The sequence below is a fragment of the Bacillus sp. FSL K6-2944 genome, from assembly GCF_038005385.1.
GTDB lineage: Bacteria > Bacillota > Bacilli > Bacillales > Bacillaceae_G > Bacillus_A > Bacillus_A cereus.
In genome coordinates this window covers 516,187-570,000 of record NZ_JBBOTE010000002.1, presented here as the reverse complement: position 1 = coordinate 570,000, position 53,814 = coordinate 516,187, and the positions used below count along the sequence as shown (strand labels likewise).

The window sequence follows — 53,814 nt, the reverse complement described above, 5'->3', positions numbered from 1 at the left end:
CTCGATTCCCATATACTCTTTCCCAAAGTTCTTTTTTAACTTCCAAACATCGTATAACTCTGCTACTTTATGATCTTCATCTACTAAAAGTGTAAATGGCAATTCATGTTTCTCAATGAATTTCAAATGTCTATTCGCTGAATCAGGACTTACTCCAAGAATAACCGTATCCTTCTCTTGAAATACTCCATACGCATCACGAAAATCACATGCTTCAGTTGTACATCCTGGCGTCATATCTTTCGGATAAAAATAGAGAACTACATTTTTACCGCGGAAATCAGCTAGGCGAACTTCTTCTCCGTTACTTCCCTCTAATGTGAATTCTGGTGCCATTTCTCCTACTGTAATCATAGTTATCACTCCTACTCTTTTCCTTTACTATAACAAATGCTTCCTTATTTTTCATTGTCTATTACAGACCTCATCACAAAAGCAAAAGGGAGTGTATATCCAATTAGCGCTTCTGCGATTGCAATCCATCGCCCAATTCCAATCGGAGATATGTCACCATATCCAACAGACAATAGAGTAACTGCGCTAAAATATAAACAAACTTCGACGAGTTGAAAAGAATGAGCGTTCAAACTTTCTCCGTCCTCTTTCAAAACTGCGAAACCCATTTCCTCTAATACAACGTAACTTAATCCAAATGCGATTAGTACTGTTGTATAGATTAAAAATAATGTGGCCAAATTATAGAGCGAAAAAAAACGCGTTGAATCCGAATAGGAACTCCATAATAATTGGACACTTTTCAAAATAGCGATTGCTGCAATTAATAGAATAAATCCCCATAACATGTCCTCCACCTCATTTTATATGTATGAGGTGGAGAACTGATTTATCCCTTAGAAACGAACAAGCTTCTATAATTAATTACCAGCGCCACGATACCTTTTTACCCCTTGGTTCCAGAGGGTGATTGCAATCGTAAAACAGATAACACCAACAATTGGCGTCGCAAATGCATAACTATTCCATTCTGTTTTTCTTAAAAAGTATGCCGCTGGATATACTCCAACAAACGCAAACGGTAAAACAAACGTTAAAATGAAACGAATTACACGATTATAAATATTAACAGGATAGCGCCCGTAATTACCTATGTTATACATAAGAGGCATAATTGAACTTTTCGCATCCGACCAAAAACCAAGGCTCGCCAGCGTAACAAATATCCCTCCATATACAAGTGCTCCTCCTCCTACCATCAATATAAATAAGAAGAAATCATACCAGTAAAAAGATAATTGTAACTCCACAGCTGCATATCCCATTACAACAATCCCTGTAATAGCTCCAATTAAAGATTCAAGTTCCATTCTTTCTAATATAATTTGAAATAGGCTATGGATCGGCCGCGTTAATACACGATCCATCTCCCCTTTAATAATGTATCGATCATTAAAATCCCATATATTAAAGAAAGCTGAAAAGATGGCAAATGGTACTAAAAAGAAACCATAAATAAAGATTACTTCTTCTCGACTCCATCCCTTCAATGCTTGTGTATGCCCAAATACAACGAGAATAAATATTAAATTAACTGCTTGAAGCGATAAATCAGAAAGTAAACCAACGATAAAATCGCCTCGATACTCCAATTTTGTTTTTATATATTGACTTGCATATTGTAAAAATAAGTTTATATATAGCATCTCATCATCCCCCTTGTACAATTAGACGTTTTCTCGCCGTTCTCCACATGAGTACAATTGGAATAATAAGTACAATCGCCCAAATCACTTGAAATACTAAAGCCTCATACAACTTACTCCCCTGTATACCTTCAGAAAAAATCATACTTGGAATATAACTAATAGCCTGAAACGGTAAAAACATCATTGCTTTTTGGGCCCATAGCGGATAAAAACTAATTGGTAATAATAGACCTGAAAATAAATCAATAACAACGCGTTTTGCATACATAATCCCACTATTATTAAATAGGAAAAACGTAAGCATTCCCGTCATTAAATTAATTTGTGTATTAATAATAAAACTAAATATTAAAGATAAGAAGAAATATAACCAAGTTTGAAAATTTGTTGTAATTTGCAACGAAAATAATAACGTAACGATAACCATGCCTGGAATGGAAAAGAAGGCCAAACGGAATATTCCCTCGCCAAGACCTTGCATAACTTTCATTCCCAAATAGTTATACGGACGAATTAATTCTACAGCCACACGTCCTTCTTGGATCTCCATCGCAATTTCCCTATCTATATTATTAAAATAGAAGGCACGTGCCATCCACGCGATTGCGATATACGTGGTCATTTGCGAAATAGATAAACTTTCAATATTCTCTTTTCCACTATAAATTGCTTGCCATAAAAAATAGTAAGCACCGATATTAATCGTATAAATTAAAATCCCGCTATAGTAATTTGTACGATACGCAAGCATCATTAAAAAGCGAATTCGAATCATTTCAATATACTTACCCATGCGTAATACCCTCTTCATAAATGTTACGAATAATTTCCTCTGTAGACACTTCGTTAATTTTTAAATCTTTAATTTGAAAGGCTTGTACTACTTTAGAAATAAGCATTGAAATAATAACTTCTTCATTCGGAATTTTTGCAACCCATGCATTTTCCTCTTTTGCTTTCGACCAAACGACATGATTATCTGGCATAACCATTGATAAAGCCTGATAGGAAACTGGTGCAACAAACTGAAAGTGAATTTCCTTCTCCGCTCCCCACTGCGTACGAAGATTATTTAAAGAACCGTCATACATAATATTTCCTTCATCCAGCATGATAACGCGCTCACATAAAGCTTCAATATCAGTAATATCGTGTGTTGTTAATAAAATTGTTGTTTTATAACGTTCATTCATTTCTTTTAAAAATTCACGTATTTTCAATTTCACAAGTACATCTAACCCAATTGTTGGCTCATCTAAAAATAATAACGGTGGATTATGAATTAAGGCTGCCGCTAATTCACAACGCATCCTTTGACCAAGAGATAATTTTCGAACTGGTTTATCTAATAAGGGCCCTATATCTAACGTTTCAATTACGTGCTCCATATGCTCCTTATACTGAGCGTCTGATACACCATACACTTTCTTTAATAAACGAAACGATTCTTGTACTGCAATATCCCACCAAAGTTGCGAACGCTGTCCAAAAACAACACCAATTGTTCTTACAAATTCTTCTCTTTGTTTATGTGGGTTCATTCCATTTACTGTGATTTGCCCTGATGTCGGAGTTAAAATCCCCGTAAGCATTTTAATTGTTGTTGATTTACCAGCACCGTTCTCACCGATATAACCAACCATTTCACCTTGCTTTACAGTAAAAGATACATCATTTACTGCTGGTACTATTTTATAATTACGATTTAATAAATCGCGAAATGCACCCTTTAAGCCCGGACGACTTGAATAGGCTGTAAACTCTTTACGTAACCCTTGTACCTCAATTACCGATTTCATAATCGGACCCCCCTCCTAAATGTCACAACGAATAGTTTACCCAACTGCCTTCGCTATCACAAACAATACGTCTTTTCGAAAAACATGTTAGAATAATACATAGATTTTTGTAAGGAGATGAATTGTAGTGAATTTCACAAAGTCAGAAGCATTACATAAAGAAGCTTTAGAGCATATCGTTGGCGGTGTTAACAGTCCTTCTCGTTCTTTTAAAGCAGTTGGCGGCGGCGCTCCTGTTGCTATGGAACGTGGGAAAGGCGCTTATTTCTGGGATGTAGACGGAAATAAATATATCGATTATTTAGCAGCATACGGTCCTATTATTACTGGACATGCTCATCCGCATATAACAAAAGCAATTACAACAGCTGCTGAAAATGGGGTACTTTATGGAACACCAACAGCGCTAGAGGTAAAATTCGCAAAAATGTTAAAAGAAGCAATGCCTGCATTAGATAAAGTCCGTTTCGTAAACTCTGGTACAGAAGCAGTGATGACAACGATTCGTGTTGCTCGTGCTTATACAGGTCGCACAAAAATCATGAAATTTGCTGGTTGTTACCACGGTCATTCTGATTTAGTACTTGTGGCAGCTGGATCTGGCCCTTCTACTTTAGGAACTCCTGACTCAGCTGGCGTACCACAAAGTATCGCACAAGAAGTTATTACCGTTCCATTTAACAATGTAGAAACTTTAAAAGAAGCTTTAGATAAATGGGGTCATGAAGTAGCAGCTATCCTTGTAGAACCGATCGTTGGAAACTTCGGTATTGTAGAGCCTAAACCTGGATTCCTTGAAAAAGTGAATGAACTTGTTCACGAAGCTGGCGCACTAGTAATTTATGATGAAGTTATTACTGCTTTTCGCTTTATGTACGGCGGTGCTCAAGACTTACTTGGTGTTACACCTGACTTAACAGCGCTTGGTAAAGTTATTGGCGGTGGCTTACCAATCGGTGCTTACGGTGGTAAGAAAGAAATTATGGAACAAGTTGCTCCGCTTGGACCTGCATACCAAGCTGGTACAATGGCAGGAAACCCTGCTTCTATGGCATCAGGTATCGCTTGTCTAGAAGTACTTCAACAAGAAGGGCTTTATGAGAAGTTAGATGAACTTGGTGCAATGCTTGAAAAAGGAATTTTAGAGCAAGCAGCGAAACATAATATCGACATTACATTAAATCGTCTAAAAGGGGCTTTAACTGTATACTTCACAACTAATACAATTGAAGATTACGATGCCGCACAAGATACAGACGGTGAAATGTTCGGTAAATTCTTCAAGCTTATGCTTCAAGAAGGAGTTAACTTAGCACCTTCTAAATACGAGGCATGGTTCTTAACTACAGAACATACAAAAGAAGATATTGAATATACAATCGAAGCTGTCGGCAGAGCATTTGCTGCCCTAGCAGACAATAAATAATCCCGTCATTAAAAGGAAAAAAGAAAGCTCACCTTTCTTTTTTCCTTTTTTCTATTTCATAAATTACGTATTAATAGTATAATTATTCATAATTATCTGTTTTATATTCTTTTACAGCATTACTATCTCTGTGTACAAGGTGATTTGCGCCTTAAATAGTAAGATTATTCTAACTTTTACAAGAGGGGGGATTGACGGATGCTCAATAAAAAAAATACATGGACACCGTCTTTATTTCGAGATTATAGAAATGCAGAACATGATGCGTGTGGAATCGTTTCCGTTATGGAGAAACGAAAAATTGCTACAAAAGAAAACATTGACCTTTGCATACAATCACTCGTCAAAATGAATCATAGAGCTGGTTTCATTAATGGCGAGGGCGATGGCATCGGCATTCACATTGATATACCAAAAACACTTTGGAATGAAAAACTAAAAAGTAGCGGATATAATCCAACGATTGTGGATCATCCCCACTTTATCGTTGGACATTTTTTTCTAAATAAAAAAGAAAACATTACTGCCTTAAAAGATTATATTCGTACGCAATTAAACAACAAAAACTTTACTATTATTTTCGAAAGTGACGATGCAACAAACTCAGATGCGCTCGGTCCACTTGGTAAACAAGAAGAACCTTTATTTTGGCAAGTTGCCCTTATCGCAGAAAACGAAATTATAAATATTGAGCAAACATTATTTTCTGTCACAATAAAAATAGAGGAAAACGAAGCAATTCATGTTGCTTCATTAAGTCATGATCATGTTGTATATAAAGTTCTAGGTGCTGGTGATACGCTTGTTGCCTACTATAATGATTTACAACATCCGCTTATCGCTTCAACTATGACATTAGGACATAACCGCTACTCTACTAATACATTATCTAATTTTTTTCGTGTACAACCATTTAGCATTCTCGGACATAATGGTGAAATTAACACAATTGCGAAATTACGCGATCAAGCTGAAATGATTGATGTACCACTTACTGCAGGAGGCAGTGACTCTCAAGATTTAAACCGCACCTTAGAAACCCTACTTGTTCAATACGGCTACAGCTTATTTGAAGCAATGGAAATTCTATTCCCACCAATTATTAATGAAATTAAACTTTATGAAACACCTTTACAAGATTTATATACGTATATACGTGAAGCATGGGGACATTTTGCACAAGGACCAGCTGGCATCATTTCCCGTTTTAAAGATGAAGCTGTTTTCAGCGTTGATTCCCTTGGATTACGCCCAGTATGGAAAGTAGAGACAGAGAGCTCTTATATTTTCTCTTCTGAACCTGGAGTTGTATCACCAACTAAATATGTAGCAGAACCAAAACCACTCGCTCCTGGAGAAAAAGTCGGATTAAAATGGAATGAACAAGATGAACTTGTTCTTTATGAATATGACAAATATCAAATCCAAGTATATAACCGTTTTAAAAAGCGAATTGATACTACCAATTACCATTTAAATTTATCTATCCCTGAAACGAAAAAAATCCAAGGGCTATGTGATTCTGTTCAAGTTGAAACGAAACAATACGTCGCTTTCGGATGGGACCGAGAACATATTCAACTTCTTGAACAGATGGCAACAAAAGGCGTTGAGCCAATACGCTCACTTGGGCATGACTCACCACTTGCCGCACTCGATACTGATAGACGAAATATCGCTGACTTTATTAAAGAAAGTGTAGCTGTTGTTACAAACCCTGCAATTGACCGTGACCGTGAAATTGAACACTTCTCTACACGTACTGTACTTGGAGAGCGTCCAAGTTTATTAAGCGGCGCAAAACGGCCATTTGTAGTTGAAATGCTTTCACCAATTATTTTAGAAGGCAGCGTGGCACAACCTATTGCAGAGGAATTACACACAATTACGTACGAACAACTCATAGAGCTATTTAAGACTCATAACTCTATCGCCACAATCTCTGCTACATTCAGCTCGTCAGAAACTCTGCAATGCGCATTAAGCCGCATTAGTTCTGAAGCGATAGCTGCTGTTAACAATGGCGCTTCCCTACTAGTATTAGATGACGCCAAAGCCCATCTAAATGAACGATTGTGGATTGATCCACATTTAGTTACTGCTAAAGTACATCAAGCATTAAGTGAAAATAAATTACGCCGCAATTGTTCTCTCGTTATACGTTCTGGTGCTCTTCGCTCCTTACATGACATTGTCACACTATATGGATTAGGAGCAGATGGTATTAATCCATATTTATTATTCGCGACTGTAAATGATGGAACAAAAACACCAATTACGAATCTATATAATGCACTTAATAAAGGATTAGAAAAAGTCATTTCAACAATTGGAATTCATGAGTTACGTGGTTACGGACGTCTCTATTCATCTATTGGATTACATGAAGAAATCGCAAATATATTACAGATTACAAATTTCTTCGGTTCAAATGATTTAGCCTTTTCACTTGAATCACTTGTTGAAGATGCAAAAATACGAGCAGAGGATTATAACAATCCTAAAATTAGAATGCGAAAATCATTTCATATATTCCCGCGAATTTGGAAAGCAATCGGCGATGTTGCAAAAGGAAATTCTTATGATGATTACCGTGACAAGTTAAGTGAACTAGAAGAGAATAATCCAATCGCAATCAGACACCTTGTTCAAACGAAACAAACAAAACATGTCGTTCCAACTGAAGAAGTATCTATCGGCATCAAAAATCATAATTTACCATTTATTATTAGTTCTATGTCATTTGGTTCTCAAAACGAAATTGCCTTTCGCGCATATGCAGAAGCAGCCGATCAGCTAAATATGATTAGCTTGAACGGTGAAGGCGGCGAAATTAAAGATATGATTGGAAAATATCCACATACACGTGGACAACAAGTAGCATCTGGGCGATTTGGAGTAAATGCCGAACTACTAAACTCATCAAACTTAATTGAAATCAAAATCGGTCAAGGCGCAAAGCCTGGGGAAGGTGGGCATTTACCTGGTTCAAAAGTGACAGCCAAAATCGCTGAAGCACGTAATGCGACAATTGGCTCAGATTTAATTTCGCCTTCTAATAACCATGATATTTATTCAATTGAAGATTTAGCTCAAATGATTACAGAAATTAAAACAGCTAATCAACTTGCCAAAGTAGCCGTGAAAGTCCCTGTTGTTCCTAATATCGGAACAATTGCTGTCGGTATCGCTAAAGCTGGCGCTGATTTTATTAACATTAGCGGATTCGATGGCGGAACAGGCGCTGCACGTATTCACGCATTGCAGCATGTAGGTCTCCCTGTAGAAATTGGTGTTAAAGCCGCTCACAATGCTTTATTAGAAGCAAGCATGAGACATAAAGTAGAGATTTGGGCAGATGGTGGTATTCGAAGTGTAAATGATGCCTTGAAAATCATGCTCCTCGGAGCAAACCGTATTGGATTTGGCACACTATCAATGATTGCAATCGGCTGTACTACTTGCCGTGGGTGCCATCTAGATACTTGCCATGTTGGAATTGCGACACAAATCGAGTCTGAAGCACAAGCAAAAGAACACGGGTTACGCCGCTTCGTCCCACGCGAATTAGAAAGCGCAGTTGCTGGCCTGCTAAATTTATTCACCTCTTTCGGTGTAGAACTAAAACGATTAACAGGACAGCTTGGTTATACAAATTTACAAGCAATTGTTGGGCGTTCTGATTTATTAGAGCAAGTTCGAGGCGAAAATTTATTAAACTTACGTAATTTACTACAAATAATAGAACATCCATCTGTTACAACAACAGAAGGCGTATCGGAAAAACAATTTAAGACAGTTCATTCCGCTGACTCAAAAGAATTGGTAGGCGTTGGTGTAGAGCAACGCGTTATGGGTGGTCTAGAATCATGTTATCGCGTTCGCAGTAAACTATATGAAGCTACTCAACTTGAACCACTTACATTAAAGTATACGAATGGTTCTATTCCCGGAAATGGGTTAGGTGCTTACAATAGTGAAAATTTATTTATACACGTAAATGGCGGCGCACAAGATGGCATTGGTAAAACTTCCTTTGGTGGTGGGATTTATATAACGAAATCAAAAGGGAAAGACGGAGTATATTATAACGGTTCTGTCGGAAAAGGATTTGGATATGGTGCACAAAAAGGGGCACTATACGTACAAGGGAACGCTGATGCTCGCGCTGGCATTCGCCTTTCTGGGGCAGACATGATAATTGGAGGTAGAATAACAAAACCACTCCGTGAAAAAGAGCAAGGAAATATAGGTGCATACTCCAATATTAAAGGTTTTGCTTTTGAATATATGACAAACGGGCGAGCGCTTGTTTTAGGTGACCCTGGTCCATGGATTTGCGCTGGCATGACTGGCGGTGTTGTTTATTTGCGTCGTGATTCAAACTTAGGCTTAACAGAACAGGCCTTAAAAAGAAGAATCGCAAAAGGCGCAAATGTTACATTACAACCAATTAGTAAAAATGGTTTGAAAGATGTAACTGAATTATTGCTAGACTATATTCGTGTACTAAACGAGCACGAGCAATATGAGGAAGTTGCTTTGTTAACACCATTATTAGATGATATACAGAACAAGTTTTTTGAGATTATCCCGAAAAAAGAACAGGCAGATCCATCTATCTCAACAGAGTAAAATGAGTAATTTTCATTATTAAGAAAAAATTGACGAAGTACGCTTCTCATAGTAATCTATAGTAACAATTTGAGACCTGCTGAAATTCAGCAGGTTTTTTTACTAAAAACTGATGTTTAAAAGGAATTAGGAAAAATTATAAAGTGAAACTTTAATTAGCCTACACCAATCGGACGTTTACCGGCATCCAGCTTCTGAATTTTGAGGCGCGAATCTTACTACTCACAATTAGCGGGATAAAATGAACACTAATTTCTTTTAACGTCACTAAAATATCACTTGCTAACATATTGTAATGAATGTATAGTATCATGTTGTACATTCATTATGACAAGAGAAAGGATCTTATTAAGGGTATGAAACTTGGTGCTCGCATTTTAAAAACGGGTATTGCCATCACGTTAGCTTTATTTGCTTGTATTTTACTTCAATTACCGAGTCCGGTATTTGCGGGAATTTCAGCTATCTTTGCTGTTCAACCGTCTGTATACCGTTCTTATTTAACAGCACTTGAACAAATTCAAGCAAATGTAATTGGTGCGATATTTGCTATCGCATTTGCTACTGCTTTTGGACATAATCCTTTTATTATTGGATTAACATGTATATTAGTAATTGCTCTTACATTACAATTACGATTAGAAAACACAATATCAATTGCTTTAGTAACAGTTATCGCCATTATGGAGTATCAAGGCGAAGATTTCTTTAGTTTTGCCTTACTTCGATTTGCGACGATTATGATTGGTATTATTGCGGCTTCACTTGTAAATTTAGTATTTATGCCGCCAAAATATGAAACAAAACTTTATCATCGTATCGTTGATAATACAGAAGAAATTGTAAAATGGATTCGAATGAATAGCAGGCAGGCTTCTGATTTTACAACGCTAAAAACTGATATTGATCGTATGAAAGAAAAAATGATCAAACTAAACCATTACTATTTGCTGTATAAAGAAGAAAGAAGCTACACGAAAAAAGTAAAGTTCGCAAAAATTCGTAAGCTCGTTTTATTCAGACAAATGTTAGCGACAACAAGCCGTGCTTTAAGTACGTTAAAATCATTACACCGTACTGAAAATGAACTGCGCTATATGCCGGAAGAATTTCAGGAATCTATCCAAAACGAACTTGACTCATTAACGCATTATCATGAACAAGTTTTATTAAAATTTATTGGTAAAGCAAAAAAACAACAATCAGTCGAAATGCTTGATGAAGTTGAAACAGGTAAACAAGAATTAATTGATATCTTTATGGAATATCAAAATAAAGACGATGAAGAAGCATATAAAACATGGTTACATCTCTTCCCTCTTATTTCTTCCATCATTAACTATAGTGAAGAAGTAGAGCATTTAGATTTGCTTGTAGATAGCTTCTACACATACCATAAACCAGAAAAAGAACTCCAAATCGATGATAAAAAAGAAGACGAATAAAAAAACAGCTCCTTTTATGCTAAAGGAGCTGTTTCTGTTATATGTTGAAGTTGATATAAATTGTAATAAAATCCTCTTTTTTGCATTAACTCTTCATGAGAACCAGTCTCTTTAATCTCACCGTCTTCAATGTAAATAATCGTATCAACATGCGTAATCGTCGCTAATCGATGTGCAATTATAATCGTTGTCCGGTCAGCAGCTAACGTCTGAAGCGCCTCTTGAATATACCTTTCATTTTCTAAATCTAATGCTGAAGTTGCTTCATCTAATATAAGTACCGAAGGATTCTTTAGAAACACTCGTGCAATTGCCACGCGTTGTCTTTGCCCGCCCGATAGCTTCACACCACGTTCTCCAACGACAGTATTATAACCATCTGGTAAGTCTATAATAAAATCATGAATTTGCGCAGCTTTAGCAGCTGCAATCACCTCTTTCTCTGTAGCCTTCGGATTTCCATATAAAATATTAGCTCCAATTGTATCGCTAAACAATAAATTATCTTGCAGTACAATTCCAATATGACTACGCAAATTTCTCATATTATACTTTCTTACATCTATGCCATCTACATAAACCGTGCCTTCAGAAACATCATAGAAACGCGGGATCAAACTAGCAAGAGATGACTTTCCTCCCCCACTTGCTCCTACAAGCGCTACTTTCTCTCCAGGCTGCATAGTTAATGACAAGTTGTGTAATATCTCTTTTTCATCTACATTATAACGAAAAGAAACATTGTCAAATACAATTTCTCCATTTAATTTTTTCGTTTGTACCGCATTTGGCACATTAACAATATCGTATTTTTCATCTAACAGTTCAAACACACGGTCCATCGATGCAAAAGATTGTGTTAATGTTGTAGATGAATTAACAAGGCGGCGAAGCGGACTATATAAACTATCCATATATCCAACAAAAGCTACCATCGTTCCTAGCGTTAACTGTCCTTGAATTACTTCATATGCTGCAAAACCAATCACAAGTAACGGACCTAAATCGGTTAACGTATTTACTGCCGAAAATGTTCTTGCCGTCCAACTTGTATGGGTTAATGCTTTCGTTAAAAATTCATTATTTCTTTTTTCAAACTGCTTCCCCTCATACTCTTCTAACGCAAAGCTACGTGTCACTTGCATTCCTTGAATACGTTCATGCAAATACCCTTGCATCGTCGCTAACGCTTGTGAACGCTCTTTCGTCAATTTCCGAAGACGCCCGAAAAAATATTTCACTGCAATTACATAAATAGGTAAAATCAATAACGCAACAAATGTTAATTTTATATTCATAGAAAACATAACAATGATAGCAATAGCAATTGTTGCAGTATCTAACCAGACGTTCATCAAACCAGTAATTACAAAATCTTTCGTTTGTTCTACATCATGGATGACACGCGAAATAATCTCCCCTGTTTTTGTATTGGAGTAATAACGTAAACTTAACTTTTGTAAGTGACCGAAAATATGCTTCCGCAAATCATACAGTATTGTATTTGCGATACGTTGGGCGAAATATTGACGATAATATTCAATCGGTGGTCTTAATACCGCAAAAATAAAGAAAGCAATTCCAATCGCTGTTATTAATTGAGATGTTTTATCTTGAAGTGAGCCAGCGCCTTGAATTACATCATCGATAATATACTTTAATAACCACGGCATAATAAGTGGGATACCGAACTTAACTAGTCCGATAATAATTGTAATAGCAATAAGCCACCGATATGGTTTAACAAATTGTAAATATCTTTTTATGCCTTGCACATAATCCCCCCTCTAATAGGACAAACCTGCCGGGAAGCCCCCTGCAGGTTTGTTTTAATTTCTGTACATTAAATATCGTTCATACCACATATCTACGAAATCTGGTGCAAATGGACCTTTTCTTTGATGAATCCACTGTGTTAAATGTGCTACATTTCGTTTTAAAATTGTATCAATAACAGGTGGATACTGCATAATTTCACTATGTTTTTCATACTCATCTTCATCTAGAAGCGTATATGTCATATCTGGATATACTTTAATATCTAAATCATAATCAATATACTTTAATGCTTCAGGATCATACGCAAAAGGTGAGCTTAAATTACAATAATAATATACGCCATCTTCCCTAAGCATCCCAATCACATTAAACCAATAGTTGGCATGAAAATAGCAAATTGCTGGTTCACGAGTAATCCATGTTCGGCCATCCGATTCTGTAACTACTGTACGATCATTCGCTCCGATTACAAGACTCTGTGTCCCTTTTAAAATTGTTGTTTCTTCCCACATTCTATGAATGGAGCCATTATGTTTATAACTATGTATTTGTACTTTTTCTCCTTCTTTGGGAAATCCCATATATGCTCCCTTCTTTCAACTGCAAATGCCCTTTGAACGGCATTCACTTTTTTTCTATTATAACTTTTTTGTCGAAATTTTAAAACTAAAGGGATAAGACTCTATTTTTCAAACTGAATATGTAGGAGGTTTATCGTTGAATACTATGCCCCCACCGCTTCTTAGGAGATAAAAGGATTGTACTGTATTATTTATAAGCGAGGACATGTAATAGAAAAAGCCCTTCTCTATTTCCATACAAAGAAGGACTTTTCACCTAAAGATAACAATATATCTTATCCTAAATTTGAAATCATTTTTTCAGTTGCAAAAGATTGAATTACACTATTCGTTTGCTCTTCAAATTTCTCATGTAACATCTTCAACGCTACTTCTGTTCTATATATTTCCTGGCGGATAAAATGCAGTTCTTTTTTATCGCACGTATCTTTTTCATTCATTTCAATTTGTTGATACTTCTCTAGATGTGCTTGTAACTTTAACAATTCATCCATCGTTTCTAATTGCTCCCCTACCAACTTATCAAAATCGTTCATTACTTACCCCCTTTTGGACTTATTCATCAGTTATTATTCCTAATTACATAATTCTAATTGTTAACTTCCTTCTCCTTTGACTACATTTGTTGACTTATTAGAAGTTATGTCGTTCGCTTTCTTTTCATTACAACGATCCACGCAAAAAGAAAACACTTCTCCCGAATTAGAGAAGTGTTTTTCTTTCATTACTGATTTGAGCTAGAAGATTGTGATTGTTTTGCAGCTGACTTAGCATTTTGTTTTTTCACAGCATGCACGTCTGTTTCAGTTGCAAATTCTGTACCATAACTAGCGTTTGCACTTTGTGCACCAGAAGCTTGTGCTTTCTTTGCTTCTGATTGTGCGTTTGCTTGTTTTACTGCTTGTACATTTGTTTCAGTTGCAAATTCTGTACCATAACTAGCATTTGTACTTTGAATGCTAGCACCAGAAGTTGCCTTGTTATAACCTTGTTGTTTTTTACTCATCTTTCTCACCTCCACAATCAATAATGTAACCAATTCACTTAGAAGCTATCCGTAATTTTCTTTTGAATAATTTCCGCATATATCTTTTGTTACTTATTCAAACTATAAGAAATGGAGGTGGAAATATGTATATAGGACGCGATATGACTGAACTAACGATGATTTCAAAAAATGAATGGAAAGAAGATGAATTAGCTTATTTTCATCACTCACTACAACAGGTTCTGCCTTATTTAAATGTAGAAGGGCAGAGTATTTACAAAGAAATTGTAGTAGAAATTGAATCAAGAGGCGGCTTACAAGAAGGTGAAGCTAGTTGGACTCATGGGACAAAAATTTCTTACGATTAAAAAAGTGTTCCCTAGATTGGGAACACTTTTTTATTTATTGCATTGTAATTTTCTCCACACAATTTTCATAAATAGTACGGTGTGATTTTGAGAAAGGTAATTGCTCAAATACCTCTTTCGATACAAATTTTAATGTATCTGTATCAACAATATTACCGGTTACTTTTCCGTAAAATACAAATATATCCCAAGTACGATGTGTAAACGTATGTTGTACATTCATTGCGTATTCATCAATAGAAACCTCGAGCTCAAATTTTTCTTTCATATAATCTATAAGCTGTTCCTTCTGATTGCGAATACCTTCTCCAAGTTCAGCATTAGGAAACTCCCACATGTTAGCTAACAAACCTGTACTTGGACGTTTATTAATAACGTAACGACCGTCTTCAGTTTGAAGTACGCCTGCAACAATAGGTACCATTTTAGGAGCTTTCGCTTTACTTTTTACTGGTAATTCTTTTTGAACACCTTCAGCATATCCTCTGCAATGCTCACGCACAGGACAAAGTAAGCACGATGGATTTTTAGGAATACAAATCAATGCACCTAATTCCATCAATCCTTGATTAAAATAAGATGGGTTTTCTACTGAAATAATTTCACGCACAATCTCTTCAAAAACTTTTCGAGTCTTTGGTTTTGCAATATCATCCCATACTGATAAAATACGAGATAATACACGCATAACATTTCCATCAACTGCCGGCTCTGGTATACCATATGCGATACTTAAAATAGCACCTTTTGTATATGGTCCTACTCCTTTTAACTTTTCAATTTTCTTTACATCACTTGGTACAACCCCACCGTATACTTCTTTTACCTCTTTTACTGCCGCATGTAAATTACGTGCTCTAGAATAATATCCTAAACCTTCCCATGCTTTTAATACTTCTTCATCATCTGCGTTCGCTAACGCTTCAAGTGTAGGAAACTTCCCCATAAAATTTGCGTAATATGGTTTTACAGCTTCTACTCTTGTTTGCTGCAACATAATTTCAGAAACCCAAACACGGTATGGATCTTTATTCTTTCTCCACGGTAAGTCACGCTGTTCTTCTTCAAACCAACCAATTAAATCATTTTGAAACTGCTCTATATTAAAATTGTTTAGTATTTCAAGTGTCAAACTTGATCCCCCTCATTTTTTTGCATATAAGTACTATTATAAAGATTTTAGGAAAAAATTTAAGTAAGATGACATAGGAAATAGAAGGCAAAGGACTTGAGGTATCGAATAAAAAGAGTTACATTAATAAAAAACGGAGGTGGATTTCTATGGACACAGCCACTCACCTTGTTATGGGTGTCACTTTAGGTAGCTTAGCAACATTAGATCCAGCCATAGCACAAAGTGATATTGGCCCCCAAGCTGTTATGCTTGCTACAATTGCTGGTTCCAACATTCCTGACATTGACACAGTTCTAAAATTGCGTAATAACGCTAAATATATAAGAAATCATCGTGGGATTACTCATTCTATTCCCGCGGTAATTCTTTGGTCATTCCTTATAAGTGGCATCTCTTTCGCCTTCTTTTCAGAAGCTCCATATCTTCATCTACTACTTTGGTCATTTATTGCCGTCTTTCTTCACGTCTTTGTAGATATTTTCAACGCCTATGGTACACAAGCATTACGACCTTTCACAAAAAAATGGGTCGCACTTGGCATAATTAATACATTCGATACCGTAATTTTCTTTATCCATATACTTGCAATTGCTTGCATGCTCGTCGGTTCTCATAAGGGATATACAGCTTTAGCGGCATATATATTAATGATTGTTTACTATATCGGACGGATTATGATGCACAGAAATATAAGAAGCGTTGTACACAAACGTTTCAAAAATGTCGAAAAGATTATCATTTCTCCTTCTTACCGATTTTATCATTACCATTTAGCAGTCGTTACGGCTGATTATTACTACGTTGCGAGATGGCACCGTGGTAACATCATGATATATGACAAGTTCGATCGGGTACCGTTCCCAGACAACAATATTATGCGAGCAGCTAAACAAGATGAAAACATCTCAGCCTTCCTATCTTTCTCTCCTGTATATCGCTGGGATATTTTTGATCATGACCATTATTATGAAGTACGATTCATTGATTTACGATATCGAAGTAAAGATTATTATCCATTTGTTGCAATCGTTCAGCTCGACCACAATTTAAATATTATTAATTCCTATACAGGATGGATCTTTAGTGAAGAAAAGCTTCGAAAAAAACTGGAATTACTTCCACATTAAAAAAAGCGACTTAAGTCGCTTTTTTTAATGTTTCAAATGATCTTCTTGATTAATTAAATGACTATACTTCGGATTATTTGTCCGCATTTCATGAAGGCGTACACCATGATTATTAATCCATGATCGTACCACTTGTTCCGTCATTTCATCGCCTTGATAACGACCTGATTTTGCATAAGTTGTTTGAAAATCTTCCCATAGTAACTCAACCCACGCACGAGCTTGTGCGTAAGAAAGCTTGTCATTCTTGTCTAATAATTCTTTCGTTAATGTTTCATAAATATCATTCATATTATAATCTCCTTTTACCTATTTATCCCTTCATTTCTAAAGGATAGTTTCTTCAATTTTGCACATTCTATAATTGATACTTCTTAAAAAGGTATCAACCGATAATGAGGAGGGCGTTCGCAATGGGTAAACAAGCCGAATTTTGGTCTGAGTCAAAAAACAACAGCAAAATCGACGGTCAACCGAAAGCGAAATCACGCTTCGCTTCGAAACGACCTAACGGCACAATTAACACGCACCCACAAGAACGTATGCGTGCTGCAAATCAGCAGGAAGAGTAGTACAAATTAAATTAACTTCCTACACGAGGTGATAAAGATGAGCTACCGTGATCGCTTAGATAGTCGTTCTGAATTATTTAACCATACGTGGACTCGTCCAAAACATGCGAAAGCGCAAGTTAACGGACAGACGCAACAAACCCAGTCTCTCATTATATTGGCAAATGAATGTAAAAAACGCCAATTTTAGAATCTCCTATCTCCTTTAACGCCTACCAAAGATGAAAACCAGAGAGATATGTGCTCTCTGGTTTTTATTTTTCTTGCAATAAGGAAATTGGTATGCCAATCTCTTCATTATCATTTTGCTTATATCCCCAAGCAAATACCCCATTGAAATACGTAATTTTAAATAATACACCAGGTTCTTCTACTAATTCATATGTTTCACCAATATGGAACTTGTTTATATCCGTCATATAAGCACGAGCCATTGCCATTTTTCTCATTAATACATCAAATTCATTGACAATCCCAAGCTGCTCAGCTTTTACTGCTTGCTCCTTCAAAGCGCCAATTTCTTCCCTTAGCTCATGCGGTGTCATTTCACTGTAGCGTTTTGGCATATTCATCTTATTCTCCTCATTCCTCTTCGCGTTTCATTTGCAAAAATATCTCGATTTCATCAATAGAGAATCCTTTTCGATATAACGCTTGTTTCATCTTGTTTTCAAATGTCCATCCATCATGCTTCTTATATTTCTCATAATATTTATTCCCATGATAGTGTAACGCTTCTTGTTGCTTTTCGTCATCTTTTTCGTCTTTCAATTCTTCCAAACAAATTTGAATTACTTCTCTAGAATATCCTTTTCGAACAAGCATCTCATCTAACTTTAGTTTCATTTGTAAAAAAGAATGTTTTTGATAAGATTTTTTCTTCTTCTCTATGAGAAACAAGGCATTCTCAATTTGCTTTTCCTTCGGATATTCTTGTAAACTATGTGTAATAATTAAATCCTGAACACCTTTATTTAATAACTCTCTTTTAATAACAGTTGGACCTTTTCGATTCACATTACTTTGCGTTCGCGTATATAAAACAGCATACTCTTTATCATTAATATATCGGTCATGTAATAATTTCGAAACGACTTCAGAGATGATGGCCTGTCCCACTTCTTTTTTTCGTAAAAAATCTTCTATTTCTTGTTTTGTTCTCATTTGATAGGATAAATAGGAGATTGCTTGTAAATATGCTTTTTGTACTTCTTCATTGTACAAAATATTCCCTAACTCGATTTCATCAATTTCTAAGCCCTTTTGTAATCCATGTTTTATTAAGATTACTTGATCCACACTAAATCCGTACTCTTCGCCTTGACCTTTATCAATATAAATATTAAATCGTTCTTTCGATCGTTTTTGTACTTCTATTTTTGTAATGACAGCCATACTCTCACCTGTTATGAAGTGACCTTTGTCAATAGTTTTTCACCCATAATATTTTTCTTGATGGCATACAAAAGCTTCAGAAATAAGATCTATCGACAGTTAACCACTCTGTTATTCGTGGATTGGTTACCTCAGGTTAATGGTTCGTCGTTAGGCTCTTATAATCTCACTGCGTGGATCACACCTTTTCAAATTCTAATAAATAGCTTGTTTATCAGAATTTCAGCCATGCCAGAAGAGGTGAGTCATAGATAGCCAGACCTGTAATTCACTATCTCTGAAGCTCATCTATGCCATCAATTGATACCTTTGGTTTCTAACTATGAATGAATCAATCAACTTCATATCCTTCCCTCTTTATTTTCGGTGAATTTTACCTGTTTCTAATCCCCATATAAAACACCCCAGTTCTCTTGCGATAGCTGTAACGGCAACATTTCTAGGTTTCCCTTGATATATCATGCGATAATATTTTCTTTGTAACCTTTCTACAGCCTGATCCGCATAAGCAATCACTTCGCTTCGTTGCCCTTTTTGTCTTGCTTTCACTCGCTTCGATTTTAATCCGATTGTTCCTTTTACCAACGCATTTGCACATTCTACAAGAGTAGACCTAACGGTCGAATTTCCTTGTTTTGTAATCGAACGTCGACTGATTTTTTCTCCACTTGAGCTTTCGCTTGGTGTCAATCCTACATAAGCCATAAATGCTTTAGCCGTGGGAAAACGAGTGAAGTCTGCAATTTCCACATGAACAGTCATTGCCGATGTTGTATCTATACCTTTTAAGCATCTTAAATTTGCGATTGGTTCTTCGTACCTTTCACGATGAGATAATTCTTCTAATCTCAGACTGAACCGCTCAATTTTATCGACTAGAACATCATACTGTAATAGGTATTCGCCTAACGTTTCTTTGAATAATCCTTGTAGATCAAGATTCTTTAACCATTTCATATAAGCGATTGTCCAGCTTGATTTCCCTTCATACACATAGCCATGCCTTAAAAGGAATGCTTTTATCTGTTGTTTTATTTTTTTCAAAGATGTTTTAAAATCACCTAACATGCGGATATACTCTTTCACGGCAACATCCTCTTCTTCTGGAACATATACTTCTTTATAGGTGCCATTTGCTAAATTAAGAGCAATCATTTTGGCATCGAATTTATCATTTTTAACCATTTTATTTTTTGATGAACTGTACATTGTTGTGGGAGCTAAAATATCACAATCAATTCCATTTTGTTCAAGAAGATTATGAAGTGAATACCCTAAACAACCAGCCTCATATCCAGCTTTAATTTTTATATCTTCACCATATTTTGTTTTCAGTTTCTCAACGAATTTTTTTACGAGAGATACATTTGAAGCACATCGTGCTTCTCTTACAATTTCCCCAGTTGTTCCGTGTAGTGCACATAAGCTAAAACTTTCCTTGTGGACATCCATCCCAATATAGATTATATTTTCCATAGTGGCCTCCTATTATCATAGGGTATAACCCCATTCATAATGTTTTCATTCATTATTATGGGTTAAAATCCCTGACTTGATAATCTAGGAGGTCGCTTCATATTATCTCACTACTCACTGGTTTTATTGGTAGCAAAGGTCTGGATAAGGTTGGACAAGTAGGAAAAGTAGCATCTGTTACAAGTCTTACAAAAGGGAGATCACTTCTAACAAACTCCTCTGCATACAGAAATGCATTGCATATATTAAATAACTATGAATTCATACCTGGAACTCCTTTCTCATATGCAGGAGTTGGAAGTATCCAACAGTATTTGCAGAAAGCAGCTCCATATACTTATGAAGGTCCAAATGGCCCTAAGACAATAAGATTAAGAAAAGGTGAGTTGGCAGGAGACAAACATCCTGTTACAGGTATTCCGTATGATGCAGATGGGTTCCCTATTTTTAAATCTAAGGGTGAGGTAATCCTCAAAGAGGCAGACTTCAAAAAATCTAGACCAACACATTTTAGAAAATGTAGTAAAGCATTATACGAACAAATAATAAAAGACCCTGATTTAGCTTCAAAATTTACGAAAGAAGAAATTCAAATGTTTAAACAAGGTGAAACACCAAAGCATTACACGTGGCATCACCATCAAGATACTGGTAGAATGCAACTTGTAGATTATCAGATACATCACGATACTGGCCATACAGGTGGGTATAGAATTTTGGGAAAAGATAGCGATAAATAAGGAGTGGCAAAAATGAACAATATTACATGGTCCTTTATGAGTAAAACACCAGTTACAGACGAAGAAATCCAAAAGGTAGAACAATATTTTAATATTAAATTACCCAACGATTTTGTTGCGTGCGTGAAGAAATATGACGGGGGATACCCTAACCCAAAAGTATTTGATGTACCAGAACAAGATGAAAATGTATTCAGTGACCTCTTAACTCTTCATGTAACTACTCAGCTTCTTCAAATAAAAAAACAGGCCAAATACATGTTTCCGATTCGAAAACATGAAAAGAAAATACTCCAATCAGAGAAAGAATCTATGCCAAATAGAGAAATTCTCTTATGAAGTCGTGTTATTCCAAGGAACCGTTCTAGTTTCTATGACTTGGTTTATCGCTTGTAAGACCGATTGTTTTTGTTTTTTCATGGTACTCATAAAGCTTCGTATCTGACAAAAAGATTCTGCGCCTTTCTTACTTCGGAAAGTCCCAGACACTTTCTGTTTTACTTTCGTCATCCGAATATCCCGTTCTGCTTGATTGTTATCAAATGGAATGGCTGGATGTTCTAAAAACGCTAGAATTCTGTCAGAATACTTGACGAAGCGATTCCATAAATTTTGAGAAGGCGTCTGCTTTCCTTTCTTCTTTTGTTTCGTGGAAAGAATCTGTTGTTCTTTCAATATGGATTGATACATAATAAACAGATTCTTTTGCGTCGCTTTTGGCATGGTACCTTCGGATTGCTTTTTCATCGTCAACGCTTGCGTTAGAAATTTCTGCATCTGTTGTGCCCATTGTTCTCCAGTACTATCTATAATTCCTTGTAAATCTCGTAAGAGATGGGCATTACATAAAACGTGACGACAATCTGTATACGCATCATACGATTTCCAACCATCATGCATCGCAATTCCAGAAAAAGATGGCAAGATTTCTCCAGCATCCATTGCTTCTTTTCCACGTTTTTGATGAATATGTTGCAATGTCACCTCCGGTGTACTGGCAGTATGTAACCATTGTGTTTTGTTTTCTACACGCATACCAGTTTCATCAAAATGGACAACAGGAGACTGCAGAATCTTTTCCTTTACTTCTTTTATGAATGGCTGCAATTGAGAAGCGAAAGCCTGTGTATGATTTACCAGGGTTCCTTCGCTTATAGAATGTCCAAAACAATCCTGAAAGAATTCTTTTGTTCGCTTCAAAGAAATGCATTGATAATGCGTTAAATAGGGAATCAGTCTTTTTATATTTGGACCATATTGAACAGGACGAGATACTGTCGAAGGAAATTGGGCTTCTTGGATAGAATGGCAATGTGGGCATTCTTTCTGTTCTACTTTATGTTCTGTCACTTCGATCTGAATAGGTGGTAAGTCATACACTTGGCGAATGCGATACCCTTTTACAGGCTCGTGGTTCAAGGAAGTATGACAACAAGTACAATATGTAGGAGAATGTGTAATCGTATGATCTGGAGTCGCTGTCAAACCAAGAGTATGTCCCTTGTGGCCCAACTGGCCACCCGTTTGACGATGAGACGGTTTGCGCAAACTTTTTGTAACGGGCTTACCCAAACCATCTGTAGAAGGTGGCTTATGACTATTTTTGGAGTTTTTTTTTGAAGCATTTTCTAGTTCTTGTATACGTTTTTCTAACTTAGAAAATGTTTCTTCAAATAAAGAAATAACAGCTTCAGGTCCTTTTTTATATGTATCTAAAATAATTTTTCGATCGACCATAAGATTCACCTCCCCTGTTTGATATACTCAGTATTTACAAATGGGAGGCATATGAAACTAGTAAAATTTAAAAAAGACACCGAAAGGTGGCTGAGTAGTTACCTCTTCATATAGAAGATAAATATTCGATTGTCCAAAACTATGAAGGTATAAAAGATAGATTAGTTGATAAAGTATACCCTTTTGCTAGAGACCCGTTTGGTAACCTTCTATGCTTTGATTACCGAAATAATCCCGAAGCTCCAACCGTTGTATTTTGGGACCACGAGGAAGAAGAGATGGAAGAAGCAATTTACCCTGTTTGCTCCTCTTTTACAGAATTGCTTAATAGCTTACGTGCTTTTGAAGACGAAGAAGATGAATAAATTACTAAAAAGAAAAGGCACTCGTAATGAGTGCCCTTCTTCGACTTGAAAACCACTTTAATTTTAATAACATCATCTGACTTGAAAAATGTATCAGGAAAATCTGTTCCATTGTTATTTTATCATATTTAGTTGTGGTGTTTATTGAGAAATATAAAATCAACCACCACCATCGCCATGTTCCATTAATGTATGAACATGACTGTGATCTTTCTCGGTAGGACTGTATATACCAATTACTAGCATAAACGCTGCCATAATCCCTAGTACCCTAATCGTTATTTTCTTCATTTTAACGCCCCCTTATCAAAAGATTTTTGTCTTGATTGTGAGCTTGCATAAAAATATTGACTTGCTTTAGTATGTTGATTTTCTTCATAGAACTTGATTGCTAGCTTTTCCTCATATTCCTGAAGGTACTCATATAATTCTTCTCTTTTAAAATAAGAAATTCCTTTAAGAACAATCTCTTCTAATTCTTCGGCAGAAGCATTGTCATTCAACGCTTTTAAAATTGCGAAATGATGTTGGTATCCCTCAATTTGTAAATCATTACAAATTGCATACCCTTTTTCAATAAGCTCAGTAGCGCTTTCGTATTCTTTTAATTTGTAATGTTCTTTTGCTTTGACATATATAGCCTTATAATGATTTGGCGATTTTTCAACAACTTCCGAAAGATAACGAAGAGCTAACGTAGATAGATTTTGATTAGAATACATCCACCCTAAATTATGTCGAGCCATAATAATAAATTTCTCTTCCCCGATTTTTTGGAAGCGATCCATTGCAGCTGCAAAGTGTTCTTCAGCTAGCGACCATTCTTTTAGATTTATACAAGATAACCCTAGCATATTATCACAAAATGCCACGTTCGCTTCATAACCTTCATGTTTTAAAAACATATCTTTTGCTTTCGTTACTTCTTTGATAGCTTGAAGAGATTGTTGGTTGTCATAGTAGGAATACCCTAATTTATAGTAGAATTCAGCTTTTTCTAGTTCGTCAGGGATATATTGAAGTAAAGATTCTGCTTTATAATAATGATCTTTTGCCAAAATATGATTTCCGATTGCATCAGCATGAATTGCTTTAAAGAAATGATAATAATATGTTAGGAAGTTATCAGTAGGCATATCAAATGATTCAATTGTATCAAAACTATCTTTAGATACACCTAAATTATCTATCAAATAATTGTACCTAAAATCTAATAGGGAATAGTAAAGTAGTAATTTTTGATCTTGTAATGATTCCTTTTCTTCATTTTTTAACTGTTGAATCATGCTATCAATCTGTTCTTTCATGCGGTGTGCATTATCAATGTTTCTTGATCTGATTTCTGTATACCACTCATTCAATAGTTGTGTAATCTTCTCGCTCCTAGTAGAAGTAAACATAAAATCCCTCCTCCTTTATATATCTTTATTTAATGATAACAGAAAATTACAAAAAAGGATTAACATATTTCCGTTTCTATTTTCTAAATAATTAACTGAATATTATATACATTCGGGTGGGTATGTATTATTTACAGAAATATCTTTAAAAGGGTATAATCTAATTAATTTAAGGGGGGACAATCATTGAAGGTTATTCCGTCTATATTTAGGGGATTCCGTTTAATAAGTAGAGTTATAAATCCGATATTAAAGGCATTATCTAAAAGTAAATTTTAAATTTCATAAAAATAAAAATCCCCTTCTGCATATAATTGCAAAAAGGGATTTTTCAGGTTAATTTACGGATACTTACCATAAATATGAAATAAGAAATGGTGTATTTTTAGATTACCCGTTACCAATACAACAGTCAATATATGAGTACTAGCATTAAAAAATTAATTGATATTTATTTTTTGATAAAACTATTCTTTTGTACAGTAATATGTTTTATTTTTCAAACTTCACATATTCACCAGAAACCCATTGGTCGCCTCCAACATTATACCAACCGTCTCTATATCCCCACGTTTGATATTTTTCACCTTGATACACATTTTTCACGATGCCATAGTTAGTTCCTGGACCTTTACGAACACGTAATACATCAGTTGTAATAGTCACTACACCAACGCCATCATTTAAAGGTTTAGAAGATGCTGGTACTTTTCCTCCTGTATAACGAATGTATGATGGATCATTATAAATCCATTGATCGCCACCAAGGTTTAACCAACCGTTTGACTCACCCCATACTTGGTAAGATTCTCCTTTACCTAATTGACGAATAATCCCGTATCCAGTGCCTGGACCTTTACGAAGATTAACGCTATTTCCTCCAATATATGCAATACCTGTTTCACCACTGAAAGATGGAGTAGGCGTTAAGTTAATTAGACTACTACCTCCATTATATGCATGTTGAACCCTTTCAATAAAGTTATTCCAACGCCCCTCTGCCAACATACGATGAGGACAGTACTTCCCACTCCATGATTGGTGTGTACGAACTTTATGAATTGGAATATTGTACTGTTTCATTAGTTGAGCTACAACGATAGCTGCATTGTCTTCCGCTTTATAATATCTATCTCCACCGCTTAAAGAGTAGCAAATTTCAACCCCAATAGATTTACGATTACCATTCCCGTTACCGTCGCCAGTATGCCAGGCGTTACGCTCTAAAGGAATTCCTTGTACAGCCTCCTTATCATCTACCGCGATATGAAACGATACTTGATTATCATTGCGAATCATATAAGATACTTCATTTTCTGCTGTAGCGTCGTTGTACGTATTGTGGACTGTAATGAATTCTGGATTCATTGTATACGGACACTTTGTACCATATTTACTTGGGTCAACTAATTTTTTTCTAATTTCCATTATTGAACATCTCCCTTTTTCTCTTCTTGTTTTTGTTTTCCACCCAAAACTTCAACTGCATTTGTTAATGCTGAAGGTAAGGGGATTCCCATACGACCAGCGTTTTCTAAAAGTGAAAGTAACTCATTACCCATGAAGAAGAAAATAGTCGCTTCACGAATTGCGCTGTTACTTCCCAGTGCTGAATCTAGTTGAGCGGCCGCTCCGACCAAAAGAAAAAGCACCACCTTTTTGGCGATGCCTTTGAAACCAACTTTACTTTTTAATTCTCCGTTATATCCTGCTGCAATCATGCCAGTTAAATAATCAATAACTGCCATCGTCAATAAGATTTTCAATGTTGCATCCCATCCTCCCAAAAAATACCCACAGAAGCCACCAAAAGTGGCAATAAAAGTTTTTAATAGTACATCAATACGATCCACATTCTTTCCTCCTTTTCAAAATAAAAAAGACCAGCTATTGCTGCTCCTGCTCTGTTTGTGTGTTATTTTCATTAGTTGGTGTTGGCGGTTCTTGAGATGGATCATTCCCTGTAAGTGATGTATAACACTCTAAACAAAGTTTCTTTTTCCCAAAATTCGTTTCTAATTCATACAAACGCGCGCCACGTTTACATATTTCGCATCTTGTTGCAATACGGAAATATATCGTGCCATCCGTTTCCCCCCACACCTCTACTTTATTAGCACCATATAAACCGGCATTGTTTAGCATATCAAAAGGAATTCGCACAAATACTCCGTTTTCGTTTCTTTCTGAATCTACTAACCTACCAGCAAACGGAGCACCTTGCCCCGCTTGCAAGGGATAACCTTGTAAATCTTTGTAATCATCCATATATTTTCCTCCTAAACGTTAGGTAGCTTGTACCATTGTCCTCCCATTCCCATAAAATAAAACCCATAGCCTTGACCACCATCAAAGAAACGAATGGATCCAGCTTGGCCCATTTTATTACGCCCTAAATTTATTCCCTGCGTTAGAATAGGTTGATTTACGAATACATCCTTTTCAGTACTTATATCAAAGGTCTGCCCATGAGCAGCTGGACCTATGTTGTTATTTACGCTGCCTATAGCAATTCTATTAAACGGTTGAAGACCATCGGCCCTTTCTGATGCCGCACGATCCCAATTATACATGCAAGCATAGTTACCACTAACCAATGTTATCCCTGAAACACAAACAGCTCTACCCGCAGAAACTTGCGCATTTGCAGCTGTAACTTTAATTACAATCATATGTTCTTGTGGATTGTAATTGTTAGGAACGGTAAACGTAAAATTATACCTTCTAATTTCACCATAAAATGTAGATGGCTCTGGAAAATCTTTATATATTTCGTGCCAAATTTTATAACTCACTTCATCCAATGGCGTAACAAAGCATACCTGCAATCGTGGTTTTGCAGTTGTACGCACACCGTTAATCTGTGCAGTTCTATAATGTGCTGACAATGTATAAGAGTTCCCTGGATGAATCCCGTTTTGAACCTTTGTTTCTGGATAATTATACGTGTCGACACGGACTGCATTTACCATTTGTTCATAGTTAAATATAAAAGTGTTATTTTCTATCACTACACCATTTCCTTGTACTTTCCAAGGTAGACCATATCCAGCACCAAACCCCTGATAATTGGGGTTACCTATGTTCAATTTTGGAACACTAGAAAAATCATGATCGGCTATTAAATTTCGTTTTGGCATAACGGTTGTTTTCGTTCCCCATTCATCTTCAAAAAGGAAGTCTAACATTTTAATAGTAACGCCGTTTTTATCGATGGTAATTTTATCGCCATTAACTTTGATAAGATTCGTATCAATACCCTTTGCGGTTAACCATTTCACCATTGTATCGGCATTAATATCCAGTTTTGCAGCATTAATTGTAATTTGCCCAGGGGACATATTGATCGCAGTGACAATGCCGTCCTTTAAAATCTGCGCTAAAATCCCTTCATCTAACACTTCTAACTTAGATTCCGTTTTCTTTACATAGGCATTATAAGTCTCATTTATAAACGTTTCTTGTTTTCCAGAGATAATTGAAACGCCTTTTTCAGTAGCACTAATACTTCTTTCTAATTCGGTTACTTTTTTATCGTAATCTTTAGTTGCTATCTTATCGGCCAATTCTTCCATAATTTTATCTTTATCTACAATATCAACAGGATTCTCCATAAACGAAGAAGGTTTATCACCAATTTGTAGCATGGGTTGTGCCATCCATAGACGACCATTTTTACGAACCCAAAACAGCACTTTAACTTTTTTTGTGCCTTCGATTAATAGCCCTGCCACATGTGTACGAATCCACGTTCCTTGTGAAATAGTTATTTCTTGCAAGTAACTTTTAATCATTTTATTGTTTACATCGTAACATTGGAGCTCGATAGCAGCTCCGGCATCTATACTAGCTTTGTTATCTGTATAAAAGTAAGCAGAGAAAACATAATTCCATCCAGGCCCAGCGTTTATGTAGTCGTGCGATGCTCCTTTATACAAATTGCTCGCATTACCTGTAGTAATAACACTAAGTGAATTGCACCCCTTATAAGTGACTTGTGTATCTCTTGCTGCGTTTGAAGTTAACTGCCAATATTTCGTGTCGTTCTTCCACAAGACATTGCGTAAAACCGTTTGGTTACCAATTCCACCAACGTAATCTTCAACATCTTTCATTTTTAATTGCAATTCCAATGCTTTACTATGTTGTTCTATCTTTGAAGTAGCCTCACTAATCGTCTTTCCTTGCGCAGTTTGTGTTTCCTGTAATTTCTTAACACTTGCAGTGGTTCCTTCTGCATTCTTTTCTACAGTGTTAACACGTTCATCAAAAGAAGTTTGTGTTTTTTCTACCGTTTTAATACTTTCTTTAATTCCATTCACACTTTGCTCTAACTCATATGTTGACTTGCTGAAGTCTGTTGGAACAGAACCTTTTTCTAGTTTAGCTTTCTTAAAACGAAATTTCTTACCCTTTGAATTTTCATTTCTTTCAAATCTTAATCGTAATCCCCATCCAGTTGCTCGTGCATCAATCTTGAATGTAAATGATCTCCTAGACCAATTAGCGACAGGGAATCTATTGTACAAGTTTTCTGTCCACACTCCATTAATAAATTGGAATACAATTAGATCAATTGGAACGTCGTTTTGCATATCGATACTGAATGTCATATCTTTCGCTTTTTCAAAGTCTCCCATTTTAGCATTATCTAAATGGAATTGATAGAAAGAGTCGGTATGATCTGTACATTCTACGATTATGTAATCCTCAGAGAACGCTTGACCAGCCTTGTTGACTTGTGCGCCTCCAGACATTCCAATTGTTTGCGGCTTTTCGTTTGGACCTGTATGGATTAGCCAGTTTTCAACGCCTACAGTACGAGCCTCAACCTGTTCTAACTTTGTCGAGATTTTCCCAGCTTCTGTTTTAATTTCAGTTGTAACTTTGATAAATTCGTTACTATCTGCCTGGTCTTCAGGTGCAGGTCTCCACGGATAAACTTTTTTAGTTAGCGATAGCATAGGTGAAGTTTGTTGGTATAAAGTACCTTTAGGTATTGATTCAGCTTCGAATCTATATACAACATTTGGATCAGTGGCATCAGAGCCGACTGGAATTGTTACCGAAACCCTTTTCCATTCTCCATTAACTGTTGTTCTACCAGTACTGTTAGGAAAGAATACTTGTGTAGATTCTCCACCTATCATTCTAGCTGTTACAGAAAATGTTACTGTGTCACCAATTTTTATTTTTCCTCGTTTAATTAATTCACTGGGTTTAACGGCTATACCTTGCCATTCTGTATCTGTTTGCGCGATAGCATTTCCATTGTACGTGTCTTTGATAACAGATAGGCGCCCACCTTTTAAAGATAACTCTTCGTTAGTTGTTAACGTCTTAGTTCCTCTTACAAGGTTGATAACATCACCATCAAGGTTATTTACATTCTTTTCGATTCTTTCGATGGTTTGCTTTGTTCCATTTGCATCTTGTTCCACTTGATTTAACTTTTGGATTGTTTGCGATGACGTTTTGTTGATTTGCTCAATTGAACTGGATATACCGTTAATATTTTGTTCTGTCTTTACTACGCGATCGGTAATCCCACTTTGATCTTTTTTGATATCAGATACAGTATTTTTTAATCCTTCGACACCTTTTGAAGTTTCAACAATCGTTCGGCTCATGCTTTCTTGAGTACCTTGTAAACTTTTGATTGTCTCTTTTGTTCCCTTGTCACTTTCTTCAAGCGTCTTAGTTACCTGACTGACTCTTTCTTGTTCCCCTTTAACAGCATCGAAGTCTTTTTGTAGATTGTCCGCTTTCGTTTCAGCTTCTTTAACCCTAGCATCTAGCTTTTCTGCACTAGCATTAATCTCTTTTGTCACCTGCTCCAACGTATCTTTCTTAATTGCTTCCACATCAGGAATAAGGAGCTCCCAATCTTTACCGTTCCACACTTTTAAAATACCAGGTTTACCATTGCTAATATCTCGCCATAATGTTTTACCTACTATAAGATTATCGGTCGGTGGATTTTTAGCTTCAATAATATTTACCGTATTATTTTTTAGATTTTCCTGGACCTTTTCAGCAAGTTTCTTAGCGGATTCAGATTCTCTTTGAGCTTGTTCGGCTGTCCCTTTTGCTTCTTCTGCTAATTTTTCTAGTTGTTCTAATAATTCTTTATTGGCTTTATTACCTAAAGAAGCAAGTACTCTATTGTATAGTTTTCGCATTTCTTCGTTTGGATCGGTAATTTCACGATAGTCACCAAACACATATTTATCTTGTGAAGGGTCTGTAAATGATTCATCGCCAGCAATTGCACGAGCTTCTAAATAAAGTTTAGGAGTAAATCCAGTATCTTTAATTCGAATTGTATCTCCTTCATTAATCAGCTCGTGAGCTAGTCCGAATACACGACCTATACTTTGCGCTTGAACATCGTAAGAAATAGAGGAATTTATCCGTTTGGCTAATTCTGTCTTCATAAGAGTCATTAAACGTTTCGGTGTTATATCGCCTTCTGTTTCTGGTGTATAAAAGCCAAATTTATGTTGACCACGTTCGTTCCATCGTTGGAAAGCATCACTGTCCACAAGATAAGGAATACCGTCATTTATGTCGGTGATTGTAATAAACCCTTCTCCTTCTTTTTTGGAGAAACCAAGTAATGCTGTACAAATGTTTTGTGAGTTCTCAACACGTTTAATTCCCACTAAATCTTTGCCAAGTGTTACTTCTTTCCCTGTTTCTTGACCGCGTTTCTTTACCATGTCCACATAGCGACTGACAATTTGAGAACCAACTACTTCAGCACGATATTGGATTTCTAATTCAAATAGAGAAGCAATATCTTTTAGTAATTTCAACGGACTTATAAATTCATCAATTGTCATTGTGTGGAAACCAGCGTATTCTGTTCTTCCTCTTTTCCACTTCGTACCTACAAGAGCCATATCAATAAACTCATTTACTGTTTTACCTTCCACCTTCTGTGGAGTAATAATGCCAGCTTTCGCAAGTTGAATCCATTCACCAGATGCATAAGCAATGACTGATCTATCATTAGAATCCTTTTCGGTTTCAGTAATAACATACGGAACGATACGCCCGTCACGTACTTCTTTTAATACCAAATTTTGCTGCATGAGTGTAGCTGCATGTTCCGTATTATCAAACACTTTAAATTCTAATGTATCTATGTTGTTCTTAATTTCCCAATGTCGTTTATCATCCCAATAATCTTTTGTTTGTATATTAGAAACGATTTGATTCGTTTTAAAATCAACAACATGTAATGTTCCGCTTGGTGTTCTCATCTAAATCGCTCCCTATACGTTATTTTGGCTATTCCTACATCAGAAGGCATAATCTCAAGTTTGTTCTTTCCTTTTTGAATAACGGGATAATCGCTGAATATATCTTTTAAGTTTATAGCTTTTTTACCATTGATTGATACAAGGCTTCGCTCGGTATCAATAACTACTTTATCACCAATATCAAAAATATAAGGCGGATTATCTTGGGTATTCATATTGACTTTCCAAATTTTTAAGTCATCGATGCTCATGTCTGTACAAAACATGTTATCCGAAAATTGACTGATGCTTATTTGAACTTGTGCCACTTTGTCCATATTCATATTGTTTTCATCTTCCCACACGACAAAGCGCTCTGAATCATCCTTTTCGGTATTCCATAAAAACTTAGAAATATAAGCTTCCCACCTATTGCCGGTACGCGCTAACCATAATCGACCACGATATTGATTCCATGTAGTAGGATGATCTCCAGGTTCATTTATAAGCACTCGCTCGCTGTTTGGTTTCTTTTTGTTACCAAGCTTAGCGAACCCTGTATTCTGTTCTGCTTGCCAATGAACATCATTCATAGAAATACGAGCTACATAGTCGCTGTTTTCATCCAATAAACCTATTTCGACACGCCCCATTTGATCGGGATGCGAGCTTCTTATCCCAACATACGCCTGCATAATAAAATCCTGTAATGGTCCTTGTGGGATGTTCTTTTTGGCTATGCAACCATGCCAACCCTTTATGTTTGTTTCACCTAAATAAACTGGAACTAAACGTGAACCTGCATCTACTTTAAAAGCCCCGCCCCCAACCATATCTTCTGCATTCGGAACATCCGTCCAGCCTACAGTTGTAGACATTTCATCCCACATTACCCGCTGATTTCTTTCGACAGGTATCTGATTTACGCTAACCGGCCATCCGATACGAAAATAATTGTCTCCATTCCATACATCAAGAAATGTGGAAGGATTCGTCACGTCAACTTCTATAATTGGATTAGATTCTACACTACCTTTGTTTTGAATATTCGCCACTAGCCCACGCCCATCCATTTCAAATTCTACTGTTTTAGTAGGTCCTAACTTATATGGCATGGGACAAACGAAATTCAAAGTACCTTTACCTAAAGTAACAAAATCCTCAGGATCAAAATCTTCATCAATAACCGCCAGGTATGTCCTATCGGGTGCTACATCAAAGACTAATTCAACAGGTTTTTCTGTAATTAACCACCCTGCTATTTCTTCTTTTAATGTTTCTAAGTCAGATCCATCAGGAACAATAATTCCCACCGGAACAGGTAAAACTCGCATTTCAGTTTCTGTCGTTAATAATCTTGCACCTGGATAACCTGGAACACTTAGAAATTTCCGTTTTAACGGCGCCCACGCTGGTTTTTTCCATCCCTTTTCTATTTGAATAAAATCCTTACGTATATTGTTAAATGTAAAAGAGCTCATACTGTCACCCCGTTTCTTTATAAAATAAAAGAAACCCAAACTTAAAAGTCTGAGTTTCTTTTTACTTCTCTTTCTTGATACTCGGTTGTATAGCGATAAGTACCGCGTGCCACGTCTCTTCCTTCTAAATTAACAGGTACTTCAATAACTAAATCTCCACCAAGCATTGGAATGACTCCACCGCCAGATGATCCTGAAGAAGAATGAATCACTGGATTCGCAACACCAGCTGCCATAGCTTGTCTACTATTTGACATATTTCCATACACACCACTCATAACACTCTTTAACCCTGATAATTGACTCATTGAACTAGCCATCATCCGGCTCATATCACTCATTAGTTGATTCATAGTTCCAGTGATACCGAGGGATCTTTCTTTTGAAGATAACGGTGTAACTGTGATAGAATTCCCTCTTTTAGTAAACAGTTCCGGTCCTTTTTCTCCAGTAATAAATGAGCCATCTCCCACAGGCTTTCCACCTTTAGCAAGCATCGGTACATGTGGAATAGTTGGCGCGCTAACTCCTGGTATATTGTTTAATAATTCTGCTGGTGTATTAAAGCCATCTATAAATTTATTTATGATACGAATAATTCCATTGATAGCTGTACGAATACCGCTTTTAATACCATCCCATACACCTAATACTGCTGATTTCATGCCTTCAAATGCTCCACTAACCGCATCTGTTACCCAACGAACAGGCGTCATAATGGCTTCTTTTAATCCATTCCAGACAGAAGATGCTGTTGACTTGATACCTTCCCAGATGTTTGAGAGAGTTGATTTAATACCATTCCAAATGCTACTGCTTGTACTACTAATCATATTCCATACAGTTGAAATAACTTCTTTGATGTTATTAAATACAGAACTCGCTGTGGAAACAATTGCGTTCCATAAGCTAGATAGATAGCCTTTAATCGTATTCCATACTGCACTTGTTGTGGAACTAATCGTATTCCATGTATTCACAATCCAATCTTTTATTGAGGTGAATATTGGCGTTACAAAAGCTACTAACCCGTTCCAGCATGATTGTAAGAAATTCTTAACGGCATTCCATACAGACATTGTTGCTGAACTGATTGTATCCCAAACGGTGGTAACTGTATTTTTAATCCAATCAAATACAGTTGTCGCAATTGAAACGATTCCATTCCAACAAGTCGTTAAGAAACTTGTAAGTGCATCCCACACCGCTGTAGCTTTTTCTTTAATAGATTCCCATACCGAAGCTAAAAACTCTCGTATAGACTCAAAAATCGGAGTGGCGAAATATAAAATAGCGGTCCAAATTGCTTGTAAGTATTGTGTAATAAAACTCCATACAGTTTGAATCACTGTGGAAATACCGTTCCAAATCATAGAGAAGAAATCAGCAATTCCTTGTAAAATAGGAGTTAGAAAGGCAACTAGTCCATTCCAAGTATTAATGAAAAACTCACTAATCGCTGTCCACACTTCAGAAGTAGTTTGACTGATGCCATTCCAAACTTCTGATAATGTTTCAACTACTCCATCCCAAATTCCAGTCAAATATTCCACAATAGAATTCCATATTTCTGTAGTCGTTTCAACAATAGAATTCCATATTTCAGATAAAGACTCAACTATCCCATTCCATAACTCTATTAAGTATTCTTTAATCGAATTCCAAACTTCCGATGTTGATTCACTAATGCTATTCCACGTTTCGCTGGCCCATTGTACAATCCCATCCCATATGCCTACTAAAAATTCTCCAATTGCATTCCAAGCATCAATGGTCCATTGTTTGATATCATCCCAATTTTTATAAATTGCAACACCTAGAGCAACAACAAGTGCTACTATTATCGGAATAATAGCAACCAACCCTGTCATCGCCCATCCTATACTTGTTATAACAGCAACTATTGGTGCTAAAGCCATGAATGCTCCTGCAATTACACCAATAGCAACTGCGATAGCTGCCAAAGTAGCTGCTAATTCAGGATTATTAGAAATCCATTCAGCGAATTTAGAGACAAGATCTGCTATAACTGCAAGAACAGGCTGAAGAGCAACTTGTAAATCTTGCATTGCTTGTTGAAATTTAACTGCTGGAGATGCATCTATTTTAGAAGTAGCACCCTGTAAATCCTCTACTCCCTTTTTTAAATCGACTTGTTTACCTTCTGCTTTCAAAATCGTGTCGATGATTTTCTTTCCTTGGTCTTCCCAAAGAGTACCGAACATCTTCGTGCCAAGTGCATTTCTGTCTGTTGCATTTTCAACACCAGCTAAAGCCTTGGTTGCTTCAAGCATAGCTTTTTGTCCATTTTCACCACCGCCAGCAATTGCCTGACCCCATTTTTCAAACTGATCCGCTGAAATTTTTGTTTTATCTAAAACCTCTTGCATAGATTTATCTACACCCGCACCAAATTCGGCCATTTTGATACGTCCTTCTTTCACACCATCCAATAGGTTATCGATATTCCAACTTTTAGTATCTACTCCTGCTGACATGATTCCTTGGACTTCTTTAGCCGAAAATCCAGCTTGAACCATCTGATCCCCATATTCTGCGATAATATCTAATTGTTCAGGTGGAAATCCTGTTTTTAATAATGTATTAACTAGCCCCAATGCTTCCTCGTTCGTAATACCTAACGTTGCACCAATCTCATTGGTTTCTTGTATAAGTTCATTAAAATCAATTCCGGCATAGGATGCTGCAATAGTCGCTGCCCCTTTAGCCACAGCGGCATTTGTTTCATCAGAAGCATTCTTATTTAATGCCCATTGTCTGCGAACACCTTCTAATGCTTCTTCAGCGTCAATACCATAAGTACTAACGCCCCTAATCGCTTCTTCCACTGATTTTTTCGAAGACTCTGGAACATCAAAAGTGATATCAATCTTAGTTTTCAATTTTGACATATCCATTGCTTTTTCAACTGCACTAGCAATACCGCCACCAACTGCCATACCACCAATGACATTTTCTAATCCTATTTTTAATCCTTCAAACTTTTTCTCAGTTCTCCCAGCTTCTTGTTGTAAATCTCTCAACTCATTTCGTACTTGCTGAATTGAATTCCCCGCATCCACAGATCGTAGCGCACGTTGTAACTTTTCAATATCAGCTTCTGTTCCTAATGCTTCGCGTCCAATAATCCCAATTGCTTGTTCTAATTGCTTACTTGTTGCTGTACCGTTTCGAATTGCATTTACAAGACGATTACCTAATGCGCCTGCAAAATCATCAACGCTTTTGCCTGTAGCGCTAAACAACGTTTCTAATTGTCTTGTTGAACTTGCCACATTTTCTTGTTCAGCTTTCATATTACCAAGCTTATTTTTCAAACCATCCAGTGACCCTTGTGTAAATTCAATTTCACGTCTAAACGCACGATATTGTTCTTCCGATATCTTTCCGTTTTGGAATTGCGCTTGAACCTGCTGCTCCGCTTCTTTTAATTTATCGAGCTTTTGTGTAGTGTTTTCAATTTGTTGTGTAAGCAACTTTTGTTTTTGGGCTAATGCTTCCACATTACCAGGATTAAATTTTAAAAGGCGCTCTACCTCTTTTAGTTCGGTCGCTAAGCTATCACTCTGTTTATTTACATCTTTTAAAGCGTTTTGTAACGGCTGCGTATTCCCACCAATTTCAATCGTAATCCCTTTGATTTTTCCTCCAGCCATTCTTTCACCCCTTTCTTAGAATGAATCAAAGTCTTTTTGGTTTGCTTTTCTGACTTTTTCTTTGTCTGGATTCTCCATTTCAGCAAATTCAGCAATATAATCAAAACAATCTCCAATTGTCATGACTTCCAAATCCCAATGCGTTAATTTCGCTTTATAACAAAGAGCAAGGAACGTATCAGTGGTTAATTCTTCATCACTGAACGTCCCTTGCTCTCCATTACTTTTCTTTATTTTTTTTTTGCACCCATCGTACTTTGAATCATATCCATAATTTCTGGAATAATCTCTGAGATAGGGAATTCATCAAAACCGTCTAACCATGTAATTGGATCATCAATTTCTGGATTTGCTGTTTTCGCATATAACCAAACTAAATCATATACAACTTCAAAATCTAGCTTACTTAAATCTGCATTTGCTAAATCAATAGTGGCTAGTGAACCCTCTTGAGGATTTGAAGGAGACAAAATCCCTAACTTAAACATATCAGCAAATAAATCACGTCTGAATTGCGCTTTATATCGTTTAACAGTAGCTGCTGTACTTTTTAATCGGACTTGTTTTCCATCTATTGTAATTGTCTTTTCCATTTACTATTACGCTCCTTTTGGTGCTGCTGGTGTTTTTACATATACTTTTTTGTACCAGTCGTTATAAATTGCTTGTGTTGTTTTAGCAGTCGTTTTCGTTTTAACCATTGGTCTTCCACCAGGTACTAAAACAATTGGGCTAGAAACAAACTTCAGTTCATTTGTATTTGGTTCAGCCGAACTTGTTTTTGTTTTGGATGCAAGTGTTGGACGACTTGCTGAACAGTTATACATAACATGTCGAGTTGCGTTCACGTCACCATCAAACTCAAATAATAAAGCGAACGGTTTTCCTTTTGCATCAGCTAATTCATTTAATACGCCATCCGTTTCATCTAATTCCTCACCAAGTGCATCGATAGCAAATTTTTCTGGGATAGTAGCAATACTTAATGTTCCATCGTAACCCTGATTATTACTTGCCGCGTAATAAAGCATGTCATCTGCATAGAATTCAATTAAATCACCGCGTGGCTCAAATGTTAGTTCAACTCCACCAGGTAATGGAATTGGTGTCCCAAATGTAACTAAGAAATCTTTACTATCAAATGGCACGTAATGTACATTTTTCAAACCGAATGTTACCTTGTTTTCATTCATTTACAACAACCTCGTTTCATATGTTTTTTGAAATAATTTCTCAGATTCAATAAAAATCCCATACGAGTCATAAGGTATTTCATGATCGTCTAGGACCTTTTCAAGCTTGGCTTCTGCAACCAAGTCCTTTTTTGTGGTATAAAGTTCGATATTTAAATCATTTATCTTGTGATAGACTTTGTTATCGGCCATGAGATTTGCTGAACCGTCCACAAGAAAACAGATATACGGTGGCGCTGGAACTGGATTACCTGGCGTTGCTGTGAAATGCGAATAAGCCACAGGATAACCTGTAGCTTCAAGAATTTTTATTAATTCGCCTAATATTAATGTCATGATTCTATTGCCCTCTCAACACGTTTTGGTAATTCATCAATTACATACTCTTCCACGGGACGAATATGCACTTTCTCTGGTACTCGTCCACCATCAGCTTTCGCATGGCCATTTTCTAAAAGATGCGTTAATTGCCCTTTTGTATTATGGATAACAACGGCTTTATCAACTTTTTTCTTGCGCCAACCTTTACGATAACCCCCTGTTTTTTTAGGACTATTTTGTCTTAACTTATCTACAGCGATATCAGCTACATCTTCTTGTGCATTTGTCAATTCTTCTTCCACAACATTTGCATATCTTTGTAATTCTCTAGCCAGCTCTCCCGCAAAATCATTCATATTAAACATACTCCTTTGCGATTATAGTCAATGTTTGATGCATTTCATCATCATTCATTGGCGGCTCGATGATATCAAAGATACGACCTTTCATACTAATTCGCATTTCTTCCGTAATACCAGAAGTATATGGAATAACGAATCGATAAACCCTTGTAGCCTGCGAAGCGGAAGCTTCAATGTACTCAGAACCTTTCACCGTTTTTATCATCGCCCAGGCTTTTTTAAATTCTGGCCAAGACGTTTCGATTACTTGATTTAATTCATCTTTTATTATTACAGGTTCTTCAATAATGATTCTATTCCTAAAATCGCCTGTATTTAGTGGTTTCTTGTACTGAAAAGGACGCATATTAATCACCGTCCAACTTAATTTCTTCTAATGCTTTATCAACGCCTAAACTATTAATCTGACTTAAAAAATTCTTATCAAAATACTCTAAGGCATCATTATAGACATAACGAGAGCGTTCAAAGACTAATTCCTTGAACTCCTCGTTAGTATTTAAATCGTAATCACCACAAACTCTCAATAAAGACTTATTAGACGTAGAAAGGATACGCTTTAGGTTATCGTCTTCCTCATCGCCTAAGTGCATCCTTTCTTTGAACTCTTGCAATATTTCATCTGAAATTGTTGCGCTTCTCATTCACTTCACCCTTTATTTAGATTTTGTTTCTGCTGGTGGTGTAAATGAAATTTCTAAATCGTAAACAAGAGCCGCTTTATTATCTTTTGGTTTCCCATTAGCAAATTGTTTAATTGTATAAAGAGTAGCATCTTCGAAAGCTAATGTTTGATCAAATTCTTTTAGCTTGTATCCACCTGCGATTGCAGCAATATATTGTCCTTTTACAAAGAATAACGCTTTACCAACAGGAACTTCCTCACACTCGACAGGTTTAATGTTATAAGGCAATGCCATTACCCATTGACCTGTTGCGGTCTGGATTGTATTACGTGCTTGTACGCCAATTGCATCAATCGGGTTAACTATCATTACAATTTTATTTAATACTTTTCTGGATTTCCCTTTTGCATCAACAGATAAAGCTTTTACTACTTCGTAAAGTTCGCCTGCTACAATTACCCCTTTATCAGACGGAGCAAATGTTAGTTTACCAGAAGATTTTTTATCAGTAACAGCACCTGTTTCAGGGTTTACATCTTTCATTAAACCAACTGGTTGATGTGCTACAGATCCGCCACCATTAATAAAACCAAATTCTAGACCAACAGAATATGTTTCTACTAAAACAGTTCGAACATAGCGTTCAATCCATTCCGGTCCAAGCTCCTTCATATCATTCGGAATTGCTGCAAATGCAGTTAATTTAAGTTGGCCAATCTTTTCTTGTTTGAAGATGGCATCAATTTGCCCGCGAATTTCACTGAATAATTCGCCCCATACATACGCCTTCGTTGCATCAGAGTAAATAAACTTCGTAACTGCTCCTAAGTCTTGCAAACCAATTTCAGCTAATAAGGGATGTTCTGTAACTAAATCTTCAAACACACGCTCTTGAGTCGTTACAGGAAGGATTGAGCCATCTGTAAATCCACCTTCTTTTACAACTGCATTAAAGAATTTTGTTTCTGCTGAAGTTAAAACATTTTGACCACGTTGCTGTAAAATGGAACGATCAAGCATATCGTTATTTACTTGTTCACGAACTGTATTTGCTACATCTGTTTGTAGTGCATCAAAGAAACCTTCAAACGCTGACGTTTGTTCTTGTTCTGTACTTTCCGCGTTAGTTAAAGTATCCGTCAATTTTGCTTTTGCCTTATTAAATGCTTCAGATTTATTAAATTTAATAACCATTATGTGTTTCCCCCGTTTTTTATAATTTTAAAAGGAGCCCTTTAATCCCACTGTTTTTTACAGGTTTAGGATTCGGCTCCTTTGGTTGTTCTTCTATATTGTTTTGTAAATCATTCAGGATTTCGTTTTTTAATCCTGATAATGCTGCATTTAAATCTTCTTTTGTAATTCCTTGGCCTTTGTTCATGGTTCCATTTCTAAAGCCATCGATTACTTTCTGCGGAAGCATGGCAGCAGTAGCCGTTGAAGCTGTCATTTTAACTGAATTCTCCATAAACATGATTTCATCCGCGAAATTGTTTTCTAATGCTTGTTGCGGACCCATCCAAGTTTCTTCAGCCATCATGTTAAGTAGTTCTTCTTCTGATTTACCACTTTTAATGACATAGGCATTTACAATTGCTCGATCTGTTATTTTTAACATCTCAGCCGCCTTTTCCATGTCACGATGATCTCCACCATGCCACTTAGCGGCGTTGTGAATCATGATTTTTGCTGTTGGAGAAATGCGAACTTTATCACCTGCCATAGCAATTACAGAAGCTGCACTTGCTGCTAAACCAACAATTTGAACTTCCACATGACCAGGATAATTTTTTAATGCTGTGTAAATTTCCGAACCCTCATCTACATAACCACCAGGACTATTGATTGATACAATTAAATCCTCACTATTTGCGTTATCCAGTTGTTTTGTAATCTTACCTGGGCTTGTCGCATCCATTTCAAACCAATCATAAATCCAAGCTTCATCATTCGAAATAATTGGCCCTTTAACGTCAATTTTCACCGTCATTTGTATTCTCACCTCCTCAGATTCAGTTAGTTTCGTATAGTTTTTTGTAATATGATGTGTATTTAAGTTAGGATCATCAGAAACTTCATATCCTACTTCTAATCGAATCTCATTCCCTGTAAATGCACTTGAAGAAATGAGTTTATCGATGCTTGTCGCAAGGTCAAATATACTTTGATAAGAAACAGCTTTAACTTCAATTTTGTGACCTGAAAGATACTCTTCTTCTTCAAAAAATTTAACGTTTGCTTCATCAGAAAGCTTTTTTAATAAAGGTTTCACTGTGAAAAGCATATAATTTTTCGTTTGCTTCTCAACATCAGCCATTTCGCCATATATCAAAGCAGTTGGAATACCAAAAGCCATTGCTACTTGATTTAAGAAACCATTCGTTACTTTATTGATTTCCTCCACACTCTGACCAGAATTCCCTCCGCCTGATGTTTCAGCATACTTAAAACCTGGTTGTTGCGGAATAATAGCAACATCTTTTTCACCAATAGCTTTATACATGTTATCAATGAATTCTTGAAGCTTCGCTTGATGTTCTTTACTCTTTGCCGCAAGCATGTCCATGTCAACTGTTCCGCGAATTTGATTCTTACGTTTTTGAGAACTTAATATCCTACCGAATAAATCACCATAATCAGTAAACAAACCATCGATAAGAGGTGATAACTTATCATTCCTGTATCTTAAATGAATGACTTCACTTTGTTTAAAACTTCTCTTAAACTGATAATCTTTTACAGTGACATTTGTAAAAGTATCTTCAAACACAGCATATTCGTTATGTTCAAAGTCATCAGCAATAAGTAGATCACCATCATCCGCTTGGATAATCAAAGCTTCATTATCATAAATAAGTTTGTAAATGAAACTCTCCCAAAAAGTACTGGCTGTCATATTCTTATTTGGTCTAATATTTAATCGGTAATAAAGCTCATCCTTTTCAAATTCTTCACCATTTTTCACTCTGAATTCCGACTGACTTATTGTTCTTCCTAAAAAAGAAATACATGTATCAATCGCTAGTCGCTTCATATGGACTCTATTTGCCTTTTCGATAAACATTTCCACATCAAACATAAATCCTACTTCACTATTTCTTTTAAATACTGCGTCCAACCATCCAATGATTATCACCACCTTTATTAGAATTTAATACCGTCTAACATAAAGTCGAATTCATCCACAAGGATTTTATCCGCTTGCCATAATGCATGGATAAAGGCTTGGAATCCATCTGTTTTCCTTTTGAATTCGTCTTTTTTCAGATACTCTTTGTTTCCATCTTTTTTGATATGAACGTAAACGTTATTCGTGTACCAACGCATTAAAGGGTTATCTCCAAAGATAATATGGTTATTAGCAAATAGCGTTTCAACTCTTGGAGCTAAAAGTGAATGAATCGCTTTTGGATTACGGATATATAATAATATGAAACCTTCCGCTTCGAGTGCTGTTTTAACCAGATCAAGACGGAATGTATCGGCTACTATTGTATTAACCCCATACAACTCACGCATTTTTACAAACCAGTCTACAATGTGAGAGATATTAATAACCGGCTCATCTAAAATAGTAAGCAATCCTTTTTCTTCCCATTCCTTAATAGGTACTTTTAATTTCACTTTATCCAAAAAGCCTTTCCTTACAAAGGAATGGGATTTCCAAATATAATCTTCACCATACTTAAATAGTAGCCCTACTGCCGCAAAATCTTTGATACTAGCAAAATCGAGCCCGCCCACAGCTATTTTATGCCTTAGATCTGGAATTTCTCGAAGTGTTACTCCATCTTCTTCAAAACCAGTACGCATGATTTCTTCCCATGGGGCTACAGACTTCGTTAAATCTACTTCTGGTAAGTTCATTCTTTTCGTCATAAAGTTTTCTCTGTTAGATGGATCATTTTCAAGGTTTTTATACTGGCGCATAACTTTTTTAAACAAACCTCTAGCATATTGACTCATAGGCTTACTAAACATCGGGTTTGCTTTTTCCCACATATCGGGATTGTCTACTTCTTCAGGGTTATCCAACTTACAAATAAAAGGAAATAATCTATCCTCTTTTTCTTTCCCTTTCAGGATATTCATAGCTCGCTCTTTCATTTTGTCAAGATAACCTTCACGAACAAATCCGTCTGTGGTAATAAAAAATTCCCTAGAGTTAGGAACTTTACCTAAACCACTAGAGAATACCTCTACAACATCGCTATTTTCATACCTATGTATCTCATCATAAATAACACATCCATCTCTTAATGAGTCCTTACTTCCTGCATTCGATGTATGAAATTCAAAAGTCGAACGAGTCGCTTTATTCGTAATTAATTGTTTTGTTGATACAAACAGCTCGTCTAATATCTCATGCTTTTTATTCTTTTCATAAACATCTATAAAAGAAGTCTTAGCTTGCCTTTCTGTATTAGCAACTACCGATACGTTGTAATGCTCAATACCATGTAATTCACTAATAAAGAAGTGTGTCAAAGCACTAATCAATCCGTTTTTACCAGCCCCCCTTGCCATCATCCAGAAGTGCTGATCAAAATAAACATCCTCATATTCATCAAACAAAAACACAAATGCTATTAAAAATTTCTGAAAGGAATTTAATTTGAAATGCCACTTTTCTATGAAAGTTACACATTTATGAATGAAATCCATATCGAAATGTAAGTCATTACGGGTTAATATATCTTGCTTTAAATAATTTGTAACTACTCAGCCACCTTTCGGTGTCTTTTTTAAATTTTACTAGTTTCATATGCCTCCCATTTGTAAATACTGAGTATATCAAACAGGGGAGGTGAATCTTATGGTCGATCGAAAAATTATTTTAGATACATATAAAAAAGGACCTGAAGCTGTTATTTCTTTATTTGAAGAAACATTTTCTAAGTTAGAAAAACGTATACAAGAACTAGAAAATGCTTCAAAAAAAAACTCCAAAAATAGTCATAAGCCACCTTCTACAGATGGTTTGGGTAAGCCCGTTACAAAAAGTTTGCGCAAACCGTCTCATCGTCAAACGGGTGGCCAGTTGGGCCACAAGGGACATACTCTTGGTTTGACAGCGACTCCAGATCATACGATTACACATTCTCCTACATATTGTACTTGTTGTCATACTTCCTTGAACCACGAGCCTGTAAAAGGGTATCGCATTCGCCAAGTGTATGACTTACCACCTATTCAGATCGAAGTGACAGAACATAAAGTAGAACAGAAAGAATGCCCACATTGCCATTCTATCCAAGAAGCCCAATTTCCTTCGACAGTATCTCGTCCTGTTCAATATGGTCCAAATATAAAAAGACTGATTCCCTATTTAACGCATTATCAATGCATTTCTTTGAAGCGAACAAAAGAATTCTTTCAGGATTGTTTTGGACATTCTATAAGCGAAGGAACCCTGGTAAATCATACACAGGCTTTCGCTTCTCAATTGCAGCCATTCATAAAAGAAGTAAAGGAAAAGATTCTGCAGTCTCCTGTTGTCCATTTTGATGAAACTGGTATGCGTGTAGAAAACAAAACACAATGGTTACATACTGCCAGTACACCGGAGGTGACATTGCAACATATTCATCAAAAACGTGGAAAAGAAGCAATGGATGCTGGAGAAATCTTGCCATCTTTTTCTGGAATTGCGATGCATGATGGTTGGAAATCGTATGATGCGTATACAGATTGTCGTCACGTTTTATGTAATGCCCATCTCTTACGAGATTTACAAGGAATTATAGATAGTACTGGAGAACAATGGGCACAACAGATGCAGAAATTTCTAACGCAAGCGTTGACGATGAAAAAGCAATCCGAAGGTACCATGCCAAAAGCGACGCAAAAGAATCTGTTTATTATGTATCAATCCATATTGAAAGAACAACAGATTCTTTCCACGAAACAAAAGAAGAAAGGAAAGCAGACGCCTTCTCAAAATTTATGGAATCGCTTCGTCAAGTATTCTGACAGAATTCTAGCGTTTTTAGAACATCCAGCCATTCCATTTGATAACAATCAAGCAGAACGGGATATTCGGATGACGAAAGTAAAACAGAAAGTGTCTGGGACTTTCCGAAGTAAGAAAGGCGCAGAATCTTTTTGTCAGATACGAAGCTTTATGAGTACCATGAAAAAACAAAAACAATCGGTCTTACAAGCGATAAACCAAGTCATAGAAACTAGAACGGTTCCTTGGAATAACACGACTTCATAAGAGAATTTCTCTATTTGGCATAGATTCTTTCTCTGATTGGAGTATTTTCTTTTCATGTTTTCGAATCGGAAACATGTATTTGGCCTGTTTTTTTATTTGAAGAAGCTGAGTAGTTACAATAATTTATAAGCATGATACGTTCTTTATTTAATACTACTGTTCCCGTTTCAAATAGTTCTATATATTCACTTACATACTTATGAACAATCATATTAAATCACTTGCCGAATATTTCTTAATTTCTTTTTTATTATTTCCTTCTGGCAACAAATCCGTTAGTTGTTTAATGACCCTTTGATATGATTGATCACGGGTATTATATAATCGGGCAACAGGTCGTTCTCTTTCATACGGCTCTGTTTTATCAGATTGTGAGAACATTTCATAGTCACCATTCTCAGATATATCCATCCACATCTCATTTAATAAAACTCGTAATCTTGCTGCCTGAATAATTAATCCTTCAACCACTTTTAACTTACTGGGTGGGATGTCTTTAAATAATCTTTTTAAACGATTTTTTTCTTTGTTAACTAGTACCTCACGTTCATCAATGTCCGCCATAATATCACCTCGATTCAATCATATTTTCATACTGGGTAGGGGTCCTATACGAAACAGCATAAAAATCTGGAAAAACGCCCCTCTCCTCCGGTGCCCCTTAGACGAAAAAAAGCCCAACCTTCAAACCGGGGGGCCTTATCCCTGAATCATTTTCACCACTTTTCATCGTTTTCCCATTTGTTCGGTTTCTTTTTGAATGTTCTACCGTGTTCTTTATTATGGCAATCCACACAGACTGTTTCTAAGTTATCTATTTCTAATGCAAGTTCTGGATGATGTCCTAGTTCTTTTATATGATGGACAACGAGTTGAATCTTCTTACGCTTGGCACGCTCACTGTACTCATTGGTATCAGTTTGTACACGACCATTTCGTTTACATTCCTGACACTCATAATTGTCTCGCTTTTTTACTTCTTCTCGCAATTGTTTCCATGCCCTACTGTCATAGAACTTACGTTTTTGTTGTTTTGTTTTATATTCTCTCATTCTCTCTTTACCACTCTACTTTCGAACTACTCCTCTAAACAACCATCTATCAACCCTTCTTTTTAACCTCATAAAAAGGGAAGGATTGAATTGTTTTTGATTCTTTTCATCATTCTTTACTAATTCTTCTATTGTCGAATCCATAAGATGAGTCATTGAATAGAACATAGGTTGTTGCCCATACATTTTATAATATTTAAACTGAAGTTCATCCATTTCTACTACCGTTCGATTTTTAAAATATCTATGATAAATTATATCGTCCAAAGGACTTAGACCGAGCGCATCAATTTTCTTTTGTACCTCTGTTTCAATATGTTCCATCTTCTCCACTCCTCGTATCTGTTCTCATTCCAATACCATTGGGGCATTTGTTAATTTATATTCATTTTTATTGGTATACAAAACCAAAACTAACAAATAATAAGAGTGGATGAAAAATTTTCACTACGGCTTTGTACATTGAATGACCCCAATTAGCTATTCTATATCTTTGAAATGTATGAATATGTATGTGCTTCATCCTTTCAGTCACTCCATGAAGGATAAGGAACGTACTATGTAATTCACATTAAAACTAAACCATATTTTCTTTTGTTACAATTATACAGTCGTTCTTTATTCCTTTTCCATTCTTTACATATTTAGGTTTCCTAACAGGAAATAGACTTCCATCCATACTGGGGTATCTTCTCTCATTTTGTCCTTGTCAAGGACATTTTTATCAATCCCATTGTATATTCCTCATGTTATAATAATAATCTCTTAATCATATTTGATATCACATACAAGTTATATCAAACCTTTCTGTTTCTCTATTTGCACAGTTACTTATCATCCACAATTGATACGGTAACTGTGCTTTTTTTATTATTCCTTCAGAAGTTCATCCATAGTTTTATCTAACAAGCTAACCATCGCTTCTCTTCTTTGCTTTGGTGTTGTGTTATCTTCCAATTCATTAAAAATGGGAATTACACTCTCTAGTTGTCGTTTATCAATACGCTCATTTACAAGCTCTTGCCCTAACAGTGAAATGAATGTACCAATCGCAACCGCCTGTTCCTGTTTAGTTAGTTTCATTTGTTCTCACTCCTTATCCAAAATAAAGCACTCGAATGGATGCTTTAACTCGTATACTCAATTGGTATAAAAACCCTAATCACTTCCTATACTAAGAGTACGAATAAAGAACATATGTAAAGATACTCTCTTTTTCATATCTCATTCTTACAACACCCTATGGCATCAAATACATATGTTCCCCTTCAGCTTTTCCATTTAGGTGGATGACGAGCGTGCTTGTATCTCAATTCATAAAGTTCCTCTTTATCATCATACAGTCGCTCTTCATCCAACTTTATTTTACCTTTATTACATGCCATTTCTTAGATGACCTTATTAACAAATCCATGCTAGTATAAAATTACAATCAAACATAATCCTTCCCCCTACGAAGGTATTTATGTTTTTCACTATCTATTCACACACTGAACAGCCAGATTATGTATCACAACATAATTTGGCTGTTCTTTTATTTTCCATACTCCATCCAAAATGAGCATGGATCTATTTAAGTTAAAGAAAAAGAGAGCTACCAAAGAATGGCCGCTCTTACATAATCTATATCGAAAGGAAGGTTTCTAGAAAAAGCACCATCAATAGGTGTCGTCCTACACTTTAATATATGCTTATCCCTTTAAAAAGTTCTATTTTTTTGGTAAATAAAGAAAAAATAAACGTGTAATTAACGTCATATGATAAGACTATCGATATTTTTTGGTTGTAAAAACCATATTTATTTTGTCCTTTAGTTCCATTCCCAACTCATTTACATATATTATCTTGAACCCTTACTTTTCGAACTATTATTTGTTCATGACTCACACACATAACGGTAATAGTGACTGTAAATTCAAAAAAATGGGTACGCTGGCACACGTACTCGTTTTTTACATAACCACAGTTATAATATAGTATATGAACACGCTCTATTGCATTTCCTGGTATCCATGTAAAGAAGAAGCGATTTCATTCGCCTTTTTTTATTGATTCATTTTTATTGGTATTAAAAACCAATTCAAAGTCCATAATACAAATAGAGGAAGAACCTACCATCAAATTGGTGCACTGCATGTGCTTATACCCACTCGTGTATCGTATACCAAATGATATTCGTTCTTCTTCCTCCTATTTTTATTCAAAAGGTTGAAGAATGCACAGAATACCTTTCATCTAGAATAACCCACCACACTTACATATTCTTGCATTCTTCATTCCTACTACATATCCATTTTCCTCTTTTAGAAACTTTTCTATCCAAATTTTTCTCTTTTATACAACAAAAGAAAATTGTATTTCAGCTTCCCTTTCGACATACTACAGTAACATCCTCTCATCAAAATAAGCTCCCACCCATACATGTCTACCTCATTTTTTCATACAATATAATATCTCAACTAAAAGGAGACCTCTTTATGCACTATAAAAGTAAACTGCCAAACTGCAGTCCTAAACGCCCCTTGGCGATTCTTTTTTCACCTTATAAATCTGTCCAAAACACCATGTATCACACTCTTGCTAAACAAGATCAATTCGTATATACCAATGCAGATGGTTTGACTGAATATAAAAGTTCCAATATTCTCGCTCCTTCTGAAGTATCTTATTTCAATTTATTTATTAATGGCGTTATCCAGCCTCTCTCAACATATACTGTTGAACCTGGAAAATTAATCTTATTATCAGAAGAGCCACCTTCCTTACATGCACCTATTACATTACAATTCATTAGCATTTATCCGTAGGAACACAATTCCACCTCTCACATATACTACAATAGGACAGCCATATTAAAGAAAAGGAGGATTTTTTCATGGCATTACAACTTATGAAACTCGCTATTACAGCTTCTACTTCTACCAATATTGATCCTGAAAGTTTACGTTTTTTCTATGTTGCTGCAGCTCCCACTACAGCAGGAAATACATTAACTATTGATGCTGCAGACTTTTTCCAAGATGATGGATCTGCTGTTACTGCTTTGCCCGTTCTACCTACTGATAATAGTTATGTTAACGTGTTTGTAAATGGTGTTTTACAAATGGGAGATATTTCAGTGTATACCCCAGGTGCAACAGGCGTTGGTTCATTAGCCATTACTGTTCCAGTTGGTGCAGATGATTTAATAACAGGAACACCTATTGTTTTGGAAATTGTACAATTTACACCAAGCGCTACGACAACAGTTACAACATAGTAAAAAGGGCCATTTTTATATAGGCCCTTCTACTATGGCTCAAATAGTCCATTCCCACTAAAACTTTTTTCTATCTACACAGAAAAAGAATGAACAACATCCATTATCCTTTCGTCAAAATCTTATGTTATTACTATAATTCATTTTTTCAAGGGTTTGTATAATGATTACTTACCTTAAGTAAATGTTAAGTTCTATTTGAGTACTCAATCTTTTCTCTCATGGCAGCATGTTTGTTGTAAATGTACTGTGAACTGTAGTTAAGCTCCTCAGCAATCTTTTCTAATGTCATGCCTTCCACATATTTTAGATATGCAATTTTATGTTCCAACCCTTTAAAGGTATTAATTAATTCTTTCAGTTTATACATGTCATTCATCTTATGTGCTAATTCGTATTCAATTGCTTCAATACGTTCTTCTACCTTTGCACCTTCTGATTCAGCAGTTAAACGTACATCTTGCAAATCACCACTGACCCAGCGTTTTAATTCAGCTTTTGTTTTATCTAAGTTGTAATCTAGATAAGCAACTTCTTGTTCTAATTCTTGATATACCTTTAGCCAGTTAAACAAATGATGATTCACCTACTTTCTATTAAAAAACAACAAATCTCATAAAACACGTTTATTTCCCTTTCTAAGACGTTTTAACACTTGTACACCTAATTTGTATTCAGAAAGAAAAATAACTCCAAATTACTACGGTTCTGACGGTCGTTTCTTTGTTGAAACGTGTCTTTTATTTTGATATCACAATTACAGTATGTGAAATTAATTATTTCAATCCTCGTTTTTTCATTTGAGTATGTAAATTTGCTGTAGTCACACCCAATTTCTTTGCAATCCCCACATATGTCATTCCTTTATCACTCATGGTTACTGCCTTCTTACAAAATGCATTCCATTCGTTCACTGTTCTTGTTTTCTTCTGGTCCGTACCAATACGACCACCTAACAAAACGCCTAATTTATTTATTCTTATTCCTGTAGCACATTCTGTCCAACAATGCGCTACATCTCTACTACATCTATAATCACAACCTGTGCAATGTTTCTCTTGTAAATCTAAAATTGCAATACGGGCTTCTTTTTTATTCATATCGCTACCCACTCTAACTTATCTACATAGTACAAGTAATCTACTAACGCCCTATCAGTTGGTTTTACAAGATAAGCCTTATCATTAAATACTGCTCGTGGTATTGATTTCCGTCCACCTAATTTCGCAGCATGAACATATTCTTTTATTAATTCAAACGGAACTAAGAAAATGGAATGCTCTATACTAAATTCAATTAAGAAGAAACAAATCACCCCCAACTTTTCAGCTTGTTCTAGATACTCAATTTGATGTGGTGATATATTTTGTAAAGCAAAGCTTGTCTTATTTGTTGTCGCTTTTGCTTCAAATGCTATCATTCGCCCTTTATATATTCCGTCATAATCAACGGTTGACTTTTTTTCGAAATATCCTTCTTTTATTCTTCCATCTTTAAATAACTTTGTAACAACTACAGGTGTAGCACGTTTTGTAATTAATGCTATGTTCTTTCTCTTGTACATATCATTCGAAAAATTAATTAGATTCTCAAACGCAGCTCCATGATCCCCACTGTAAGCCATAATAACAACTCCTTTCTCAAATACTATTTTGTTAATTATGCCTTTGTAACTTTATATTCAAAGAAACTTTTAGATTTTTTATGTTTATCGCATGCAAACACATCTGTAGGAAGGTGCTTTCTACCTTGTGAATCTCTTGCTAATACAAATCCCTTAGTTGTGGCATCACTTTTACAACCAACATAATTGCATTTCTGCACTTTGCATTCTCCTTTGCTTATAAAATTCAAATTTAATAACACTCCAGGACTCTCTCATTTCAGAAAGTCCTGAGAACATAATCTATTTAACTTGAATCATCGGATTAGCTTCTCCACTTACTTGCGGTAACTTACCATCCCATTTTTCAATTTTTTTAATTTCTACAATTTCTGGAGTTAAAGACTTCTTAATAATCTCATTCGCTTCAGCTTTCCCTCTTGCTTCCTCAATGGCTTTCTCTGCATTGATTGTAGCTTGCTTTTTCTCAATCTCAGCTTTTTCAAGGTTTTGTTGAGCGTCTACTACTCCTTGAATTGCTTTCGCTGTATTTGCATCTGGTTTAGGTGCTTCTAACGTAACGGAATCTACTAAGAATCCAGTAGTGTCTACCATTTTTCTAAACTCTTTTTCTATTGATCCGTTAATCTCCCCTTGATGTTGAAATACCTCAAGAACTGAATAGTTAGAGAAAACGTTTAATGTAGCTTTCTTAAGTCGAGTTTGTAACCAACCATTTTCAATTACATCTGGAGCTTGTCCTTTGAACTTGTTATAAATCTTAGGAAGTTTCTCTGCATCATTCATGTAATCATAAGATAGACTCACTGTTAGAGGCTTACCATCTTTGGTTTGTACGCTGAATTTATCCACTTTAACCGTTTCTGTTGAAATAGGATAAGCTGTTACACGTTTAAATGGTGAAACTAAGTGCCATCCTTGTCCTAAGGTCTCCTTTTCAATTCCTGTACTTCTGTTATAAACAACACCTGCATGTCCCTGGTCAATCACCTTTACGCTCATTGCAGTTAAAATTCCACCTGTTAAAAGACTGAATCCTACTAATGCCGCACCTACGATTTTCTTTGTATTCATTTTATTTTTCCTCCTTGAACATGTTTTTAATTTTTAATACTACGTTTCCAATACACTCAAAAACTCCTAATTTACCTGCTATAATCCACAAGAATGACAACACCATGATAAACACTATAATTCCTACAAATAACGAGAACATAGCATCACTCCTTTTATTCACTTACTTTATCCAGCCATATCTTCAGCGAAAAATAGAATTTCTAAATTTCCTGTTGCTACTTCATACGTTTGATGCAAATTCATAACTTCTACTGTTGCTCTATCATCCATTACGTGTAAAACACGAGATGAGTACACGTCATCTGTTACAATATCACCAGAACGATACTCATTTGGCTTGCGTCCCTTTTGTGCAAATACACGTCTTACACTTTCTGCATTGATTTCTTCTACTGTTGCATATCTACATTTATTCGCATGATTGTATCCCCAATCACCATGTATTTCTCCTTCACATCCCCACGTTCCCCATAACTCCACTTTGTTATTAAATGTATCCTTAATCAATCGTTTCACTTGTGTAATAACTTTGTTATCTTTCGATTCGCATACAACCCATTGACCAGCAGTTACTTTCTTTTCATCAATTTGTAAATTCATTTCCTATTTCTCCTTAATTCAAGATTTATGAATTCAAACTAATTTGCTATATAAGTTAGCTTTCTACGCTTCATTATTTCTTCTCTTGCTGGTATAACCAACTTTGACCAAGGTGAAGCTTCTTTTGCCTTCTTTCCACATTCTGATCGTGTTAACACTGGAGTTGTTATGGCTTCTTCTACAGTCCACTTCAAACGTTTAACTCTGTCACGTGCCGTACTATAACTAATACCATTTAATTCAGCTTGTTCCGCTTGTCCATCAGTTAACACTTTATTTTTACATTTTGAATTGGCTTGTTCCGCCAATTTTAATGCTTGATACTTATCTATAGGTGGCTTACTGATTGCATCAATCAATCTCCAACCTTTTTTTATTCTTGCTGTATAAGTTGAATGAGAGATACCATTTTTCAAAGCTATTTCTTTAATGTTTTTCCATCT

53 protein-coding genes and 4 pseudogenes (2 of these 57 cut by a window edge) are annotated in these 53,814 nt (G+C 35.9%); 13 read left to right on the top strand and 44 right to left on the bottom strand.

The window, feature by feature from the left end; genetic code table 11:
• The 5 genes from bcp to MHH55_RS23960 form a co-directional block, all read right to left on the bottom strand.
• Window positions 1-354 carry the 5' portion of a thioredoxin-dependent thiol peroxidase gene (gene bcp, locus MHH55_RS23980; protein WP_000633710.1) on the bottom strand. Its footprint begins 102 nt before the window's first position, so the window shows 354 of its 456 coding nt (coding positions 1-354); it begins with the start codon at window positions 352-354; its stop codon lies beyond the left edge, outside the window.
• 44 nt (window positions 355-398) lie between these two features.
• Window positions 399-803, bottom strand: a complete 405-nt coding sequence (locus MHH55_RS23975; protein WP_000964343.1) for a potassium channel family protein — start codon at window positions 801-803, stop codon at window positions 399-401.
• A gap of 72 nt (window positions 804-875) precedes the next feature.
• Window positions 876-1,661, bottom strand: a complete 786-nt coding sequence (locus tag MHH55_RS23970) for an ABC transporter permease (RefSeq protein WP_000965773.1) — start codon at window positions 1,659-1,661, stop codon at window positions 876-878.
• Between the two features lie 4 nt (window positions 1,662-1,665).
• A complete protein-coding gene (locus MHH55_RS23965) occupies window positions 1,666-2,457 on the bottom strand; it encodes an ABC transporter permease (protein ID WP_078187105.1) in 792 nt (263 codons plus the stop codon).
• Entirely contained in the window at window positions 2,450-3,463 is a 1,014-nt protein-coding gene (locus tag MHH55_RS23960; RefSeq protein WP_000843655.1) for an ABC transporter ATP-binding protein, read from the bottom strand. Before MHH55_RS23960 ends, MHH55_RS23965 begins: the two co-directional genes overlap by 8 nt.
• Window positions 3,464-3,590: 127 nt before the next feature.
• Between MHH55_RS23960 and hemL the strand changes: the two genes are divergently transcribed.
• From hemL to MHH55_RS23945, 3 genes are all read left to right on the top strand, one after another.
• Window positions 3,591-4,889 (top strand): glutamate-1-semialdehyde-2,1-aminomutase, encoded by a 1,299-nt coding sequence (gene hemL, locus MHH55_RS23955; protein ID WP_001011863.1) that lies wholly within the window; start codon window positions 3,591-3,593, stop codon window positions 4,887-4,889.
• A gap of 198 nt (window positions 4,890-5,087) precedes the next feature.
• Window positions 5,088-9,524: a glutamate synthase-related protein gene (locus MHH55_RS23950; protein WP_000932766.1), complete on the top strand. Its 4,437-nt coding sequence runs from the start codon at window positions 5,088-5,090 to the stop codon at window positions 9,522-9,524.
• 356 nt (window positions 9,525-9,880) lie between these two features.
• Complete coding sequence (locus tag MHH55_RS23945; protein WP_000765787.1) at window positions 9,881-10,969, top strand: aromatic acid exporter family protein; 1,089 nt, start codon at window positions 9,881-9,883, stop codon at window positions 10,967-10,969.
• A gap of 14 nt (window positions 10,970-10,983) precedes the next feature.
• Here the strand turns inward: MHH55_RS23945 and MHH55_RS23940 are convergent, their stop codons facing one another.
• From MHH55_RS23940 to MHH55_RS23925, 4 genes are all read right to left on the bottom strand, one after another.
• Window positions 10,984-12,744 (bottom strand): ABC transporter ATP-binding protein, encoded by a 1,761-nt coding sequence (locus MHH55_RS23940; RefSeq protein ID WP_001161599.1) that lies wholly within the window; start codon window positions 12,742-12,744, stop codon window positions 10,984-10,986.
• A 54-nt stretch (window positions 12,745-12,798) separates the two neighbouring features.
• A complete protein-coding gene (gene ntdP, locus MHH55_RS23935) occupies window positions 12,799-13,329 on the bottom strand; it encodes a nucleoside tri-diphosphate phosphatase (RefSeq protein WP_000506622.1) in 531 nt (176 codons plus the stop codon).
• Window positions 13,330-13,604: 275 nt separating this feature from the next.
• Complete coding sequence (locus MHH55_RS23930; protein WP_000997575.1) at window positions 13,605-13,865, bottom strand: YgaB family protein; 261 nt, start codon at window positions 13,863-13,865, stop codon at window positions 13,605-13,607.
• A 188-nt stretch (window positions 13,866-14,053) separates the two neighbouring features.
• Window positions 14,054-14,335, bottom strand: a complete 282-nt coding sequence (locus MHH55_RS23925; protein WP_000039035.1) for a gamma-type small acid-soluble spore protein — start codon at window positions 14,333-14,335, stop codon at window positions 14,054-14,056.
• Between the two features lie 125 nt (window positions 14,336-14,460).
• On the opposite strand from MHH55_RS23925, the gene MHH55_RS23920 reads away from it, so the two are divergent.
• Window positions 14,461-14,685, top strand: a complete 225-nt coding sequence (locus MHH55_RS23920; RefSeq protein ID WP_000275436.1) for a hypothetical protein — start codon at window positions 14,461-14,463, stop codon at window positions 14,683-14,685.
• A gap of 34 nt (window positions 14,686-14,719) precedes the next feature.
• Here MHH55_RS23920 and mutY read toward each other — a convergent pair whose 3' ends face one another.
• Window positions 14,720-15,817: an A/G-specific adenine glycosylase gene (mutY, locus tag MHH55_RS23915; protein WP_000171397.1), complete on the bottom strand. Its 1,098-nt coding sequence runs from the start codon at window positions 15,815-15,817 to the stop codon at window positions 14,720-14,722.
• Between the two features lie 149 nt (window positions 15,818-15,966).
• On the opposite strand from mutY, the gene MHH55_RS23910 reads away from it, so the two are divergent.
• Complete coding sequence (locus MHH55_RS23910) at window positions 15,967-16,947, top strand: metal-dependent hydrolase (RefSeq protein ID WP_000379135.1); 981 nt, start codon at window positions 15,967-15,969, stop codon at window positions 16,945-16,947.
• Between the two features lie 24 nt (window positions 16,948-16,971).
• Here the strand turns inward: MHH55_RS23910 and MHH55_RS23905 are convergent, their stop codons facing one another.
• Complete coding sequence (locus tag MHH55_RS23905; protein WP_000998166.1) at window positions 16,972-17,238, bottom strand: YfhJ family protein; 267 nt, start codon at window positions 17,236-17,238, stop codon at window positions 16,972-16,974.
• Window positions 17,239-17,360: 122 nt separating this feature from the next.
• Here MHH55_RS23905 and MHH55_RS23900 point away from each other — a divergent pair, with 122 nt between their 5' ends.
• Window positions 17,361-17,519: a small, acid-soluble spore protein K gene (locus tag MHH55_RS23900; protein WP_000517891.1), complete on the top strand. Its 159-nt coding sequence runs from the start codon at window positions 17,361-17,363 to the stop codon at window positions 17,517-17,519.
• A gap of 37 nt (window positions 17,520-17,556) precedes the next feature.
• Window positions 17,557-17,709 carry a YpzG family protein gene (locus tag MHH55_RS23895; protein ID WP_000122093.1) on the top strand — a complete coding sequence of 51 codons (153 nt, stop codon included), beginning with the start codon at window positions 17,557-17,559 and terminating at the stop codon, window positions 17,707-17,709.
• Window positions 17,710-17,773: 64 nt separating this feature from the next.
• Here the strand turns inward: MHH55_RS23895 and MHH55_RS23890 are convergent, their stop codons facing one another.
• The 3 genes from MHH55_RS23890 to MHH55_RS23880 form a co-directional block, all read right to left on the bottom strand.
• Window positions 17,774-18,091: a YfhH family protein gene (locus tag MHH55_RS23890; protein ID WP_001057020.1), complete on the bottom strand. Its 318-nt coding sequence runs from the start codon at window positions 18,089-18,091 to the stop codon at window positions 17,774-17,776.
• A 10-nt stretch (window positions 18,092-18,101) separates the two neighbouring features.
• Window positions 18,102-18,914 carry a recombination regulator RecX gene (recX, locus tag MHH55_RS23885; RefSeq protein WP_000268502.1) on the bottom strand — a complete coding sequence of 271 codons (813 nt, stop codon included), beginning with the start codon at window positions 18,912-18,914 and terminating at the stop codon, window positions 18,102-18,104.
• A 357-nt stretch (window positions 18,915-19,271) separates the two neighbouring features.
• Window positions 19,272-20,390: an IS110 family transposase gene (locus MHH55_RS23880; RefSeq protein ID WP_340880263.1), complete on the bottom strand. Its 1,119-nt coding sequence runs from the start codon at window positions 20,388-20,390 to the stop codon at window positions 19,272-19,274.
• 101 nt (window positions 20,391-20,491) lie between these two features.
• On the opposite strand from MHH55_RS23880, the pseudogene MHH55_RS23875 reads away from it, so the two are divergent.
• Both MHH55_RS23875 and MHH55_RS23870 read left to right on the top strand, forming a co-directional pair.
• Window positions 20,492-21,130 (top strand): annotated as a pseudogene (locus MHH55_RS23875) (HNH endonuclease); the annotation flags it as partial.
• 12 nt (window positions 21,131-21,142) lie between these two features.
• Window positions 21,143-21,373, top strand: a pseudogene (locus MHH55_RS23870) (SMI1/KNR4 family protein); the annotation flags it as partial.
• Between the two features lie 90 nt (window positions 21,374-21,463).
• On the opposite strand, the gene tnpC (MHH55_RS23865) reads toward MHH55_RS23870, so the two are convergent.
• Complete coding sequence (gene tnpC / locus MHH55_RS23865) at window positions 21,464-22,867, bottom strand: IS66 family transposase (RefSeq protein WP_100910632.1); 1,404 nt, start codon at window positions 22,865-22,867, stop codon at window positions 21,464-21,466.
• 98 nt (window positions 22,868-22,965) lie between these two features.
• Between tnpC (MHH55_RS23865) and MHH55_RS23860 the strand changes: the two are divergent.
• A pseudogene (locus MHH55_RS23860) lies at window positions 22,966-23,232 on the top strand (SMI1/KNR4 family protein); the annotation flags it as partial.
• A 159-nt stretch (window positions 23,233-23,391) separates the two neighbouring features.
• Here the strand turns inward: MHH55_RS23860 and MHH55_RS23855 are convergent.
• The 18 genes and pseudogenes from MHH55_RS23855 to MHH55_RS23770 all read right to left on the bottom strand — a co-directional run bounded on the left by MHH55_RS23855 (window position 23,392) and on the right by MHH55_RS23770 (window position 44,234).
• Window positions 23,392-23,523, bottom strand: a complete 132-nt coding sequence (locus MHH55_RS23855; protein WP_255850262.1) for a hypothetical protein — start codon at window positions 23,521-23,523, stop codon at window positions 23,392-23,394.
• Window positions 23,520-24,632 (bottom strand): response regulator aspartate phosphatase, encoded by a 1,113-nt coding sequence (locus MHH55_RS23850; RefSeq protein ID WP_078187549.1) that lies wholly within the window; start codon window positions 24,630-24,632, stop codon window positions 23,520-23,522. Before MHH55_RS23850 ends, MHH55_RS23855 begins: the two co-directional genes overlap by 4 nt.
• A gap of 492 nt (window positions 24,633-25,124) precedes the next feature.
• Entirely contained in the window at window positions 25,125-26,060 is a 936-nt protein-coding gene (locus tag MHH55_RS23845) for an N-acetylmuramoyl-L-alanine amidase (RefSeq protein ID WP_078187550.1), read from the bottom strand.
• Complete coding sequence (locus MHH55_RS23840; RefSeq protein ID WP_016099116.1) at window positions 26,060-26,485, bottom strand: phage holin family protein; 426 nt, start codon at window positions 26,483-26,485, stop codon at window positions 26,060-26,062. Before MHH55_RS23840 ends, MHH55_RS23845 begins: the two co-directional genes overlap by 1 nt.
• A gap of 34 nt (window positions 26,486-26,519) precedes the next feature.
• Entirely contained in the window at window positions 26,520-26,900 is a 381-nt protein-coding gene (locus MHH55_RS23835) for a hypothetical protein (RefSeq protein WP_016099117.1), read from the bottom strand.
• Between the two features lie 11 nt (window positions 26,901-26,911).
• On the bottom strand, window positions 26,912-31,900 hold the full coding sequence (locus MHH55_RS23830; protein ID WP_078187551.1) for a phage tail spike protein: 4,989 nt from the start codon (window positions 31,898-31,900) through the stop codon (window positions 26,912-26,914).
• A complete protein-coding gene (locus tag MHH55_RS23825) occupies window positions 31,897-33,360 on the bottom strand; it encodes a distal tail protein Dit (RefSeq protein ID WP_078187552.1) in 1,464 nt (487 codons plus the stop codon). Before MHH55_RS23825 ends, MHH55_RS23830 begins: the two co-directional genes overlap by 4 nt.
• 41 nt (window positions 33,361-33,401) lie before the next feature.
• Entirely contained in the window at window positions 33,402-37,037 is a 3,636-nt protein-coding gene (locus tag MHH55_RS23820) for a DUF2207 domain-containing protein (protein WP_340881473.1), read from the bottom strand.
• 230 nt (window positions 37,038-37,267) lie between these two features.
• Window positions 37,268-37,630: a hypothetical protein gene (locus tag MHH55_RS23815; RefSeq protein ID WP_000415931.1), complete on the bottom strand. Its 363-nt coding sequence runs from the start codon at window positions 37,628-37,630 to the stop codon at window positions 37,268-37,270.
• 6 nt (window positions 37,631-37,636) lie between these two features.
• The gene (locus tag MHH55_RS23810; protein ID WP_001004920.1) at window positions 37,637-38,230 is read right to left on the bottom strand and encodes a major tail protein; all 594 of its coding nucleotides are present in this window, start codon (window positions 38,228-38,230) and stop codon (window positions 37,637-37,639) included.
• On the bottom strand, window positions 38,231-38,566 hold the full coding sequence (locus tag MHH55_RS23805; protein ID WP_078187919.1) for a hypothetical protein: 336 nt from the start codon (window positions 38,564-38,566) through the stop codon (window positions 38,231-38,233). It lies immediately after the preceding gene.
• Window positions 38,563-38,907: an HK97 gp10 family phage protein gene (locus MHH55_RS23800; RefSeq protein WP_033698918.1), complete on the bottom strand. Its 345-nt coding sequence runs from the start codon at window positions 38,905-38,907 to the stop codon at window positions 38,563-38,565. Before MHH55_RS23800 ends, MHH55_RS23805 begins: the two co-directional genes overlap by 4 nt.
• Window position 38,908: 1 nt before the next feature.
• The gene (locus tag MHH55_RS23795; RefSeq protein WP_078187921.1) at window positions 38,909-39,259 is read right to left on the bottom strand and encodes a phage head closure protein; all 351 of its coding nucleotides are present in this window, start codon (window positions 39,257-39,259) and stop codon (window positions 38,909-38,911) included.
• Between the two features lies 1 nt (window position 39,260).
• Window positions 39,261-39,557: a hypothetical protein gene (locus MHH55_RS23790; protein WP_033698922.1), complete on the bottom strand. Its 297-nt coding sequence runs from the start codon at window positions 39,555-39,557 to the stop codon at window positions 39,261-39,263.
• 12 nt (window positions 39,558-39,569) lie between these two features.
• On the bottom strand, window positions 39,570-40,733 hold the full coding sequence (locus tag MHH55_RS23785; RefSeq protein WP_078187923.1) for a phage major capsid family protein: 1,164 nt from the start codon (window positions 40,731-40,733) through the stop codon (window positions 39,570-39,572).
• A 19-nt stretch (window positions 40,734-40,752) separates the two neighbouring features.
• A complete protein-coding gene (locus MHH55_RS23780; RefSeq protein WP_078187925.1) occupies window positions 40,753-41,529 on the bottom strand; it encodes a head maturation protease, ClpP-related in 777 nt (258 codons plus the stop codon).
• Window positions 41,513-42,675, bottom strand: a pseudogene (locus MHH55_RS23775) (phage portal protein). Before MHH55_RS23775 ends, MHH55_RS23780 begins: the two are co-directional and overlap by 17 nt.
• Window positions 42,676-42,683: 8 nt before the next feature.
• Window positions 42,684-44,234, bottom strand: a complete 1,551-nt coding sequence (locus MHH55_RS23770; RefSeq protein ID WP_078187927.1) for a terminase TerL endonuclease subunit — start codon at window positions 44,232-44,234, stop codon at window positions 42,684-42,686.
• A 121-nt stretch (window positions 44,235-44,355) separates the two neighbouring features.
• On the opposite strand from MHH55_RS23770, the gene tnpC (MHH55_RS23765) reads away from it, so the two are divergent.
• Complete coding sequence (gene tnpC, locus MHH55_RS23765; protein WP_100910632.1) at window positions 44,356-45,759, top strand: IS66 family transposase; 1,404 nt, start codon at window positions 44,356-44,358, stop codon at window positions 45,757-45,759.
• A 207-nt stretch (window positions 45,760-45,966) separates the two neighbouring features.
• Here the strand turns inward: tnpC (MHH55_RS23765) and MHH55_RS23760 are convergent, their stop codons facing one another.
• From MHH55_RS23760 to MHH55_RS23745, 4 genes are all read right to left on the bottom strand, one after another.
• A complete protein-coding gene (locus MHH55_RS23760) occupies window positions 45,967-46,323 on the bottom strand; it encodes a hypothetical protein (RefSeq protein WP_000763336.1) in 357 nt (118 codons plus the stop codon).
• Between the two features lie 152 nt (window positions 46,324-46,475).
• Entirely contained in the window at window positions 46,476-46,811 is a 336-nt protein-coding gene (locus tag MHH55_RS23755; RefSeq protein ID WP_078187444.1) for an HNH endonuclease, read from the bottom strand.
• Window positions 46,812-46,826: 15 nt separating this feature from the next.
• Window positions 46,827-47,135 (bottom strand): hypothetical protein, encoded by a 309-nt coding sequence (locus tag MHH55_RS23750; protein WP_078187445.1) that lies wholly within the window; start codon window positions 47,133-47,135, stop codon window positions 46,827-46,829.
• A 546-nt stretch (window positions 47,136-47,681) separates the two neighbouring features.
• A complete protein-coding gene (locus MHH55_RS23745; RefSeq protein WP_078187446.1) occupies window positions 47,682-47,894 on the bottom strand; it encodes a hypothetical protein in 213 nt (70 codons plus the stop codon).
• Between the two features lie 1,394 nt (window positions 47,895-49,288).
• On the opposite strand from MHH55_RS23745, the gene MHH55_RS23740 reads away from it, so the two are divergent.
• Both MHH55_RS23740 and MHH55_RS23735 read left to right on the top strand, forming a co-directional pair.
• Window positions 49,289-49,618, top strand: coding sequence for a DUF4183 domain-containing protein (locus MHH55_RS23740; protein WP_072192505.1), 330 nt, complete (start codon window positions 49,289-49,291; stop codon window positions 49,616-49,618).
• Window positions 49,619-49,686: 68 nt separating this feature from the next.
• On the top strand, window positions 49,687-50,070 hold the full coding sequence (locus MHH55_RS23735; protein WP_072192506.1) for a DUF4183 domain-containing protein: 384 nt from the start codon (window positions 49,687-49,689) through the stop codon (window positions 50,068-50,070).
• 187 nt (window positions 50,071-50,257) lie between these two features.
• Here the strand turns inward: MHH55_RS23735 and MHH55_RS23730 are convergent, their stop codons facing one another.
• The 7 genes from MHH55_RS23730 to MHH55_RS23700 all read right to left on the bottom strand — a co-directional run.
• Entirely contained in the window at window positions 50,258-50,644 is a 387-nt protein-coding gene (locus MHH55_RS23730; protein WP_078187447.1) for a hypothetical protein, read from the bottom strand.
• A gap of 202 nt (window positions 50,645-50,846) precedes the next feature.
• Window positions 50,847-51,170 carry a hypothetical protein gene (locus MHH55_RS23725; protein WP_078187448.1) on the bottom strand — a complete coding sequence of 108 codons (324 nt, stop codon included), beginning with the start codon at window positions 51,168-51,170 and terminating at the stop codon, window positions 50,847-50,849.
• Window positions 51,167-51,694 carry a Holliday junction resolvase RecU gene (locus MHH55_RS23720; protein WP_000331717.1) on the bottom strand — a complete coding sequence of 176 codons (528 nt, stop codon included), beginning with the start codon at window positions 51,692-51,694 and terminating at the stop codon, window positions 51,167-51,169. The genes MHH55_RS23725 and MHH55_RS23720 overlap by 4 nt, the downstream gene beginning before the upstream one ends.
• A gap of 35 nt (window positions 51,695-51,729) precedes the next feature.
• Window positions 51,730-51,894: a hypothetical protein gene (locus MHH55_RS23715; protein ID WP_001168009.1), complete on the bottom strand. Its 165-nt coding sequence runs from the start codon at window positions 51,892-51,894 to the stop codon at window positions 51,730-51,732.
• Window positions 51,895-51,976: 82 nt separating this feature from the next.
• Window positions 51,977-52,768, bottom strand: a complete 792-nt coding sequence (locus MHH55_RS23710) for a prohibitin family protein (RefSeq protein ID WP_078187449.1) — start codon at window positions 52,766-52,768, stop codon at window positions 51,977-51,979.
• Window positions 52,769-52,936: 168 nt separating this feature from the next.
• Window positions 52,937-53,371, bottom strand: a complete 435-nt coding sequence (locus tag MHH55_RS23705; protein ID WP_078187450.1) for a hypothetical protein — start codon at window positions 53,369-53,371, stop codon at window positions 52,937-52,939.
• Between the two features lie 38 nt (window positions 53,372-53,409).
• Window positions 53,410-53,814, bottom strand: partial view of a hypothetical protein gene (locus tag MHH55_RS23700; RefSeq protein ID WP_078187451.1) — the 3' portion only. 153 nt of this gene lie beyond the right edge of the window; only the last 405 of its 558 coding nucleotides appear in the window; the start codon falls outside the window, past its right edge — the gene reads right to left on this strand; the stop codon is at window positions 53,410-53,412.

Coding starts and splice junctions, on each gene's coding strand:
- MHH55_RS23910 (WP_000379135.1), top strand. CDS start 15,967: ATGGACACAGCCACTCACCTTGTTATGGGTGTCACTTTAGGTAGCTTA.
- MHH55_RS23830 (WP_078187551.1), bottom strand. CDS start 31,900: ATGAGAACACCAAGCGGAACATTACATGTTGTTGATTTTAAAACGAAT.
- MHH55_RS23945 (WP_000765787.1), top strand. CDS start 9,881: ATGAAACTTGGTGCTCGCATTTTAAAAACGGGTATTGCCATCACGTTA.
- MHH55_RS23810 (WP_001004920.1), bottom strand. CDS start 38,230: ATGAATGAAAACAAGGTAACATTCGGTTTGAAAAATGTACATTACGTG.
- tnpC (WP_100910632.1), bottom strand. CDS start 22,867: ATGGTCGATCGAAAAATTATTTTAGATACATATAAAAAAGGACCTGAA.
- MHH55_RS23880 (WP_340880263.1), bottom strand. CDS start 20,390: ATGGAAAATATAATCTATATTGGGATGGATGTCCACAAGGAAAGTTTT.
- recX (WP_000268502.1), bottom strand. CDS start 18,914: ATGGCTGTCATTACAAAAATAGAAGTACAAAAACGATCGAAAGAACGA.
- MHH55_RS23850 (WP_078187549.1), bottom strand. CDS start 24,632: ATGTTTACTTCTACTAGGAGCGAGAAGATTACACAACTATTGAATGAG.
- MHH55_RS23750 (WP_078187445.1), bottom strand. CDS start 47,135: ATGGAACATATTGAAACAGAGGTACAAAAGAAAATTGATGCGCTCGGT.
- MHH55_RS23920 (WP_000275436.1), top strand. CDS start 14,461: ATGTATATAGGACGCGATATGACTGAACTAACGATGATTTCAAAAAAT.
- MHH55_RS23930 (WP_000997575.1), bottom strand. CDS start 13,865: ATGAACGATTTTGATAAGTTGGTAGGGGAGCAATTAGAAACGATGGAT.
- MHH55_RS23965 (WP_078187105.1), bottom strand. CDS start 2,457: ATGGGTAAGTATATTGAAATGATTCGAATTCGCTTTTTAATGATGCTT.
- MHH55_RS23745 (WP_078187446.1), bottom strand. CDS start 47,894: ATGAAACTAACTAAACAGGAACAGGCGGTTGCGATTGGTACATTCATT.
- MHH55_RS23800 (WP_033698918.1), bottom strand. CDS start 38,907: ATGAATGATTTTGCGGGAGAGCTGGCTAGAGAATTACAAAGATATGCA.
- MHH55_RS23710 (WP_078187449.1), bottom strand. CDS start 52,768: ATGAATACAAAGAAAATCGTAGGTGCGGCATTAGTAGGATTCAGTCTT.
- MHH55_RS23760 (WP_000763336.1), bottom strand. CDS start 46,323: ATGGCGGACATTGATGAACGTGAGGTACTAGTTAACAAAGAAAAAAAT.
- MHH55_RS23925 (WP_000039035.1), bottom strand. CDS start 14,335: ATGAGTAAAAAACAACAAGGTTATAACAAGGCAACTTCTGGTGCTAGC.
- MHH55_RS23705 (WP_078187450.1), bottom strand. CDS start 53,371: ATGAATTTACAAATTGATGAAAAGAAAGTAACTGCTGGTCAATGGGTT.
- MHH55_RS23855 (WP_255850262.1), bottom strand. CDS start 23,523: ATGAAGAAAATAACGATTAGGGTACTAGGGATTATGGCAGCGTTTATG.
- MHH55_RS23785 (WP_078187923.1), bottom strand. CDS start 40,733: ATGGTTATTAAATTTAATAAATCTGAAGCATTTAATAAGGCAAAAGCA.
- MHH55_RS23970 (WP_000965773.1), bottom strand. CDS start 1,661: ATGCTATATATAAACTTATTTTTACAATATGCAAGTCAATATATAAAA.
- MHH55_RS23755 (WP_078187444.1), bottom strand. CDS start 46,811: ATGAGAGAATATAAAACAAAACAACAAAAACGTAAGTTCTATGACAGT.
- MHH55_RS23820 (WP_340881473.1), bottom strand. CDS start 37,037: ATGGCTGGAGGAAAAATCAAAGGGATTACGATTGAAATTGGTGGGAAT.
- MHH55_RS23975 (WP_000964343.1), bottom strand. CDS start 803: ATGTTATGGGGATTTATTCTATTAATTGCAGCAATCGCTATTTTGAAA.
- MHH55_RS23890 (WP_001057020.1), bottom strand. CDS start 18,091: ATGAATATGCCAAAACGCTACAGTGAAATGACACCGCATGAGCTAAGG.
- MHH55_RS23825 (WP_078187552.1), bottom strand. CDS start 33,360: ATGAGCTCTTTTACATTTAACAATATACGTAAGGATTTTATTCAAATA.
- MHH55_RS23735 (WP_072192506.1), top strand. CDS start 49,687: ATGGCATTACAACTTATGAAACTCGCTATTACAGCTTCTACTTCTACC.
- MHH55_RS23895 (WP_000122093.1), top strand. CDS start 17,557: ATGAGCTACCGTGATCGCTTAGATAGTCGTTCTGAATTATTTAACCAT.
- tnpC (WP_100910632.1), top strand. CDS start 44,356: ATGGTCGATCGAAAAATTATTTTAGATACATATAAAAAAGGACCTGAA.
- MHH55_RS23720 (WP_000331717.1), bottom strand. CDS start 51,694: ATGGCTTACAGTGGGGATCATGGAGCTGCGTTTGAGAATCTAATTAAT.
- MHH55_RS23790 (WP_033698922.1), bottom strand. CDS start 39,557: ATGAGAAGCGCAACAATTTCAGATGAAATATTGCAAGAGTTCAAAGAA.
- MHH55_RS23740 (WP_072192505.1), top strand. CDS start 49,289: ATGCACTATAAAAGTAAACTGCCAAACTGCAGTCCTAAACGCCCCTTG.
- MHH55_RS23960 (WP_000843655.1), bottom strand. CDS start 3,463: ATGAAATCGGTAATTGAGGTACAAGGGTTACGTAAAGAGTTTACAGCC.
- MHH55_RS23950 (WP_000932766.1), top strand. CDS start 5,088: ATGCTCAATAAAAAAAATACATGGACACCGTCTTTATTTCGAGATTAT.
- MHH55_RS23905 (WP_000998166.1), bottom strand. CDS start 17,238: ATGAATGATATTTATGAAACATTAACGAAAGAATTATTAGACAAGAAT.
- ntdP (WP_000506622.1), bottom strand. CDS start 13,329: ATGGGATTTCCCAAAGAAGGAGAAAAAGTACAAATACATAGTTATAAA.
- MHH55_RS23845 (WP_078187550.1), bottom strand. CDS start 26,060: ATGGAAATTAGAAAAAAATTAGTTGACCCAAGTAAATATGGTACAAAG.
- MHH55_RS23815 (WP_000415931.1), bottom strand. CDS start 37,630: ATGGAAAAGACAATTACAATAGATGGAAAACAAGTCCGATTAAAAAGT.
- MHH55_RS23835 (WP_016099117.1), bottom strand. CDS start 26,900: ATGGATGATTACAAAGATTTACAAGGTTATCCCTTGCAAGCGGGGCAA.
- MHH55_RS23725 (WP_078187448.1), bottom strand. CDS start 51,170: ATGAATAAAAAAGAAGCCCGTATTGCAATTTTAGATTTACAAGAGAAA.
- MHH55_RS23795 (WP_078187921.1), bottom strand. CDS start 39,259: ATGCGTCCTTTTCAGTACAAGAAACCACTAAATACAGGCGATTTTAGG.
- MHH55_RS23805 (WP_078187919.1), bottom strand. CDS start 38,566: ATGACATTAATATTAGGCGAATTAATAAAAATTCTTGAAGCTACAGGT.
- MHH55_RS23900 (WP_000517891.1), top strand. CDS start 17,361: ATGGGTAAACAAGCCGAATTTTGGTCTGAGTCAAAAAACAACAGCAAA.
- MHH55_RS23780 (WP_078187925.1), bottom strand. CDS start 41,529: ATGACGGTGAAAATTGACGTTAAAGGGCCAATTATTTCGAATGATGAA.